General features: G+C 46.7%; 39 protein-coding genes, 2 tRNA genes, 1 pseudogene and 1 riboswitch. Of the genes and pseudogenes, 19 read left to right on the top strand and 23 right to left on the bottom strand.

The window, feature by feature from the left end; all coding sequences use genetic code 11:
• The 3 genes and pseudogenes from EII32_RS07680 to EII32_RS07670 form a co-directional block, all read right to left on the bottom strand.
• Positions 1-461, bottom strand: a pseudogene (locus EII32_RS07680) (IS5/IS1182 family transposase); the annotation flags it as partial.
• A 64-nt stretch (positions 462-525) separates the two neighbouring features.
• Positions 526-2,769 (bottom strand): TonB-dependent receptor domain-containing protein, encoded by a 2,244-nt coding sequence (locus EII32_RS07675; protein ID WP_125234850.1) that lies wholly within the window; start codon positions 2,767-2,769, stop codon positions 526-528.
• 302 nt (positions 2,770-3,071) lie between these two features.
• The gene (locus tag EII32_RS07670; protein WP_125234849.1) at positions 3,072-4,010 is read right to left on the bottom strand and encodes an IS30 family transposase; all 939 of its coding nucleotides are present in this window, start codon (positions 4,008-4,010) and stop codon (positions 3,072-3,074) included.
• Positions 4,011-4,642: 632 nt separating this feature from the next.
• Here EII32_RS07670 and EII32_RS07665 point away from each other — a divergent pair.
• Entirely contained in the window at positions 4,643-5,053 is a 411-nt protein-coding gene (locus EII32_RS07665; RefSeq protein WP_148096818.1) for a hypothetical protein, read from the top strand.
• Between the two features lie 287 nt (positions 5,054-5,340).
• Positions 5,341-5,790 (top strand): D-Ala-D-Ala carboxypeptidase family metallohydrolase, encoded by a 450-nt coding sequence (locus EII32_RS07660; protein ID WP_233582347.1) that lies wholly within the window; start codon positions 5,341-5,343, stop codon positions 5,788-5,790.
• Positions 5,791-5,887: 97 nt separating this feature from the next.
• Here the strand turns inward: EII32_RS07660 and EII32_RS07655 are convergent, their stop codons facing one another.
• The 6 genes from EII32_RS07655 to EII32_RS07630 form a co-directional block, all read right to left on the bottom strand.
• Entirely contained in the window at positions 5,888-6,781 is an 894-nt protein-coding gene (locus EII32_RS07655) for a hypothetical protein (RefSeq protein WP_125234846.1), read from the bottom strand.
• A 328-nt stretch (positions 6,782-7,109) separates the two neighbouring features.
• Positions 7,110-8,519, bottom strand: a complete 1,410-nt coding sequence (dnaA, locus tag EII32_RS07650; RefSeq protein WP_125234845.1) for a chromosomal replication initiator protein DnaA — start codon at positions 8,517-8,519, stop codon at positions 7,110-7,112.
• Between the two features lie 462 nt (positions 8,520-8,981).
• The gene (locus EII32_RS07645; RefSeq protein WP_125234844.1) at positions 8,982-9,884 is read right to left on the bottom strand and encodes an MlaD family protein; all 903 of its coding nucleotides are present in this window, start codon (positions 9,882-9,884) and stop codon (positions 8,982-8,984) included.
• The gene (locus EII32_RS07640) at positions 9,881-11,074 is read right to left on the bottom strand and encodes an N-acetylmuramoyl-L-alanine amidase (protein WP_125234843.1); all 1,194 of its coding nucleotides are present in this window, start codon (positions 11,072-11,074) and stop codon (positions 9,881-9,883) included. The genes EII32_RS07645 and EII32_RS07640 overlap by 4 nt, the downstream gene beginning before the upstream one ends.
• 30 nt (positions 11,075-11,104) lie before the next feature.
• Entirely contained in the window at positions 11,105-11,509 is a 405-nt protein-coding gene (gene folB / locus EII32_RS07635) for a dihydroneopterin aldolase (protein WP_125234842.1), read from the bottom strand.
• A gap of 13 nt (positions 11,510-11,522) precedes the next feature.
• Positions 11,523-14,081, bottom strand: coding sequence for an adenosylcobalamin-dependent ribonucleoside-diphosphate reductase (locus tag EII32_RS07630; RefSeq protein ID WP_125234841.1), 2,559 nt, complete (start codon positions 14,079-14,081; stop codon positions 11,523-11,525).
• Between the two features lie 488 nt (positions 14,082-14,569).
• Here EII32_RS07630 and EII32_RS07625 point away from each other — a divergent pair, with 488 nt between their 5' ends.
• From EII32_RS07625 to EII32_RS07615, 3 genes are all read left to right on the top strand, one after another.
• Positions 14,570-15,313, top strand: coding sequence for a nitroreductase family protein (locus tag EII32_RS07625; protein ID WP_125234840.1), 744 nt, complete (start codon positions 14,570-14,572; stop codon positions 15,311-15,313).
• Between the two features lie 422 nt (positions 15,314-15,735).
• A riboswitch (TPP riboswitch) is annotated at positions 15,736-15,832 on the top strand.
• 118 nt (positions 15,833-15,950) lie between these two features.
• The gene (locus EII32_RS07620) at positions 15,951-18,344 is read left to right on the top strand and encodes a TonB-dependent receptor (RefSeq protein WP_125234839.1); all 2,394 of its coding nucleotides are present in this window, start codon (positions 15,951-15,953) and stop codon (positions 18,342-18,344) included.
• 15 nt (positions 18,345-18,359) lie between these two features.
• Positions 18,360-19,040, top strand: a complete 681-nt coding sequence (locus EII32_RS07615) for a nicotinamide mononucleotide transporter family protein (RefSeq protein ID WP_125234838.1) — start codon at positions 18,360-18,362, stop codon at positions 19,038-19,040.
• A gap of 311 nt (positions 19,041-19,351) precedes the next feature.
• Here EII32_RS07615 and EII32_RS07610 read toward each other — a convergent pair whose 3' ends face one another.
• From EII32_RS07610 to hflX, 6 genes are all read right to left on the bottom strand, one after another.
• Positions 19,352-20,812 (bottom strand): ATP-binding protein, encoded by a 1,461-nt coding sequence (locus EII32_RS07610; protein ID WP_233582346.1) that lies wholly within the window; start codon positions 20,810-20,812, stop codon positions 19,352-19,354.
• Between the two features lie 84 nt (positions 20,813-20,896).
• The gene (locus tag EII32_RS07605; RefSeq protein WP_125234837.1) at positions 20,897-22,543 is read right to left on the bottom strand and encodes a fumarate hydratase; all 1,647 of its coding nucleotides are present in this window, start codon (positions 22,541-22,543) and stop codon (positions 20,897-20,899) included.
• A 34-nt stretch (positions 22,544-22,577) separates the two neighbouring features.
• Entirely contained in the window at positions 22,578-22,709 is a 132-nt protein-coding gene (locus EII32_RS12720; protein ID WP_255416457.1) for a hypothetical protein, read from the bottom strand.
• Between the two features lie 6 nt (positions 22,710-22,715).
• Complete coding sequence (locus tag EII32_RS07600) at positions 22,716-25,613, bottom strand: M16 family metallopeptidase (RefSeq protein WP_125234836.1); 2,898 nt, start codon at positions 25,611-25,613, stop codon at positions 22,716-22,718.
• 32 nt (positions 25,614-25,645) lie between these two features.
• Positions 25,646-27,499: a DUF4954 family protein gene (locus EII32_RS07595; protein ID WP_125234835.1), complete on the bottom strand. Its 1,854-nt coding sequence runs from the start codon at positions 27,497-27,499 to the stop codon at positions 25,646-25,648.
• Positions 27,500-27,566: 67 nt separating this feature from the next.
• Complete coding sequence (hflX, locus tag EII32_RS07590) at positions 27,567-28,826, bottom strand: GTPase HflX (protein WP_125234834.1); 1,260 nt, start codon at positions 28,824-28,826, stop codon at positions 27,567-27,569.
• 151 nt (positions 28,827-28,977) lie between these two features.
• Between hflX and nagB the strand changes: the two genes are divergently transcribed.
• The 13 genes from nagB to asnS all read left to right on the top strand — a co-directional run bounded on the left by nagB (position 28,978) and on the right by asnS (position 45,285).
• Positions 28,978-29,769, top strand: a complete 792-nt coding sequence (gene nagB, locus EII32_RS07585) for a glucosamine-6-phosphate deaminase (RefSeq protein WP_125234833.1) — start codon at positions 28,978-28,980, stop codon at positions 29,767-29,769.
• A gap of 406 nt (positions 29,770-30,175) precedes the next feature.
• Positions 30,176-31,654, top strand: a complete 1,479-nt coding sequence (gene guaB / locus EII32_RS07580) for an IMP dehydrogenase (RefSeq protein WP_125234832.1) — start codon at positions 30,176-30,178, stop codon at positions 31,652-31,654.
• Positions 31,655-31,679: 25 nt separating this feature from the next.
• The gene (locus EII32_RS07575; protein ID WP_233582345.1) at positions 31,680-33,158 is read left to right on the top strand and encodes a peptidylprolyl isomerase; all 1,479 of its coding nucleotides are present in this window, start codon (positions 31,680-31,682) and stop codon (positions 33,156-33,158) included.
• Positions 33,158-34,621, top strand: a complete 1,464-nt coding sequence (locus EII32_RS07570) for a peptidylprolyl isomerase (RefSeq protein WP_125234831.1) — start codon at positions 33,158-33,160, stop codon at positions 34,619-34,621. Before EII32_RS07575 ends, EII32_RS07570 begins: the two co-directional genes overlap by 1 nt.
• Positions 34,618-36,312: an OstA-like protein gene (locus EII32_RS07565; RefSeq protein WP_125234830.1), complete on the top strand. Its 1,695-nt coding sequence runs from the start codon at positions 34,618-34,620 to the stop codon at positions 36,310-36,312. Before EII32_RS07570 ends, EII32_RS07565 begins: the two co-directional genes overlap by 4 nt.
• Entirely contained in the window at positions 36,309-36,581 is a 273-nt protein-coding gene (locus EII32_RS07560) for a hypothetical protein (protein ID WP_125234829.1), read from the top strand. Before EII32_RS07565 ends, EII32_RS07560 begins: the two co-directional genes overlap by 4 nt.
• A 15-nt stretch (positions 36,582-36,596) precedes the next feature.
• Positions 36,597-38,411: a DNA mismatch repair endonuclease MutL gene (gene mutL, locus EII32_RS07555; RefSeq protein ID WP_125234828.1), complete on the top strand. Its 1,815-nt coding sequence runs from the start codon at positions 36,597-36,599 to the stop codon at positions 38,409-38,411.
• A 175-nt stretch (positions 38,412-38,586) separates the two neighbouring features.
• Positions 38,587-39,789 carry an OmpA family protein gene (locus EII32_RS07550; RefSeq protein ID WP_125234827.1) on the top strand — a complete coding sequence of 401 codons (1,203 nt, stop codon included), beginning with the start codon at positions 38,587-38,589 and terminating at the stop codon, positions 39,787-39,789.
• A gap of 258 nt (positions 39,790-40,047) precedes the next feature.
• Positions 40,048-40,122: transfer RNA gene (locus EII32_RS07545), tRNA-Val, on the top strand.
• 578 nt (positions 40,123-40,700) lie between these two features.
• A tRNA-Val gene (locus EII32_RS07540) sits at positions 40,701-40,775 on the top strand.
• 182 nt (positions 40,776-40,957) lie between these two features.
• The gene (gene purB / locus EII32_RS07535; protein ID WP_125234826.1) at positions 40,958-42,304 is read left to right on the top strand and encodes an adenylosuccinate lyase; all 1,347 of its coding nucleotides are present in this window, start codon (positions 40,958-40,960) and stop codon (positions 42,302-42,304) included.
• A 63-nt stretch (positions 42,305-42,367) separates the two neighbouring features.
• The gene (locus EII32_RS07530) at positions 42,368-43,816 is read left to right on the top strand and encodes a pseudouridine synthase (RefSeq protein ID WP_125234825.1); all 1,449 of its coding nucleotides are present in this window, start codon (positions 42,368-42,370) and stop codon (positions 43,814-43,816) included.
• Between the two features lie 74 nt (positions 43,817-43,890).
• Positions 43,891-45,285 (top strand): asparagine--tRNA ligase, encoded by a 1,395-nt coding sequence (gene asnS / locus EII32_RS07525; RefSeq protein ID WP_125234824.1) that lies wholly within the window; start codon positions 43,891-43,893, stop codon positions 45,283-45,285.
• A gap of 321 nt (positions 45,286-45,606) precedes the next feature.
• On the opposite strand, the gene EII32_RS07520 is transcribed toward asnS, so the two are convergent.
• Both EII32_RS07520 and EII32_RS07515 read right to left on the bottom strand, forming a co-directional pair.
• The gene (locus EII32_RS07520) at positions 45,607-46,278 is read right to left on the bottom strand and encodes an ABC transporter ATP-binding protein (protein WP_125234823.1); all 672 of its coding nucleotides are present in this window, start codon (positions 46,276-46,278) and stop codon (positions 45,607-45,609) included.
• 40 nt (positions 46,279-46,318) lie between these two features.
• Entirely contained in the window at positions 46,319-48,439 is a 2,121-nt protein-coding gene (locus EII32_RS07515) for a cation:proton antiporter (protein ID WP_125234852.1), read from the bottom strand.
• Between the two features lie 104 nt (positions 48,440-48,543).
• Here EII32_RS07515 and EII32_RS07510 point away from each other — a divergent pair, with 104 nt between their 5' ends.
• Positions 48,544-49,563, top strand: coding sequence for an aspartate-semialdehyde dehydrogenase (locus EII32_RS07510; RefSeq protein WP_125234822.1), 1,020 nt, complete (start codon positions 48,544-48,546; stop codon positions 49,561-49,563).
• A gap of 210 nt (positions 49,564-49,773) precedes the next feature.
• On the opposite strand, the gene EII32_RS07505 is transcribed toward EII32_RS07510, so the two are convergent.
• The 6 genes from EII32_RS07505 to EII32_RS07480 form a co-directional block, all read right to left on the bottom strand.
• Entirely contained in the window at positions 49,774-50,991 is a 1,218-nt protein-coding gene (locus tag EII32_RS07505) for a CobW family GTP-binding protein (protein ID WP_233582348.1), read from the bottom strand.
• Positions 50,992-51,044: 53 nt separating this feature from the next.
• Entirely contained in the window at positions 51,045-52,373 is a 1,329-nt protein-coding gene (locus EII32_RS07500; RefSeq protein WP_125234820.1) for a DHHW family protein, read from the bottom strand.
• 12 nt (positions 52,374-52,385) lie between these two features.
• On the bottom strand, positions 52,386-53,831 hold the full coding sequence (locus EII32_RS07495; RefSeq protein WP_125234819.1) for an MBOAT family O-acyltransferase: 1,446 nt from the start codon (positions 53,829-53,831) through the stop codon (positions 52,386-52,388).
• The gene (locus EII32_RS07490; protein ID WP_125234818.1) at positions 53,831-54,658 is read right to left on the bottom strand and encodes an SGNH/GDSL hydrolase family protein; all 828 of its coding nucleotides are present in this window, start codon (positions 54,656-54,658) and stop codon (positions 53,831-53,833) included. The genes EII32_RS07495 and EII32_RS07490 overlap by 1 nt, the downstream gene beginning before the upstream one ends.
• A 566-nt stretch (positions 54,659-55,224) precedes the next feature.
• Positions 55,225-55,347: a hypothetical protein gene (locus EII32_RS12715; RefSeq protein WP_255416456.1), complete on the bottom strand. Its 123-nt coding sequence runs from the start codon at positions 55,345-55,347 to the stop codon at positions 55,225-55,227.
• A gap of 52 nt (positions 55,348-55,399) precedes the next feature.
• Positions 55,400-56,611 carry an ATP-binding protein gene (locus EII32_RS07480; RefSeq protein WP_125234817.1) on the bottom strand — a complete coding sequence of 404 codons (1,212 nt, stop codon included), beginning with the start codon at positions 56,609-56,611 and terminating at the stop codon, positions 55,400-55,402.
• Positions 56,612-57,219: the final 608 nt, after the last annotated feature.

Raw genomic sequence — 57,219 nt, 5'->3', positions numbered from 1 at the left:
GTTGTTCCGACTTGCTTTATTCCTCCATATCCTCTGTCGCCCGCCAAGTTATCAATGCACCTGCCGGTCATTCTTTCGGTTTGTTGCAAGGTCGCTTCTATGGTATGGCCGTCATATTCATTCCTGAAAGAAACGGCGGCAAGAATAATTCCCGAGGATGAACGGATGAAGGACGCTTTGTTGCCAAACTCATATTTCTTGTGTTCCTTGCCTTTGCCGATACATTGTACTTCGGGTTCGTGAAGGGAATATATCTTATCGTGGCTGTCACGTTTTTGAGAAAGGATCTTATGGAAGAGTCCAAACATCTTTTCATAACCTTTCTTGTCGGGAAGGTTGCGGTCAAGTTCCCTGACCAAACGACCTGCTGTCGTGCGCAAACTTCGGTCGGCCTTAATTGCCTTATTGTGATTCTTGGGGTGATTGCGAAAACGCCGGTCGAGGGAAATCTTTTTCAGCGTTATGCCAAAGCGCAGTCAACACTATCATATTGCCTCAAAACAGGGAACCTCTTTTGAACATGCCTTAGTACTTTTTAGACTCGTTTTCGTAAATCTTTCGCTCTTTCTGCTCCTTGCCTTTGCTAAGATTAAATGTCAAGCACAGCATTACTTTCTGTGCATAAATCTTATCTTTCATGTCAACGTATTGTGTTCCTTGATGGATTCTTGTATAACTCTTCAAATTGCCAAAAGGCTGGATGAATACAACGTATAAATCAAGATAGTCATTGAGCGTGTAGTTAACCATTCCTATGCTAGAATCGTGCGATTTACTATACCCATTATATTGCAACTCTTTACTATTGTATGTGTATTGCACAATTGCAGTAAGACGAGAAGATAAGTGCCAGTTACTCTGCATCTGAGCCATATAAGAACACATACTTGTATTATAAAAACTATTTGTAGGAATACGTCGACTCAACACACCGGCATAGAAATTCACGCTCCACCATTTAGTAAGGTTACACGATAGTGTGAAATCCATACCATAGTCTTGCACTTTGTTGATGTTAATAAATTCAAGGGTAACGTTCTTACTGTCTGTCAGCAGGTTGCTAACTACTTGATTACTGACTTGTTTGTAATAAGCTGAGGAGGCCAAATAGAAATTCCCCTTGGAATAACTATATTCTAGTGACAATGTTCCATTTTTCTGAGGCTTCAGGTACGGATTACCTTTAGTGCTGATATTCGGGCTTTCCTTTTTAATAAAAGGAAGCATCTGCCAGATGCTAGGATCATTTAAGTACGATGAATATCCCAATGCCAAGTTGCTATTATCCCATGCATATGAGATGTTAAATTTGGGGAAGATATCTGTTTTCTTCACTCGCGTACCATCAGCAAAGGAACGATGATAATTCTGAAAACTCACACTAGCATCTACCATCCAGTTTTCTCCAAGGCTTTTCATTAGTTCAGCATAAGCAAATATATTATTGCAATGGTACCTTTCTGCAATATCAGAATAATTGTTGTTGAAGAAACCTTTGGTTTTGTTATGTGAATATTTAACGCCGCTATAAAGAATGGTTGATTCATTAATCTTTCTGTTGTAATCGAGTTTTGATCCATAAATCTCCTGATTCTCATTTTGCTTAATCATGGTTTCATCAACAAGATAGGCATCATTATCATCTATCGTTTTCTTATTAAACGACACTTCAAATTTCAAATGATTCTTATCATCTTTATAGTTTGCATAACTTTTATAGTTCTGCGTATTAAACGCTTCTTTTAATACAGAAAACGAAGTCTTCTGATTCTCATACGTATTCTGAAACCTTTCCCTATAAAGAGAAAGATAACCGTCAACACCTATTTGGAAATTACTGTTTGGCAGATATGTGTAGCCGTAGAAGAACTCGTTATCACACTCTTTCCGTGGAAATGTTGTATATAGGTCTTCTGACAAAAGAGTTCCCTCTTTGTCGAATATCCTATCTTCTGTTTTCATTTTCAAGTTACGATAATACTGCTTATAGAACAGGTAAAACGAGTTCTTTTCTGTTCCATATCCTATATTCACCTTTGTATCATTCATTGAGGCATCCACTGCTGTTTTGTTATCTACCATCAAAGAATAACCCTGTTCGCGCTCTGTAATGATATTCATTATAGCAGTGTAGTTCTGATTAGCATATTGACTTGGTATGTTATACATAATCTCTACACTCTTCACGCTTGCAGGTTGAATCTGGTCAACAAGACTATTGTCTGTCAGTTCAATGCCATTTTTAAGAATCATAATGTTGCTACTTCCTTTTATACGTATTTTGCTATTACAATCAACAAACACTGTTGGGATGTTTTCCAATAATCGGGAAGTCAGTCTAACCTTATCTTTCATCTGGTCGGTAAAAGAATAGTTAAAGTTCAGTCTGTTCCTCACTTTTGTCTTGATTCCTGTTACCACCACATCATCAAGTGAAGTAGTATTTGAGGCCAACTTTATCAACATCTCCGTCTGATCCCCATGATAAAAAGAAATCATCTTTCTGTCATAGCATACATGCGTAACCTGAATGATGTAATTCTTGTCTTTAACCAAATTCTTAGAACTAAGCTCATAATAGCCCAGTGAATCGGTTACTGCACCGCAAACGAACACCGAATCGGCATTCAGCAGTACGACATTGACAAATTCCACAGGCTCCTGTGTCAAAGAGTCTGTTACATGACCAGATACTTTATTCTGCCTTTGCGCAAGGCAAAAACTCAGATTAACAAGAATTCCTACTACTATGAGTATTGACTTTTTCATTTTAGAAGATGAAGGTATTATGGTTTATATTTGCTTCTTGGTGTTTTGTCTGAACATTCTTCAATTAAGGTGCAATTCTTACCCAGCGCCAAACTTTTCGTTAGTTTGGCACACTATGGTCAACACTAAAACTCTGCAGTACAAACGTTACATGCGCTTTGTGCTGGTATGCATTCACATCCTGCAAGACAAACGCATAGAGGATTCTTTGGATCCTATGTGCAACTGCTTACAGATGGAGGGTGAATATTGCATAAGGATTGTGGATAACCAACTCGTAGAGTCAACCAGCAAGTGCAAAATTACAATATTTTTTTAAAGAACTCTTGTTTTGTAGTTGAAAAGTTTAATTTTTCCCTTGGTCTTTTATTTAATTTCTTCTGTATGCTCATTATTTTCTTATCTGTGAAATTATTGAAGTTTTCTTTTTGGGGTATGTATTGCCTTATTAATTTGTTCATATTCTCCACCGCCCCTTTCTGCCATGAAGAATACGGGTCTGCAAAATACACCTGTACTCCGAGTTCCTTTGTGATTTCCTTATGTGCTGCGAACTCCGGTCCGTTATCAGTTGTTATTGTCTTTATATGTTCCTTGTACTGCAGTAGCAGTTTCCTTACAACTTTAGCCAAAGGCTTGGACTGTTTTCCCATTGGCAGTTTATGCATGAATAGCATACTCGTTGATTTCTCCACAAGCGTAAGTATTGCATTTGAATAAGGATCCACAATCAGATCCATCTCTAAGTCTTCGAAACGCTTTCCATCTGCTTCTGGGCTGCGCTCATGTATGCTTACACGATCCTTTATCGGGAAATATTTCCATTTCGGACGCGACCTGTATTTCATTTTGTGCCGTGTATGGCTTGCAAGTTTTCCTGTTTCGTTATTGTGAATGAGGTTGTATATAGTCTGGTGCGATACTTTAATCCCATCTTCCTTAAGGAGATACCCTGAAATCTGACGTGGAGACCACTGCTCCTCGATAATGAGATTCTTAATTCGCCATACCAACTCTTCACTCTTCTTGGAGTTAGGCACTGTGCGTTTCCTGCGCCCCATTGCTTTCTCGTTAGCCTTGAACCAGATGTAGTTGCCACTCGGGCTACTGTTACGCTTCAGTTCACGCGAAAGGGTCGATTCACTAATGCCAACTATCATGGCGATTTCTTTTCTTTCTGTTTTCTTTTGGAGTAAGGCGAAAATTTGCGACCTTTGCTCCGGGATTAATTGATGATACATAACGCAATACAAAGTTAGTTAATCTCGGGGAGATTTCGGTCTCCCTTTTTTATTTGTATTGCCGGTCGATCCTTTTTTCCTCTCTGCGCGTTGCAGATGTTCTCGAAACGTAGCGCAGAGGTTGTCTGCAACGCGCAGAGAGGAAAGATTTTATTGCACTTCGATTTTGAATATACACGTTCCTTATAAAAAGCCCACTTCACCGAAAAATTATAATCGGAATAACTTTTCCGTGAAGTGGACTTTTAAAGGTACGGTTACATAAAAGTAATTTCGGCGGAATTGAAAAATAAAACCGCTGAAATTGCGCTGCAAAACGGGCGAAATCGCAATGCAATACAGCCTGTTTCACCGTATTGACGACATGCACTTCGCCGACAAGAGGAAATCTGTTGCACGGCATGATAATGTTTTTTAACATCACGCAGTTGTGTTTTGAACTATTTGTGCACAACGGCGTAATAACTTTGCAGACGGGAAACCACCGACAAGGAATACCGCTATTGTTTTAAGGTGGGGCTGTAAATAAACTTTGTCAGGTTTATTTTTACGGTGGTAATTTACAGAACTCGCCTTCAGAATAACAACTAATTACAAACCAATTATTTAGAAAGGAAAGGAATATGTTTGACATGCTATTGAGAAACTCTTCCGGAGTAAACGGCGGAATGGCCGAAATGAAAGCCGTGGAGAGGAAAATGAGAAAGACGATTGCCGAGGACATGGCATCGGTACTGACACGGAACGATGGCAGCAGGGTTAGATGGAACGCATCGAAAACCGACCTCATGGAGGCTTTGCACTGGACTTTCATGAACGATGCGGTGGCAAATGCCGATGGCTCGCCGTGCCGTTTCTGTACTCTTGTGGAACGTGCCTGCAAGGAGTTCGGAATGACGGTGCCGCGCAATCCGAGGCGCACGGTGACGAGGGCATGCAACCGTACCGGCATGCGCAACGCCACTCTGTGTCGGAGATGCTGCGTAATTGCCGGTGCGGAGAAAACGGAACATCCGTTGCTTCGTTTTGTTACTTTTCTTTAACCCAAATCGGTCATTAGACCACATTTGCTTAGATTTGCCATTGCCGTTACGCTTCCCTACTGCTTTAGCCCGCTTGCTGACATCTGCGCAGCCATTACATTTCGACGTAGCCAGCTACGCCTTCGATTAAACGGCTGTACATCCGCTCAACAATCGAACAAAATCGGTTGAGGGTTCTAATGACCGATTCGGGTTTAAATAACATCTATGTATTGTTTTCACGGTAATTTATATAACCACATTAATACTTATCTATATCTCCAATAATGAATAAACACATGAAAGAAATGGAAACAAAAACGGACATGAACCGACATCTCAGCGAACATTTTACGTTGAGGGAGATGTGCCAAAGCGGCACGGCAATAAGAATGAACATAAAGAACATTCCAGATGAGAGGACGGTGGAAAGATTGAAGGCTCTGTGCGTAAACGTACTCGAACCGTTAAGACGACGTTTCGGGGTGTTGAGGATTACGAGCGGATACCGCTGCCCGGAACTGAACAAGGCTGTGGGAGGGACGAAATTCTCGCAACATATTCGAGGCGAGGCTGCCGACCTGCATGTTTCATCGTTGGAGGTGGGACGCAAAATGTACGATTTTATCAGGCTCAACACCGATTTCGACCAACTCCTGTTCGAACACAGCATGAGCACGGGGACTACTTGGATACATGTGAGTTACAGCGTGTTACATTCTCGGAAACAAGCCGTGCCTTATTATGAGGCGGCATGACGAGAGAATAAAAGAAAGGGTGCGGGCGGCAAATGACTGCCGTCCGCACCCCGATTATTTTCTGTTGTCGCTACAATTCTTGTTTCTCGGCGATATGCTATTTTACCACCTTCTTACCGTCTATGATATAAACACCTTTCGGCAGGTCATCGGCATTACCATTGATACGGGCACCACCTATTGTATATATGCCGCGGCTGCTTGCCGGAACGTCTGCGTCGATGCCTTCGATGCCTGTCGTTTCACCATTACTCAATAAAAGTTGTATGGCGAGAACACCAAGTCCCATTTCATTGACATCTGTCCATTGCGTAACCACTGAAGAAGTTTTAAGCAAGAATGAGTTTGCTATTTTGGTATTCGTTTCACCATTTGTAATAGAATATTGACCGGCTTGTTCACTGATATTTGTCACTTTTAGTGAAATTCCGACATATAAGCCATCTTCTGTAACGGTGTAAGGGTTTTTAATGGTGTAGATATTCTCTTTGCCTAAATGTTGGTTATCATCATCTCCGCCCACAAGAGTACTCTTGTCAAGTGTCTCCACCATTATGTCGGCGTCAGATGCTTTTGCAGGCAATTCTTTTGACAACCATATTTTAATATCATCAATACAGGAAAGGTCGCGCAGGTAGAACTTCACTGCCGAGACATTCTTTCCGATAAGTTGAGAACCGGCATCAGGCTTTAATAAGCATGCGGCATCGTAAACCTCATTTGCTACTCCGTTTGTAAGTCCTGCGGCATTACGAGTCATATCCGTTGAGAAATAACCCCACCACGCTCCGGTTTCTCCTTTGATAACGACTCCGTTCGGATTGCACGGACGTGCCTCGTCTTTGGCGGAAGAGTTCGTACTTTTACTGCAAACAGACAGAATTTTGTCATTGGTAAGTCCTTCTTGTTGTGCATACATTGGTATCGCATACATTGACATGAATATGGCTGCCGTCACAACAAATGTGTTTTTGAATAAAGTTGTTTTCATAATTGTAAATTTTTAATTGTTATTGAAAATGTTTATTATGCCCATTTGTTTCAGCGAGCGAAACATGGGACAAAAGGTGTTGTTCTCGTCAATATGTTGATAATGATATTGTTTCGATACTCATTGCTGACAGAAACCGAAAAGATTTCTTGCCCCTCCTACAAATACGGGAGAGTTTCGGGCAGATGTGTTGTTGCTCGTGCCATTATTTTAGTTGTGTTGTTGTTATGGCTCATATTTCAAACAATCATGTTAATACGATTATTCGCAAATATACGATTATTATTCTTAAATAAGAAATAATAATTAAAAAAATAAAAAAAGAGGCTTATTTTTTCAGTTTGAACTGCTTCTCGATCTCTGCAACCTCGTTGTTGAAGGCTGCATCGGCAGTAATGCGCTTCTCTACCTGTGCACAACTGTGTATCACGGTGCTGTGGTCGCGACTTCCCACGAGTAGCCCTATTCGCGATGCCGGCATCTTGGTGTGTTTTTGGGCGAGGTACATTGCCACCTGTCTCGCAATGACATGCTCGCGCTTCCGGCTGCGACTTCCCACGGCTGTGGTGCTGACATTGAAATGGTTGCACACCGTCTCCACTATCTCGTCGACCGTTAGCGGGTGGTCGTTGATTTTTACGGCACGTTTGATTACTCTTTCTGCCAGCGTAAGATCTATGTCGCGATTATACACTATGCTGTACGCCATCAACGAGTTGACAACCCCTTCGAGGTCGCGTACGCTTCCGTTTGCGGTTTGGGCGATGAATTGTACCACCTCTCCGGGAATGTTGAGACCGTCGTGTTTTATCTTTCGATTGAGAATGTCGATGCACAGTTGCTCGTTGGGTTTCTCCAATTCTGCCGTCAGTCCGCACGCGAAACGTGTCAGCAGTCTCTCGTGCATCCCTTTCAGATCAACCGGCGGGCGGTCTGAAGCGAGTATTATCCGTTTTCCGTTGCGGAACAAGTGGTTGAATACATGGAAGAATGTGTCTTGTGTTTTGTCCGAACCCATCCACTCCTGAATGTCATCAACGATGAGCATGTCGATTGTTTGGTAGAAACGTATGAAATCGTTGAGACTGTTTCTAATCACCGCACTGGTGTATTGCACTTGGAAAAGGCGTGCCGAAACGTAAAGTATCCGTTTCTGCGGATATATTTCTTTCGTCTTTACTCCTATTGCGTTGATGAGGTGTGTCTTTCCACAGCCGCTCGGACCGAATATGAACATCGGATTGAATGACGCTGTTGCCGGATGTTCTGCGATTGACAGTCCCACGGTGCGTGGCAGTTTGTTGCTCGTTCCTTCCACGAAGTTGGCGAATGTCAGGCGCGGATTGAGTTGCGAGTCTATCTGTTGTGGTTGCACGGCATCGAGCAATGTAGGCGACTGGTTTGCCGTAGTACGTTGCCTTTGTTTTTCTATGTTTGCCACAGGTTCCGATTCTATGACATTTGTCTTGCCGTGTTCCTTGTCTGCAAGAATCCTGTAATTCAACCGGAAGCCGGTGCCGAAAGTACGATTGAAAACCTTATACAGCAAATCGGCATAGTGTTCTTCCACATATTCATATATGAACATGCTTGGCAGATTTACCAATATTACTTTCGAGTTTTCGTCGTAACTCTCAAGTTTCATTGGCTTGAACAGTGAACTGAATTGCTGTTCTGAGACATTCTCCTTTATTAATCGGAGTGCTTCGTCCCAAAGTGTTTGGGTTTTCTTCGTCATAAAACCAAATAATAAATATTAGGGAAGTTTTCCCGTGGTCAGTCTTGTGTCACGTGTCTTCGTGGCTTTTCCGGAAATCAAGTGTTGCCGGTATGAGACTTCGTGACATTTATAAGTGCAAATTTCGGAAAAATAATTGATACCGGCAAATGTGTTTTTTCATAAAAGTACGGGTGGTTTTGCTAAACCATTTAAATAATAGGATTTATGAAATTGTCTCCATGTGTTCTAAAAAAAGACTGTTGCAAAATTCAAAGTTCCTGATTTTATGAGTGTTACATGTCTGAAATGTGATTATGCCATAATCACATTTAAAGTGAACTTAATTATACGGAAACGACTGATAATAAATACTTGAGAGGGTTATTTTCAAGTATATTGTCAGTCGTTTTGTTATTTAGATGTTTTTTAATTAACGCAGTGTGTCGCAAAAATAATTGTTTGCAGTGCAGTAAGTTTTCTTTACTTGCTCTTGCGTCCGAACAAAGAGAAATGCACATAGCGTTTCGGGTGCTCGCGGAGGTCTGTCAGCAGCGAGTCTGCCGACTGCATCGTGGAGTTGAGATTGTTGTAGAGCGACTTGTCTCTCATTAGCAATCCCAGTGAGCCGTCGTTGCTGTTGAGTTGCTCTGTGAACAGCCGTACGTTGTCGAGCGTATTGTTTACCTTTTGCATTGTTTGCTCCACATCGATTTTCGCCAAGTTTTCGGCAACGCCGTTTGCATTGTCCATGAGTATGTTTGCACGCTGTGTCATTGCCGGCACGTCACGGTTGAGATTTGCCATGAGTCTGTTCAATTCGCGTGTAGACGTGGTAAGGTTTGCCGTTACCGTCTCCACGTTGTGCAACGACTGTGCCACGGCGGGGTCTGCCAGCAATACGTTCAGACTTGTCATTATGGAGTCGAGTTTGGGCAGCATCTTCTCTATTGCCGGTATCATGTTCTTTACCTGTCCTATGGTACCGTCGTTTGTGCGACCTTCTATCACTGCGCCCGGTTCGATGAGGTGAGCCCTGTCGTTTCCGATTAACAAGTTCACTTGCACATTTCCGAGCATGTCGCTTACTATCTCTGCCGATGTACCTCCGGGCATGTCGAGTTGTTTGTCAATATCTACCACCACCTTAACGTTTTCCGAGTTGGAGTAGTCGAAAATGATGTCTTTCACCACTCCCACCCGGAAGCCGTTTGCATATATGGGACTCGACTGTGACAGTCCGTTTATGTTATTGAACTTGATGTAGTAGATGTTCTGTGACGAGAAGAGGCTAAGCCCCTTGAGGAAATTAAGACCATAGAAGAGTACCACGAGCCCAACAATGGCCACGAGTGCAATCTTCACTTCTTTTGTAAAAAACTTCATATACGTTTCCTGTTTTTATTTGTTTTGAACTCGCGTACAGCCTCTCTCACGTCAATTTTCCTACCATCTCTGAAGGCTATTATAAATGCCTGCGGAAACTTATCAAGCAAATGCTGTCGCAGTCGTTTAATCTTGTTAAAGTCGGTGGAGGCTCCGTATGTGTATTTCACATAGTTGTCCTCCTCGTAACTTTCGAATCCTGTCATTCCCTTGAACATGGCATTGCTTTCCCGCAGCGGCTTCGTGCTTGCCAGTACCTGCACTTTGAAGACCGGTATGCCCGCGGTATCTTCCCCTATGTGCATTTCAACGGGTGTTTGTCCGGCATCGGGTGTGGTCTCTGTGGGTTCTGCCGGCATCTCGACCATCTCTGTCTCCGTGCCGGTCGGCATCTTTTCGTTTATGTAAGGGACGATGTGTGCCGTGTCGTGTTTGTTCTTGTATTTCGCGAAGGCATTGTAGATGCCTCGTGCGAGACGACTTATGCCGTTCTGCGAATTTAAGAAACTCTCTTCGTCGGCAGTCGTTATGAAACCGAGTTCTATGAGACAACTCGGCATAGATGTTGCCCGTAGTACGAGGAAACCTGCCTGATGCACGCCCTTGTTGTTGCGTCCCGCCGATGCACAAGTTTCGGATTGTATTAGTTTAGCCAGTTCTACACTCTTGGACATGTTGCGATCCTGTATGAATTCGAACATGATGTAACTCTCGCTGCTGTTAGGATCGAAGCCCTGATAGTGTTTTTTGTAGTCTTTCTCGAGCGATATTACGGAGTTCTCCCGCTTTGCCACTGCGAGGTTGTCTGCGGCTCTGTGCATTCCGAGTGTATATACTTCGAAGCCTCGTGCAATCCTTCCTTTTGGCAGAGCGTTGGTGTGTACCGATATGAAAAGATCCGCCTTGTTGCGGTTTGCGATGTTGGCACGTTCGTTGAGCGGAATGAACACGTCTGTTTTTCGTGTGTATATTACGTTCACATCGGGGCAGTTCGCTTCCACGAGTCTGCCGAATGCCAGTGCCACATTGAGGTTGATGTTTTTCTCTTTCGACATTGCTCCCACCGCACCGGAGTCATGTCCGCCGTGTCCGGGGTCTATGACGAGAGTGAAAGTCTTCCTCCCGGCACCAACCGCGCATAGCGTAACGCCGGTAAGTAGCAACATTATAAAAACCAACTTCTTGCGCATACCTTTTATAATTAGATGCAAAATTATAAGTTACGTTTGAGAAAGCGAAATCTTTTCGGGTGTTTTATCATTTATTAAGTAAAGCGATACCGCTGCTCCATCGCATTGTGCCCCCATCGGCGGATTTACTTTCGATACTTTTATTTTTAGTTCGCCGATGCCTTCCACCTCTCGGAATATGCTCTCGCCAATCCTGCCTGCAATGTTTTCCAGCAGACAAGACGGCTTCAGCATCTCTTTATTTACGATTTTGAATATTTCCGCATAACTTATCGTATCAGCCACGTTGTCAGAGATCATGGCGCGAGATATGTCATACCTCGCTTTTATCGAAACGATGAATTCGCCGCCCGTGAGCCTTTCCTGCGGCAATACGCCGTGGCAGGCATTGAACCTCATGTTGTCAAGTTCTATCCAACTGTCTTTTAACTGCATGTCTTGTTATTGTTTATTCGCAACGCGATGCACCGCAGTTGGTACAGATGAGACATCCCTCCTGATATACGAGCGTCTCTTGTCCGCAGTTGGGGCATGTCTGTTCGTTGGCCTGCGTTCCGTCGGTGAGATATTTTTTCAGTGCTCGTTCCACTCCGTTTTTCCAAGTGTTGATGCTTTCGCTCTTCAGTTGCAACGAACTTACGAGGCGTATCACATGGTCTATGGGCATTCTGTATCGCAGCACTCCCGATATAAGTTTTGCATAATTCCAATACTCCGGGTTGAATTTCTCTGAGAGTCCCTCTACCGTGGTCTTGTATCCCCGTTTGTTTTCGAACTGGAAGTCGTAGCGTTTCTTTCCGTCTGCGCTTATCTGCTTGATTATCTTTCCTTTCGTAACGGATTTTGGCAGCATGATTCCTTCCTCGTCGTCTTGCAGTCCCGTGAATATCTCGTAAGGGTAACCATCGAGCAATCCCACGAAAGCGACCCATTTTTCCTTGTTGTTTTGGAAGCGTACCACATCGCATTCGAGTATCTGCGGGCGCACTTCGGTCACCGTGGGATGTTTGAATGGCACTTTCTCCTGCGTTTTCTCCTCGGCATTCTTTTTCTTTTCGTTAACCTGAACCATCACTCCCGAACGCGAGCCGTCGCGGTAGATGGTGCACCCTTTGCAGCCGCTTTTCCATGCTTCTACGTACAGTTTGTTGACAAGAGCCTCGTCAACATCGTTCGGAAGGTTTACCGTAACGCTTATGGAATGGTCTACCCATTTTTGTATTGCTCCCTGCATGCGCACTTTCATAAGCCAGTCAACATCGTTTGCGGTGGCTTTGTTGTAAGGCGACCGTTCCACAATACTGTCTATTTCCTCCTGAGTGTAACGTTTCTCGGTGTCTATGCCGTTCCTCTTCATCCATTCGAGGAACTTGTGATGATATACGATGTACTCCTCGAACGAGTCGCCCACTTCGTCAACGAAATCCACGTGAGCGTTCAAGTCGTTAGGATTTACCTTCCTGCGGCGTTTGTAAACCGGCATGAACACCGGCTCGATACCGCTCGTTGTCTGTGTCATCAGCGATGTGGTGCCTGTCGGGGCGATTGTAAGGCACGCGATGTTTCGCCGTCCGTGTTTCTTCATCTCGGCGTATAGTTCCGGGTCGGCCTCCTTGATGCGCATCACGAAAGGATTGTTTTCTTCCCGTTTTGCATCGTATATGCCGAATGCTCCGCGTTCTTTTGCCATATTGACCGATGAGCCGTATGCCGCAAGAGCGAGTGTTTTGTGTACGTTTACGGAAAAGTCGGCAGCTTCCTGTGTGCCGTAGCGCAGTCCCATGGCAGCTATCATGTCTCCCTCGGCTGTAATGCCGACGCCGGTACGGCGACCTTTGGAACTCTTTTCCTTTATTTTCTCCCACAGATGGAACTCCGCACTTTTCACCTCGTCGCTCTGGGGGTCGGACTTTATCTTGTTCATTATCTGCTCGATTTTCTCCATTTCGAGATCCACGATGTCGTCCATCAAGCGTTGTGCGAGAGCCACATGTTTGCGGAACAGGTCGAAATCGAAATATGCGTCCTTTGTGAAAGGATTGACAACATAACTGTAAAGATTTATCGAAAGCAAACGACAAGAGTCGTAAGGGCACAGCGGTATCTCGCCGCACGGATTGGTTGATACGGTTTGGAAGCCGAGGTCTGCATAGCAGTCCGGTATGCTCTCACGAATTATGGTATCCCAAAAAAGTACGCCCGGCTCGGCACTTTTCCATGCGTTATGCACGATTTTCTCCCAAAGTTTTTTCGCGTTTACCGTTCTTTTTACCATCGGATCATCCGAATCTGTCGGGAACTGCTGTATATATTCTTTGTCCTCTGTGGCGGCTTGCATGAATTCGTCGTCAATCTTCACAGACACGTTTGCGCCCGTCACCTTGCCTTCTGTCATTTTGGCGTCTATGAAAGCCTCGCTGTCCGGATGTTTGATGCTTACCGAAAGCATCAGTGCGCCGCGTCTTCCGTCCTGTGCCACCTCGCGGGTGGAGTTGCTGTAACGTTCCATAAACGGTACAAGCCCCGTGGATGTTAGAGCCGAATTGTTAACGGGAGTACCCTTGGGGCGTATTTTGCTTAGGTCGTGTCCCACTCCTCCGCGACGTTTCATAAGTTGTACCTGTTCCTCGTCGATGCGCAGTACGGCACCATACGAGTCGGAGTCTCCGTCGAGACCGATTACGAAGCAGTTGCTGAGCGATGCCACTTGAAAATTGTTTCCTATGCCGGTCATCGGTGAGCCGGCGGGAACGATGTAGCGGAAATGGTCGAGAAGGGCGAATACCTCTTCCTCGTTAAGCGGATTTGGATATTTCTTCTCTATGCGAGCCACCTCGCAGGCTATCCTTCGGTGCATGTCCTCGGGAGTTTGCTCGTATATATTTCCGAAACTGTCTTTCATCGCGTATTTGTTTACCCATACGCGTGCGGCAAGTTCGTCGCCGTCGAAATACTCCAACGTTTTGTTGAATGCTTCTTCTTGGGAGTAGGTTTTAAGTTGTTCCATTCCTGTTAAATGACATTGATTATCAGCGGTCTTTAAACAAAGACCATGTTGTTTATGTCTCAAATAATGGTGCAAAGATAATCTATTTCCCATAATTAAAAAAATACTTTATTGATTATTTTCCATAAAAACTTTGCCGAATAGTTCTCCGTTTTGGACAACTTTTTTCGTTTCGAGTCGTCCGAAATTTCCTTTTTTAGAAACTTTCGGAAAGTGGGAAAGCCACAGTCGTGCCTCCGTGGAGCATTACAAACATGACACTGTATTGATGGCGTGCAACGCTTCTTGTATGTTATATTTTGCAAAAGAGTGAAATAAAACATTGAAAAGCATGTCATTTATGTTTTTTTTCGTATTTTTGCAGTCTTGCGCCGCATAATCGGCAGGGACGGGAAACTACAATGTATGGTGCCCCCCTGCAAGATAAAATTATTTTTTGCGGCGGATAATTTATAGAATCAGCAAATATCCAAACTCAATATATAATAATGGAGTCACTTAACAAAAGAAAGAGTATAAGGAAATATGCCGACAAAGAGGTGGACGAACAGTTGCTTACACGACTGCTTCGCGAGGCCGGACGCACACAGACAATGGGAAATCTGCAACTGTACAGCGTCGTGGTGACACGTTCGGAAGAGAAGAAACGCCAACTGGCACCGGCACATTTCAACCAACCCATGGTTACAACCGCACCGGTTGTGTTGACGTTCTGCGCCGATTTCAGACGCACGTCGCGGTGGGCAGAGGAAAGAAAAGCCGTTCCGGGATACGACAATTTCCTGTCTTTCATAAATGCGGCAAGCGACGCGCTGCTGTACACGCAGACTTTCTGTAACCTTGCCGATGAGGAAGGACTCGGGTATTGCTACCTCGGGACAACCGTATATATGCCGCAACAGATAATAGAAACTCTACGGCTGCCGCGACTCGTGATGCCCGTGGCAACGATAACACTCGGTTGGCCTGACGAGAACCCGCCGCAGACCGACCGACTGCCGACGGAGGCGATAGTGCATGACGAGACATACCGGGACTACAACGCCGCTCTCATTGACCGTTTCTACGCCGAGAAAGAGGCTTTGCCCGAAAACAAAGAGTTCGTAAGGATAAACAACAAGGAAACACTCGCACAAGTATTTACCGATGTTCGATACACAAGGCAAGACAATGAGGCTATGTCCCGAATTTTCATGGAAACGTTGAAGCAACAAGGTTTCCTTTGGGATTGAGACAAATTCCATAAATTGCCACCGTAAACAATACAAGCGGAAACAAACGGAGGAGCAGTAGGAGATGCTTGTTTTTGACACGTTCGTTCTCTTACGATTTACGTTGTTTCTTATTACGAACGAGTGTCTCGTTTGTGCTTAATCGTAATACAATATCGCCGAAATTACCGACCAATTTCGGCGGTTTTGTTTACCAATTTCGGCGAAATTGCCAAACTGTTTTTATCTGATGACAAACATGTCTGGCATCGATTCGTAACAAAAAGCATGTCAATAATATATATGAAATATGCAGAATTGTTTTCAAAACCTCCCCGGAAGTAATTAATTTTGCAGTGGTGTTGGAACGTCTGCGATAATTTTGATGCACTTTTATTTTGCTGTTCGATTATTTTATAGTAAATTTGCAGCCGACTTACAAACAGTAAGTTAAGGGGTGTCCGCCGTGGGCGGGCTGAGATTAGACCCTCTGACCTGATCCGGGTAATGCCGGCGTAGGAATGAACGAACACCCGATTTTTGTTGACAAAGGATAAGTGAATATTGACAATGTACGGTTGGCTGTATTTTATTTATTGTTGTTGATTAAGACGGAACTCCCCTTTCAGACATTATTTTTTTTACTCTTACAATCGGAATGAAAAAAAACGTTATCACGGTTGTGGCAATCGTTGCCGCAACGGCAGGGACACAAGCAGTGCATGCACAGCAAGAGACCACCGATTCGCTGCGCATGGAAGAACTGCAAGAGGTGGTGGTGCGGGGCGTGAAAGTGAAGAAAGGCGCGCCGTTCGCAGTTGAGAACATCAAACGTAAGGAACTTTCGGATTTCTCCAAAACGGGTAAGGAACTGCCGTTTCTCTTCTCGCAGACACCGGGAGTGTTGGCATGGAGCGAGAACGGATTGGGAACGGGAACCGCCTATATGCGCATACGCGGTGCGGGAGGTTCGCGCATTAACGTAACTCTCGACGGAGTTCCGCTCAACTCGCCCGAGGATCAATGCGTGTTCTGGGCAAACATGAACAGTTATGCTTCACTGTTGGGCAGCGTGCAGATACAGCGCGGAGTGGGAACTTCGACCAACGGCGATGGTGCTTTCGGCGGGACAATAGCAATGTCGTCAAAGTCGCCGTCGCACACACCCATGCTCGAAGTGAACGGTTCGTACGGTTCGTATAACACATTCAATGCAGGTACTTCGTTCTCGACCGGTTTGTTATGGAATCATTTCATATTAGATGGTGCATACCATGAAACAAACACCGACGGATTCATACACGGAACAGAAGGGCGTTCCGGCTCATATTACGGTGGCTTGTCGTGGATTGGCAAGAATTTTGTGGTGAGATATAAAAATATCGGTAACTTCGAAAAAACAGGGCAGGCATGGAACGGAGTTACCGCGGGAGACAATGACATGAGTCTTATGGACGGCTCATTCGGCAACAAAACCGGCATTATGACATACGAGGATATGTATAATGCAGGGCTCGGACGTTTCAACCCGCTGTATGAACATCTTACATACGGGGCTGACGGGAAATTCGCGAAAGATGAAAACGGAAACTACATAACCGAACGATATAAGATGAGAGACGGCTCGCTGTGGCGCAAGACTACCGACAACTTTTGGCAGAATCACAACATACTGTCGGCAGCATGGAACATCAACGAAAACTTGAGTATGAGCGGCTCGCTGCACTACACACACGGTTATGGCTACTACAATGAGTTCCGCCATAATAACAAACTGAAAAAGTTCGGACTGAAATTTACAAAGAACGACGGCACCACTCTGAAAAAGACCGACTTCGTGCGCAAGAAAGGACTATCGCAAGACTCTTACGGAATGGTATGGAATCTTAATTTCAAGAATCAAGACTGGGACATCGTTGGAGGCATGTCGCTGCAAAACTTCTCCGGCAATCATTTCGGATACCTTACATACGTGGCAGACGAGGAACTTAGTGCGAAGATCATGCAAAAAGGGAAATACAGTTATTATGACTCCGATGCAAAGAAATTCGACGGCAACGTATTCGCGAAGGCTGTTTACCACATCAACCGTATGTTCGACGTGTTTGCAGACATGCAATATCGCCATGTGGGATATAAGACGGATGGTCTCAACGACAAGTTCTACGAACAAGGAAGCGGATATGTAAATCAGTTGCTCGACATAAACAAGAAATACGATTTCTTTAATCCGAAAGCAGGTTTCAGTTTCCACAACAACGGGCATAATGCTTATGTATCTGTGGCTTTGAGTCATCGCGAACCTGAACGAAACAACTTTACCGACAATGGTAGTTATCCCGCACCCGTCGCCGAGAGTCTTACCGACTATGAACTGGGTTACTCTTACATGGAATCCGACTTTCGTTTAGGTATAAATCTGTTCTACATGGATTACCGAAATCAGTTTGTGCAGACCGGTGCACATAGTGACATAGGCGAACTGTTGACAACAAACATAAAAGATTCTTACCGCATGGGATTGGAATTTTCTACCGGTTGCGATATTACATCGTGGCTGTCGCTCGAAGCGAACATGGCATTGAGCAGCAACAAGATAAAGGACTTTGATGAGGTTGTGGAGGACTGGGAAAACGGAACACGCACCATACACTACGACAATTCTGTACTTGCTTTCTCGCCGTCGTCAATTACAAATGCCTTCATCAACTTACATTGGAAAGGACTGCAGACCGTTATACATTCGCAGAGCGTGAGCCGGCAATATCTCGACAATACCAAGAACAAAGCGCGTTCGTTACCGTCCTACGAAGTGCTGAATGCAAACATTACATACACTCTTAATCTTGAGAAGAAATTACTCGGACTGAAAGAGGTTACTTTCGGAGCACATCTTAACAACATTCTGAATAAACACTATGCACAGAGTGGTTGGGTGTATAGTGCCATAAGCGACAGTAACGGACATACAAACGACAACCGATACTATCAGATTGGTTTTATTCCTGCGGCAGGCTTTACTGCCATGGGAAGCATAACGGTCAGGTTTTAACGCCTATATATTATTATGTACGACTTCATCGTATCTCACTGGCTTGACATTCTTACCACGGTACTCGGACTGATATACATCTGGCTCGAGTACCGTGCCCACATAGCACTGTGGGTGGTAAGTGTGATAATGCCGGCTCTCGACATTTATTTATATTGGTCGCACGGTCTTTACGGCGATGCCGGCATGGCGGCATACTACACACTTGCCTCAATTTACGGTTTCGCATTGTGGAAATACAAGCAGCATAAGGCACGGCTGTATGCCGACGGCATAGCGGAAGCGCATTCGGAGCAAGGCGGAGAAAGGGCGGTAGGTTTTCATGGCTCATCGCCTGGCGAATACTCCATAACTCATTTCCGCCGCAGGCACATATTGTCTTCGGTGGCATTCTTCTTCGTGTCGTGGGCAGCCGTTTATTTTCTTTTGGTGGAGGTAATCAATACGCGCGAGGAATATGTCAACAGTCTGTGGCCGGTTGCCGATGCCTTTACCAATGCTTTAAGTTTCGTCGCGCTGTGGGCATTGGCACGAAAATACGTAGAGCAGTGGCTTATATGGATTGTCGTGGATGTGGTTACTGCCGTGATGTACGTTGGTAAGGATATTCCTTTCAAGGCATCGCTTTATGCCTTGTATGTGATAATTGCCGTATTTGGATACCGCAAGTGGCGGAGCATGATGGCAGAGCATTGATGCTTCGCATTGTTCTTTAAACCCAAATCGGTCATTAGAAGCCTCAACCGATTTTGTCCGATTGTTGAGCAGATGCGCAGCCGTTTCATATAAGGCGTAGCGGGCTACGTCGGGATGAAACGGCTGCGCAGATGTCAGCAAGCGGGCTAAAGCTGTTGGGAAGCATAACGGCAATAGCAAATCTAAGCAAATGCGGTCTAATGACCGATTTGGGTTTAAGATGGATTCCGTAAATTGGTTTTCAAAAGATTGTCTGAAACATGAAATTAATAGTGAAGACATGTTCATCATAGTAATTTGCGGAATCTGCTTTACATGTTCTTTGGCAGCGAGAAAGTGAAAAAAAGTCCGCCCGCGGGATTGTTGTTCACGCTTATTTCTCCGCCGTGCGCGATTACTGCATTCTTCACTATCGACAGTCCGAGTCCGGTTCCTCCGAGTTTCCGGCTTCTCCCTTTATCCACTCTGTAGAAACGCTCGAACAAACGCTCGAGATGTCGCTCGGGGACACCGATGCCGTTGTCGCTGAAACGGAACCGGTATGCACTGCGGTCGTTGCTCTCCTTTGCGTATATGGTGATTGTGGTGTTTTCTCCCGAATATGTCACTGCATTGTCGGTAAGGTTGCGGAAAATGCTGTATATTAGCGACGGATTTCCGTTCATGGGCATCGTGTCCGGTATATTCAGACACAATTTCATTTTTCTTTTCTCGAGTTCGAGTGCCACTTCGTTTTCAATTTTGTGTATCTGTTGTGCTATGTCCACCACGACAAACTGTATGTTTGAAATGCCGTCGTCCATACGGTTGAGGGCAGAGATGTCGTTGACGAGACTTTCCAGTCGTATGCTTTGGTCGTAACATCTCTCCAAGAAGCGTGTTCGTGTCTCTTTGTCCATGTCGGGCGAACCGAGTATTGTTTCCAAGTAGCCTTCGATGCTTGCTATCGGTGTTTTCAGTTCGTGCGCAATGTTTTGTGTGAGTTGCCGTTTCAGTATGTTCTGTTCTTTCTTGGTCTTCTGTAGTCGTATGTAAAGTCTCACGATATGTTCCGATATTTCTCCGAGTTCGTCGTTTGAGAATTTCGCAAGTTCCTCAACGTTTATTGTTTCGTTTTTGTCTGTCTTTTCGGCGAATAGTCTCAGTTGCGTAACATTGTTGCTCATCTTGTGCATGAAACGGTATAGCGATAACGATACCACTATCAGTGCGATTACCGATATTGCCATGAATACGATGTCTGTGGAGAGGTCTTTCCCGAGGTCTTTGTCGAACGGCAGTGCAGTGCGTATTACCAAAGACTCTGCCGGATAGTATGTCGCGGAATAGAAAAACTTGCCTTTTACCGTTGTGCTTGCCCTGCTTATGTCGTATCCGCGACCTTCTTTCAGTGCCTTTTGGAACTCTTGTCTGTCGGCGTGGTTCCGTATCACGGTCGGGTCTTTGTGTTGACTGTCGAAGATAACCGTCCCGTCATCTTTTATTATTGTTATTCGCATGTCTTTCAGCGGGTGCGTCCTGACATATTCCGTTATTATGCTTTTGTCGGCAATGTTTCCGTTGTTGCTTTGCAGTTTCAATACCTCATACATTCGGTCGTTGTAATCTTGCAGTCTTTGGTTTATCTTCTCTATGCGGTTCTTGTTGTCGTTAGACTTGTACAAGAACACAAACGAGAAGATTACGAGTACGAACAACGATATTATCAGAATGAAGACACGTTTGCCGATGGAGAGTTTCCTTATGTTTTTACTCGTTGAAATAGTATCCATTCGTTAACCTTGTTACTATGTCTTTTGTGTAAACATATAGCCCCTCGTTGCCGAGGGGCTTTTTCATGTATTGTCGTTGCTTGCTTAGCAACCGCATTTCCAAGGCTTCAACTGTTTGAAGAAATCGTTGCCTTTGTCGTCAACAAGTATGAATGCGGGGAAGTCCTCCACGGTAATCTTCCATATCGCCTCCATGCCGAGTTCGGGATATTCAACACATTCTATCGATTTTATGCTCGTCTGTGACAGCACTGCGGCCGCACCGCCTATGGTGCCCAAGTAGAAACCGCCGTGCTTTTGGCAAGCGTCTGTTACGGCTTGTGTACGGTTGCCTTTGGCTATCATCACGAGCGATGCTCCGTTGGCTTGGAACTCATCAACATAAGTATCCATGCGGTTGGCTGTGGTCGGTCCCATCGAGCCGCATGGGTATCCCTCGGGTGTCTTTGCCGGTCCGGCATATAGTATGGGGTAATCCTTGAAATAGGAGGGCATCTCTTCGCCGGCATCGAGTCGTGCCTTGAGTTTGGCATGGGCAATGTCGCGTGCCACGATGATTGTTCCTTTCAGGTTGACGCGGGTGCTTACGGGATATTTCGACAATTCCGCACGAACGCTGTCGATGCCTTTGTCGAGATCTATTTCAATTCCTTTGGCTCCTTCTCCCGGCTTGCGATATTCCTCCGGGATAAGTTCCGTTGGGTTGTCGTCCATTTTTTCGAGCCATATACCGTCTTTGTTTATTTTCGCTTTGATGTTGCGGTCGGCAGAACAACTCACTCCCATGCCGATGGGGCAGCTTGCACCGTGGCGTGGCAGGCGTACTATGCGTATGTCGTGGGCGAGAGCCTTGCCTCCGAACTGTGCCCCGAGACCGATTTTGTGAGCCTCTGCGAGCAGTTTCTCCTCAAGGTCTGTGTCGCGGAATGCACGTCCGGTCTCATCGCCTGTGGTGGGGAGATTGTCGTAGTACTTTATACTTGCGAGTTTCACCGTAAGCAGATTTTTCTCCGCCGAAGTTCCTCCTATGACGAATGCGATGTGATAAGGCGGGCATGCTGCGGTGCCGAGGCTTTTCATTTTCTCTACGAGGAAAGGCAGCAATGTGCTCTCGTTCTGTATCGTTGCTTTGGTCATGGGGTAGAAGTAGGTCTTGTTTGCCGAGCCTCCGCCCTTTGCCACCATTACGAATCGGTACTCGTCGCCCTCCACTGCCTCTATGTCTATCTGCGCGGGGAGATTGCAACGGGTGTTGATTTCATCGTACATGTTGAGCGGTGCGTTCTGCGAGTAGCGCAGATTGTCTTCGGTAAAGGTGTTATATACACCTCTCGAGAGTGCCTCTTCATCGTCGAATCCTGTCCACACCTGCTGTCCTTTCTCGCCGTGGATAATCGCCGTTCCGGTATCTTGGCAGAAAGGCAGAACGCCCTTGCATGCCGTCTCGGCGTTGCGCAGGAACTGCAATGCCACATATTTGTCGTTTTCAGATGCTTCTGGGTCGCTGAGTATCGCAGCCACCTGCATGTTGTGTTCGCGGCGCAGCATGAACTCCACATCGTGGAAAGCCTGTTGCGAGAGCATGGTAAGGGCTTCCTTGCTTACTTTCAGAATCTTGTTTCCTTCAAATTCGCTTACGCTTACCCCCTCTTTTGAGAGCAAGCGGTATTCCGTAGTGTCTTTTCCCAACTGGAACATGGGAGCATACTTGAACTCGGGTGTGTTTGCCATAATGTTTATTGATGTAAATAATGAATATGTTTTTTCAGTGTGGAGAGTGCAGCGAAAGAGCAGGGGATAGCGGGAACACCTTGAAACATTTTGCCTGTCGCGGCATTCCCGTTTCCCCCTTATCGTTTCGTGCTACTCTTTCGTTGCTGTTTTGTCTCTCATGCAATCTTTGTCAAAATCCGAATATCATCTCGGTGGAAACTCGTTTCACGGGTGCTATCTTGCCGAGAGCGTCCATGTTGAGTGCCTTTTCGTTGCCGAGAATGAGGTAACGGTATGTCTTGTTTGCCATCAAACGTTTCTCGTAGTCAACAATGTCCTGCATTGTCACTTTGTCAAGACCGTTGTATATGCGTTCGCTTATGTCGTAGTCGATGTCGAGATACTTGTTCGAGATGTATTTGTTTATCAGACTGAATTTCGTTATACGGCGGCTTTCGAGTTTCTTTTTCAGCGCATCCTTTGCTATGTTGAATGCAGCCTCGCTCTGTGGTACGGTGTCGAGAATGGCGTTGAACTGTTTGATGCAGTCCATCATCTTGTCATTCTGCGTGATGATAAATGTATTGAAATCTTCGAAATCGCCCTTGCGCCATGGCAAATTGTAATTAGCGCCGGCACTGTATGCCAGTCCGCGTGCCTCGCGCAATTCCTGGAAAACAATCGAGTTCATGCTGCCTCCGAAGTATTCGTCGAATAACGACGACACTGCGAGTTCGTCCTGATTCCACGGGCGGTTCTCGTTGTGATACATTATCATGTATATGTTCTGTGCATCGTATGGCGCTATGATAATCTCGTTCTGCGGGGTAGTCTGCTTGACATAACGTTTTCCCTCGGCAGTTGGCAACAATTTCTTGGCTGTCTTGTGGTTCTTGTCTATTACAGCAGTCAGTGCCTCCTTGCTCGAAGGACCATAATATAATAATGTGTGCTCATATTTCAGCATTTGCTTCAGCATGTCGAGCATTGCCTGCGGGTCTGCCTTTCGCAGGTCTTCGATGCTTATGTCGTTGCGTGTGGGGTTGTACTCGCCGTACATTCCGTAGTTTGTCAGTGCGCTGAAGTTTGCTTTCTGATCCTTCTTGTTGTCAGCTCTCTGCTTTGCTTCCTGTTCAATGAACTGGTTCCACACGTCTTTGTCGGCGCGTGCGTTCATTATCAAGTTTTCGAGCAGTGCCACAGCCTTGGGCATGTTCTCGTCGAGTCCGCTGAGGTTTATTCTCGTGCCGTTGTATCCTACGCTGACATTGAAATCGCATGCGAGGTTATAGAATTTCTGTTTCACCTCTTCTGCGGTCATCTTGTCTGTCCCCACGAGTTGCAGGTATTGTGCCGCATAACTGTATCTCATGTCGTTCTCGCTGCCCAAATCAAATTGATAGCCGAGTTGGAAGCGTCCGTTTTCGGAGTTATGCAGGTAAATCATCGGCAGGTTCTTTTTAGTCTTGCCGAATGTCAGGTCGCGTTTGAAGTTGACGAATTGCGGCTTTATCGGTTTCACATTTGTATTCTGTATCTCCTTTACAAAGTCGCTCATCATGTCGCGGTTGGTAGGTATTTCCGTTATCTCGGGTTTATCAACGGGTTTTATGTTCGGGTCTTCGCCTTCTTCTTTGAATATTGTTACATAGTTTTGATTGAAGTGACGTTTGCAGAAATCTATAATATCCTGTTTCTTGATTGCCGATATGCGGTCGAGCCAGCCCACTTCCTGTTCCCACGGTTTGCCTATTATGAATGCGTCAACGAACATGTCGGCACGTCTGCGGTTCGATTCAATCCTTGTGTAGAAATTAAGTTTCATGTTGTCTATCACGGCTTGCAGCAGTTCTTCGCCGAACTCGCCCCTTTTGAGTTTCTCAATTTCGCCGAGCAGCAGGCTGCGCACCTCTTTCAGTGTCTGTCCCTCGTTCGGTGTTCCGCCCATGATGAATAACGAGCCGTCCATAAATGCCTCGTCGCCTGCCCATGCACCGAGCACTTTCATGCTCTGGTTGAGGTTAAGGTCGATGAGTCCTGCGGTACCGTTATACAGCAGATTGCTTACCAGTCCGAGCGTGTCTGTCTGCAGCGATGCACCCTTGTCGAATCGCCATCCCAACCACAAGTTGGCAGCCTCTTTACCCAACACGGTGGTATCTGTCGGATTCGTTATCTTTTTCGGCTGTGCGAAAACCGGTTGGCGCACGTCGTCTCCCGGTTCCCATTCGCCGAAATATTTTTCTATTATCGCCACCACCTCGTCGGGGTTGAAATCACCTGCCATGCAGATGGCAACGTTGTTGGGGCGGTACCACTTTTCGAAGTAGCGTTTTATGTTCGTTATCGACGGGTTTTTCAGGTGCGCCTGTGTACCGATGGTGTTTTGCGTTCCGTAGGGATGACCCGGGAACAGTTTTGCGCCGAGTGCATCGAACATCTTACGGACATCTTGTGCAAGACCGATGTTGTACTCCTCATACACTGCTTCGAGTTCGGTGTGGAAGCCGCGTATCACCATGTTACGGAAGCGGTCGCTCTGAATCTTTGCCCAGTTTTCTACCTCGTTCGACGGAATGTCTTCCGTATAGCATGTCACGTCGTTAGATGTATAGGCATTTGTGGCCTGCGCTCCGATGGTTGCCATCAGTTTATCGTATTCGTTTGGAATGAAATACTTGGCGGCAATCTGCGATACCGAGTCAATCTCGTGGTATTTCCGGCGGCGCATTTGCGGGTCGGTAATGGTGCGATATTCCTCGTACAAGCGTTCTATTTGGTCGAGATAAGGAGCCTCTGCCTCGGGATTTGACGTACCGAAACTCTTAGTCCCTTTGAACATGATGTGTTCGAGGTAGTGAGCCAGTCCCGTAGTTTCCGACGGGTCGTTCTTCGAACCGGTTCGCACTGCGATGTAAGTGTGAATTCTCGGTTTCTCGTTGTTTACCGACAGGTAAATCTTAAGACCGTTGTCCAGCGTGTAGATGCGGGTCTTCAGAAGGTCTCCGGGTACCGTTTGGTACTTGTAGTCCTTCGCACTTGCCGCCATGCACAGCAATAGCAGTAAGAAAGTTAGTGTTTTTTTCATTTTGATAATACTTAGGTTTATGATTTTATTGTTTAATCTTCGAAATCTGTCTCATGGTCGAGACTGTTTATGAAATTCTCGAAAACACTCTCTTCCACGTCTCCCATTGCATATTCGTTCTCGGCATCTTTGCGTATCTCGGCAATCCATGCTCGCCGCGCTTTTATGTAGTCTTTGCGGATACGCTCGATGTCTGTCTCCGATATATGGTCGAGTCCGTAGTAATCAAGTATCAGCCGGTATGTCCATGCCCATTGGTATTCGCGGTAGTGTTCGTTTATTTCTGCGAAACGGTTTATTACTTGGTCAATGTCGGACAAAGTGCCATTCTTTATGTCGTCAATGAGTCGCTGTTCTTCGCTTTCGGGCAGCAACAGTCCGGCAAGGTCGTTCCATTTGCCGATGCCCGTGTTGGTCAACGGAATGCCGAACATTCCGCTCTTCATTACCCGTTTCATCACGGCTCCCATGTATATGTGCAGCGCGATGTCGTAGTATTTTATGCCTTTTTCGAGTGACGAACCTTTTATGAGATACTCGTGATATATATATTCCGAAACGTTTTTCCCCGATGCTTTTCGCAGGTCTTCGAGTATTTTCTTTCCACGTAGAATTCCTCCGACGGAGAACGGTGAGAGCCAATCGAAGTTTACGATGCTTTTATGGCACTCTTGCGGGCGCATGTCACGCTTTGGCCATTTGCGTATGTCTCGGTACAGTCCCACGGTAGTTATGTTTCGTCCCGGTACGAGGTACATGTCGTCGTTGTATGATATTAGGTACGAGAACGGCAAATCGCGTGTGTCGGGGTGGTGCATCAACTTGCCGAAGCACACCGAGAACGTACCGATGTTTGCCGGCATCAGCAGGTAGCATCCGCTTGCAGTCTTTGTTCCTCTTTCGAGTATTCCGTAGTGCATCGGCCCCATCTTGTATGCGTGGTTCGAGAAATTGGTTGCCGAGCCGGCATTGTAGAACGAGAACTGGCCGCCTATAAGCAGCGAACTCTTGTGGTGACTTGCCGAGAACGGACCGCAGAACGCGGCGCATGCCTCACCGTTCGCCATGTACGAATTGGCGAAGAACACGCTCGCCGATGCGGTGAAGCCGTTGCTTATCTGGCATGCTTCTCCTACGAAACAGTCCTGCATCTTGACACTGTTTATTATGCTCGAGCCATCGCTTATTATCGAGTTTTCGCATATTACGCCCGTTCCGATATACACGCTGTTGTTCGGGGAACTCATTATGGAGCAGTCGCTCAGGCGTGCCGCACCGTCAATCTCGGCAGCGTCTTTTACTATCGTGTTCGTAATCTCTTTCGTGTTAACAATCTTAACGTCGTTGCCAATCGTGCCGCGGTCGGGTGTGTGCAGCCTGAAATCTTCGTCCACGAGTCGGCGTATGGCGTTCTTTATCCCCTTGTCACCGAAATGTTTTACCATGAATGCCGCAAACTGCGAGTTGAGATTGCCGAACAGCACCACGTTGCCGTCGCCCACCTCGTTTAGCACCGACACGAGGTTTCCTTGTCCGAAAGCAGCCCCCTCGGTAGTTTCCATGGTGCACACGTTCGATATATAGCACCCGTTTCCTATTGTGTAGTTGTTTATGAAATTGCTTATGTTTTCTATCAAACAGTCATCGCCCACCGATACATTGCGCAATGTTGCGCGGTATATGCCCGAGTGTTTGAAGAAACCGCGGCTCACCTCTATGTTCTTCTCGAACACCCCCAGCCTCACTATGCCGTAGAACACCGCGTTTTTAACGTATTTCGGCATGAAATCCTCTGCCACGTCTATTGCAGACCAATCCTCGGCCCAACAGTTGTTGTTCTCAAGAATTTCGATTTCCTCTTCCGTAAGTTTCCTATAATGGCTCATAGATTGCTATATCTGTATTCTTCACTGTTGAATATTATTATTGTCTTGCCTCCGTTGCTTTAACCCCTCAACTCTCGGTTTCCTCGTACTGCTCGTAAAGGAAATCGTTGTACGGATATTTCTGCACATGAAGTTGTTTAACCTTGGCATACAGTCTGTCGCGCAGAAGGTCGATGTTGATTCTTTCCTTTGCCGATATGAACAAACAATCGTCGTTCATTTTTGCCATCCATGTCTTCTGCAGTTCGTTTAGCGTTATGTTCTCTCTTGTCGCCGGGGTAAGGTCGTCTTCCTCTTTGTCCACCCATTTGTATGCATCTGTTTTGTTAAATACAATCATCTGTGGTTTGTCGGCAGCTCCGAGTTCTTTCAGAGTGTTGTTAACCACGTCTATCTGTTCCTCGAAATCCGTGTGCGAAATATCCACAACATGTACCAACATGTCGGCCTCGCGCACCTCGTCGAGCGTCGATTTGAACGAGTCCACAAGGTCGGTGGGCAGTTTCCGGATAAATCCTACGGTGTCGGCGAGCAGGAACGGCAGGTTTTCCACCACCACTTTGCGCACCGTGGTGTCGAGCGTGGCAAAGAGTTTGTTCTCTGCAAACACGTTGCTTTTCGACAGAAGATTCATCATGGTCGATTTTCCCACGTTGGTATATCCCACGAGAGCCACCCGGATAAGTCGCCCGCGGTTTTTTCGCTGTGTTGTCTTCTGTTTGTCAATCTCCGCGAGTCGCTGTTTCAGCAGCGTGATACGTTGTAGGATAATGCGGCGGTCCATCTCCAACTGCGTCTCTCCGGGACCGCGCAGTCCCACACTTCCTTTTCCTCCTCCCGAGCCGGAGCCGCCGCCCTGACGTTCGAGGTGAGTCCACAGTCGTTGCAGTCGCGGAAGCATGTAGCGGTATTGTGCCAGTTCCACCTGTGTCTTGGCGTTTGCCGTCTGCGCCCTCATGGCAAAAATGTCGAGAATGAGCGATGTGCGGTCGAGTATCTTTACTTTCAGTTCTTTCTCAATATTTCGTATCTGTTTTGCAGAAAGTTCGTCGTCGAATACAACCATGCCCACTTCCCGCTCGTTGTCTTCTTCGTTTTGTATGTATTGTTTTATTTCCTCGAGTTTTCCTTTGCCTACGTATGTTGTCTGGCTAGGAGCGACCATTTTCTGCGTGAAACGTTTAACGCACACTGCCCCCGCGGTGTCCACGAGAAACTCCAATTCGTCGAGATATTCTTTGGTCTTCGTCTCGTCCTGCTCCCTCGTTATGATTCCCACGAGTATCGCGGTCTCGGTCTTTGCCTCGGATATTACAAATTCTTTCATTAAATAAAAAACAATTCTATGACCGCGACAAAATTACTAATAATTCCGTGAAATGCCAAGAAATGCTTTTGTTTTTATAAGAAAAACAAGTCTTTTCTTGTCGGTTTTTTACAAAAATATTATTTTTGCAGCACGTTTAAAAAGTATTTTTATGAGATTGATAATAGAGCCCGATTATAAACGCATGTCGGAATGGGCTGCCAATCATGTTATTGAGAGAATAAATGTCTTCAAACCCACCAAAGAAAGGCCGTTCGTACTCGGTCTTCCCACCGGTTCTTCGCCGGAAGGAATGTATGCGGAATTGGTAAAGGCATGCCGCGAGGGGCGCGTCTCGTTCGGCAATGTGATAACTTTCAACATGGACGAATACGTGGGACTGCCGGAGAGTCACCCCGAGAGTTACCACTCGTTCATGGCACGCAATTTTTTTGACCACATCGACTGCCCGAAGGAGAACATACACATACTCAACGGCAATGCAGACGACCTTGAAGCGGAATGTGAACGATACGAGGAGATGATAGCCGAAGCTGGAGGCGTGAATCTTTTTATCGGAGGCATAGGTCCCGACGGTCACATAGCATTCAACGAACCTTATTCGTCGCTCGCATCGCGAACTCGTGTGAAGACACTTGCCGAAGATACAATCATTGCCAATTCGCGCTTTTTCGGAAACGATGTCGATAAAGTTCCCGTGCAAGCCCTTACAGTGGGCGTCGCGACGGTTATGGATGCCGACGAAGTAATGATTCTTGTCAACGGGCATCACAAGGCACGCGCCTTGCAGGCCGCAGTGGAAGGTCCCGTTAACCATGCTTGGACAATCAGTGCATTGCAGATGCACCGCAACGGCATAATAGTTTGCGACGACCCTGCTGCCGACGAACTGAAAGTGGGTACTTACAAATATTTTAAGGGAATAGAGAAAAACAATCTGTAACATACATTCCGCATGGTGACAAACCACCATGTCTTTTGCAATTTCGCCTGTTTTGGAAAGCAAAACAGGCGAAATTGAGAATTAAAACTGCCGGTTTTGATTCTTGTTTCGGCAGATGTGGGGTGGCGGAAATTCTTTGAAACGTTGCGAAATACTCTTGAATGACTTGAAAATACATAAGTTGAGACAATGCTTTTTGTTAATGTTCTGATGTGCGGAATTGTTGTCCCAACTCTCCAACTGCGTAGGACGAGCACCTCTTACCAATGATAAAAACCATCTCACTTCCGCCTTTTCGCGCGTTAAATTGAATTAATCTCATAATAAAATGTCGAAAAGCGTGCGATGTTTGAAAAAAAATGCTTATTTTTGCACGCAATAATTTTTTAAAAGATATACGATATATATGTCATCATTTGTTGCAGATAAAATAGTTATGGACGGTCTCACTTTCGACGATGTCCTGCTTATTCCCGCTTATTCCGAAGTGCTGCCGAAGACGGTGGAGTTGAAAACCATGTTCTCGAGGAACATACCGTTGAACATACCGTTTGTTACGGCGGCTATGGATACCGTGACCGAAAGTGCCATGGCGATTGCCATTGCACGAGAGGGAGGTATAGGCGTGATACACAAGAATATGCCGATAGAGGCTCAGGCGCGCGAGGTGGCAATAGTGAAACGTGCCGAAAACGGAATGATATACGACCCGGTAACCATTCAGAAAGGACGATGTGTGAGTGACGCGCTGGAAATGATGGCAGAATATCATATCGGGGGAATACCGGTTGTTGATGAGGACAACCGTCTCGTGGGTATCGTGACAAACCGTGACCTGCGCTTCGAGAGACGTCTCGACAAAAAGATAGACGAGGTTATGACAAAGGATAATCTCGTGACGACACACCAGCAGACCGACCTTGACGCCGCAGCAGAGATTCTTCAGGCAAACAAGATAGAGAAACTGCCGGTGGTTGACAAGGACAACCGATTGGTGGGACTCATAACATACAAGGATATTACCAAGGCCAAGGATAAACCCATGGCATGCAAGGACAGCAAAGGAAGACTGAGAGTCGCGGCAGGAGTGGGGGTGACCGAAGATACCCTCGACCGCATGCAGGCTCTCGTGGAAGCCGGCGCAGACGCAATAGTGATAGACACTGCACACGGGCACTCAAAGTCTGTGATAGAGAAATTGCTCGAGGCAAAGGCTTCTTTCCCAAACGTGGATATCGTGGTGGGAAATGTTGCCACCGGAGAGGCGGCACGTATGCTCGTAGAGAATGGAGCCGACTGTGTGAAAGTGGGCATAGGGCCGGGTTCGATATGCACCACACGAGTGGTGGCAGGCGTGGGAGTCCCGCAACTCAGTGCCGTATATGACGTGTTCAGCGCATTGTCGGGAACGGGCGTTCCGCTCATAGCCGATGGCGGACTGCGTTATTCTGGCGATGTGGTAAAGGCTCTTGCGGCAGGAGGCAGTTCGGTGATGATAGGTTCGCTCGTGGCAGGAACGGAAGAAAGTCCCGGCGACACAATAATATTCAACGGAAGAAAGTTCAAGAGTTACCGCGGAATGGGGTCGCTCGAGGCGATGGAGAACGGCTCGAAAGACCGATATTTCCAAGCAGGCACGAAAGACGTTAAAAAACTCGTACCCGAAGGAATTGCGGGACGGGTGCCATACAAGGGAACACTGCAGGAAGTGATCTACCAACTGACGGGCGGATTGCGCTCGGGAATGGGATATTGCGGAGCACAATCCATCAACGCGCTTCACAATGCCAAATTCACACGTATCACAAATGCGGGAGTGATGGAGAGTCACCCTCACGACATAACGATAACCAGCGAGGCACCGAATTACTCGCGCATGGAATAAAAATAAGTATAAGGATATTATAATAATGAAAAAGACATTTCTCGCAACAGCCATGCTCTTAGTGGGGGCGATGGCATTTGCACAGAGCGAAGACCCTGTGATAATGACAGTGGCAGGGCAGCCGGTCAGTCGTTCGGAGTTTGAATATTCGTACAACAAGAATAATTCCGACGGAGTGATAGACAAGAAAACGGTTAAGGAATACGTAGAACTTTTCGTTAATTACAAACTGAAAGTTCAGGCGGCTCTTGATGCGCGTCTCGATACGCTCACGTCATTCAAAGAAGAGTTCCTCGGTTATCGCAATCAGCAGGTGCGACCAACGTTCGCCACAGACGAGATGATGGAGAAAGAGGCTCGCGACATATACGACTCCACGGTAGAGCAGATAGGGCCAGACGGACAGGCTCTTGCTTCGTATATACTGTTCGCGTTAAGTCCAGATGCACCCATGGCAGAACAGGAAAAACAGAGAATGCGTACAGACTCCATATACAGTGCTTTGCTCGGTGGTGCCGACTTTGCGGAGATGGCACGCACACATTCCGATGACAAGGCTACGGCAATGCGTGACGGACAGATGCCGCCGGTGACGAGAAGTAGGTTGCCCGAGGAGTTTGCCAACCAATTGTTCGCACTGAAAGACGGAGAGATGAGCCGCCCGTTCCTGATGCCGATGGGATATATTATAGTGAAGATGCATCAGCGCAAGTTCTTGAAACCGTTCGAGGAGGAACGAACGGACATAATGAAATGGATGGAAAACCGCAACTTGCGCGATATTGTTGCAGAGAGAAGACTGAAAGAACTGGCAGCCGAAAAACTCGGACTGAAAGACAGTATCGACAATCTCGCAGACGAGCAGAAAGCGAAATTGGAGAAAGAAGAGATGAGCATGCTCGACAGAAGAACCGCAGAATTGTCGGCTTCGGACTCTGACATGAAGAACCTGATACGCGAATATCACGACGGATTGTTGTTATACGAGATAAGCAGTAGAACCGTTTGGGATAAAGCGGCTAATGACGAGAAGGGGCTGAAGAAGTTCTTCAAGAAGAACAAGAAACGGTATGCGTGGGACAAACCTCGCTTCAAAGGCATGGCTTACCATGTTAAGGACGAGGCAGACAAGAAGGCCGTGGCGAAATGTGTCAAGGGACTGCCGTTCGATGAGTGGGCAGACAAACTGCGTGTCACGTTCAACGCCGACTCGGTTATACGCATACGCGTGGAGAAAGGGATCTTCAAAGAAGGCGAAAATGCCGTCATAGACAAAATGGTGTTTAAGAAAGACACTGTTGTCACACCGATGAAAGATTATCCCATAGATGCCACTTTCGGCAAAATTTTGAAGAAAGGGCCGGAGTGTTTCGAAGATGTGCGCGGATTAGTCACCTCCGATTATCAGGAAGAGATGGAGAAAGCGTGGATAGGCGAACTGCGCAAGAGATATACAGTGGTGGTGAACGATGACGTTCTGGACACCGTAAACAAACATGACTGATGAGAACATCAAAGAAAATTGTACTTGCCGCAACCGCGATTTTCGCTCTTGCGGCAAGCATGACGGCACGCTCGGGATGGATTGCCGAAGGTAAGGGAAACCGCACCGGGGCGACAGACTATGCGCCTGCCGATTCCGCCGTGACTGCCGATGACACACAGACGATTAACGAAAAGTCTGTGGTTGACGAGGTTATATGGGTGGTTGGAGACGAGCCGATACTGAAATCGGAAGTCGAAGTAATGCGACTGCAGGCGGCAATGGAGGGAGTCAAACTGAACGGAGACCCCGATTGTGCCATACCGGAACTGATTGCCGTACAGAAACTGTATCTGCATCAGGCTGCCATAGACAGCATCGAAGTGAGCGAGACCGACATCACGCAGGGCGTTGAACAACAGATAAACTATCTCATCAATGCCGCCGGAGGACGGGAGAAATTGGAAGAATACCGCAATCAGACACTTACACAGATGAGAGTGCAGATGCGTGACGAGTATCGAGACCGACAGTTGGTGGAGAGAATGAAGGAGAAGATAGTGAGCAACGTAAGCGTGTCGCCTGCCGACGTGCGTGCATATTTCAAACATCTGCCGGTTGACAGCGTACCGTTTGTGCCGACAGAGGTGGAAGTGCAGATAATAACGCGGCAACCGAAAGTGGAACAGGAAGAACTGAACCGCGTGAAAGACAGGCTGCGCTCGTTCACGGAGCGTGTCACAAGCGGCGAGACTACGTTCGCAACATTGGCACGACTATACTCGGAAGACCCCGGGTCGGCACGTCAAGGCGGCGAACTCGACTATGCCGGACGTGGAACGCTCGACCCGGCATTTGCTTCCGTGGCATTCAATCTTACCGACCCGGGCAAGATTTCAAAGATTGTGGAAACGGAATTCGGCTTCCACATCATACAACTTATGGACAAGAGAGGCGACAAAATAAAGTGCCGCCACATATTGTTGAAGCCTCGCGTGAGCCGTGCGTCTGTCGATGAGGCTGTCACAATGCTCGATTCAATCGGGACGGATATACGCAACGGGAAATTCTCTTTCGACGAAGCGGCGTTGTATGTGTCTGACGACAAAGACACGAAAAACAACCACGGACTGATGGCTAACTACTCGGAGATGGGGCGCACATCGCGATTCCGCATGAAAGATTTGCCGAGAGAGGTGGCAAGAGCCGTTGAAAACATGTCCCAGGGAGAGGTTTCGAAGGCTTTCGAGATGGTGAACGACAAGGGTAAGACGGTGTGCGCGATTATAAAACTTAAGTCGAAAATAGAAGGACATCGTGCCACGATAACGGAAGATTTTCAAGTTATGAAAGACGTGGTAATGGCAAAACGGAGAGATGAATGTCTCAAGGCATGGGTGAAGGAAAAACTTAGAACAACGTATGTCCGCATGAACGACCGTTACCGCAGTTGTGATTTTGAATATGAAGGCTGGGTAAAATGACGGCTTTTAATAAAGTAATACAAATGTTCGCAGGGCATAGAATCATCATATTTGTGGTTCTATGCCTGTTCGCTCTTTGTGCAATGAGCAGCGGGCCGCGCAAACATAAGAGGAGGAAGACCACCGACGAGAGAATATATCTTGTGAATGCCGATGTGCTTTACTATGATCAGTTTGCCTCGAATACTCCGGGGGCACAGGTTCTCAACGGCAACGTGCAGTTCCGCCACAAAGGAGCCACGTTATGGTGCGACAGCGCATTGTTCTATGACAGAGAGAACTCGTTCGAGGCATACGGGCATGTAAGACTGGTACAAGGCGACTCTGTGTCGCTGACAAGCGAAGAGGCATATTACGACGGGAACGACCAAATGGCAGAGGCACGGCATAATGTGGTGCTGAAACACCGCGGCACAACGCTATATACAGACAGTTTGAACTATGACCGACTCTACAACGTGGGTTATTTCTTCGAAGGGGGGAGAATGGTTGACAAGAAAAATGTACTCGTTTCAGACTGGGGAGAGTATGACACGAAGACAAGAAAGGCTGTATTCAACTACAACGTTACCTTGCGCAACGATAATTTAACGATAAACACCGATACGCTGCATTATGACACACGCTCGTCATTGGCACAGGTTGTGGGGCCGTCGCGCATTGTTTCGGGTGAAAGCACCATCGACACTAAGTCCGGTTTTTATAACAGCAAGACGGGACAAACACAACTGTTCGGGCGTAGCAAAGTAATGAACGGAGAGAAAGAAATTACCGCGGACAGTCTTTTCTATAATGAGAAAACGACGGTAAGCGAGGGATTTAACAACGTAGTGTATGTTGACAAGGAAAACAAGAACTCGCTCGAATGCGACTATTTCTGGTATAACGACAGTACGGGGGAGGCGATGGCAACGCGAAGGGCATTGATGATGGATTTCTCGCAGAATGATACACTTTATGTTCATTCGGACACGATACGCCTTTATACATATAATATTGACACGGACAGCGTTTTCCGTACGACACACTGCTACAAGGGGGCGCGTGCGTACAGAAAGGATGTTCAGGCAGTGTGCGACTCGCTTGTATATAATACGAAAGACTCTTGCATGACAATGTACCGTGACCCTATAGTGTGGAACGACGACAGACAGATACTCGGAGAAAAAATTGAGGTGTTTATGAAGGACTCGACGGTGGAGCGTACGCATGTAATCGGACAAGCATTCTCCACCGAGATGCTGCATGACAGTATTCATTATAATCAGGTGTCGTCGAACGAGATGTTCGCTTTCTTCGATGATGGAAATCTATATAAGACAGAGGCTGTGGGCAATGTGCGCACTGTGTTCTATCCGATAGATGAAAAAGATAGTTCGCTGATGCTTCTCAACTATCTTGAGACAGACACTGTGAGAATGTTTTTGCAGGATGGTCAATTGCAAAAAATATGGACTCCGCGCGCTGAGGGAACGGCTTATCCCATGTCGCAGATACCGCCGGGAAAGGAGAAACTCGACGGATTTGCATGGTTCGATGCCATACGACCCGTTGATAAAAATGACATATTCAACCGGAGAGGGAAAAAGGCGGAGGAGAAACTGAAACCGCAGAAACGGCATACCGCACCGTTGCAGCAAATCCGAGACGGAAAAGTGGAGACCGTAAAAGGCGTGGAGACAGAATTATGATTTGGACGGGACAGGGCAGACCGAGACGTTTCGAACATCGCATGATTTATGCGGACGACAGGAAAAGAATGACGGAAAAGTTGAAGAAACGGACTGAAAAGAAAGATGCAAAGAGTGTGGAAGATAAACGTAAGCACGATTTTCATGCCTCTTTCACAAGCGGAAACGCTCATCTTAACCGAAAGAAAACCGGAAACGGAACGAATTTCTTGTTTATTGCAATCGTTTTGACTGCCATACTGCTTGCTGTTTTATATGTTCTTTCTTAAAAATAAACAAAGACAATGAGTGATGTTATACAACTTCTGCCGGACAGCGTGGCAAACCAGATTGCGGCAGGCGAGGTAATACAGCGTCCGGCTTCCGTGGTAAAGGAGTTGGTGGAGAATGCAATAGATGCCGGCGCAACGATAATAAATGTTGTCATCGTTGATGCAGGACGCACCTTGATACAGGTAATAGACAACGGACGGGGAATGACCGGAACAGACGCACGTCTCGCTTTCGAGCGGCATGCCACGTCGAAGATACGCAAGGCAGACGACTTGTTTGCCCTTCACACCATGGGATTCCGAGGAGAAGCACTCGCTTCGATTGCTGCGGTGGCGCAAGTTGAACTGAAAACGAGGGCAGAGGGCGATGACATTGGTACGAGACTCTCGATAAGCGGGTCGAGAGTGACGGGGCAGGAGCCGGTATCTTGTCCCGTGGGAAGCAATTTCTCTGTGCAGAACCTTTTCTTTAACGTGCCGGTTAGAAGGAAATTCCTCAAATCGAACACTACCGAACTGAACAATATTCTTACCGCATTCGAACGCATCGCACTCGTTTATCCGCAGGTGGAGTTTACTTTGCACAACAACGGAGTGGAGGTATTCAATCTCAAGCAAGGTAACATTCATCAGAGGATAGTGGATATCTTTGGTAAGAAAATAAACCAAGAGCTGCTGCCGGTAAACGTGGATACCGCCGTGTGCCGCATATCCGGTTTTGTGGGAAAACCGGAGTCGGCACGCAGAAAAGGCCCTCATCAGTATTTATTCGTGAACGGAAGATACATGAAGCACGGATTTTTCCACAAGGGGGTGATGCAGTCTTACGAGCGGTTGATAGCCGTCGGCGACCAAATTCCTTATTTTATATATTTCAACGTGGAGCCGGAAAACATCGATGTGAACATACATCCAACCAAGACGGAAATCAAGTTCGACAACGAGGTGGCGATATGGCAGATATTAACGGCGGCAGTTAAAGATGCATTGGGACGTTTCAATGATGTCACGGCAATAGATTTCAATGTGGAAGGGAAACCGGACATTCCCGTGTTTACTCCTTCCGAGGATATTTTTTCCATACCTAAGGTGGATTACAACCCACACTACAATCCTTTCAAGGATACTTCGAGAGCATCGTCTCGCAACGGAGACGCTACTCATAACTGGGAGAAACTATACGGGGAGAGTATGCCGGAGAAACCGGAGGAAAAAGGAATGTTCGACGAAGAACAGTCGTCTGTTAGCGGCATAATAGAGGAAAAAGCCCCCACACATTATCAATATAAAGGGTGCTACATAATGACAGCGGTGAAGTCGGGACTTATGATAATAGACCAAGAGCGAGCACATGTCCGCATATTATATGATAGGTATATGAGGCAGATGGCAGACAACGGACTGCGTTCGCAGAAAGTGTTGTTCCCGGAGACCGTGCAGTTTCCGCCGTCAGACATAGTGATGCTGCAGAAAGTTATGTCGGAGATGACACATCTCGGCTTCGAACTTACTGATCTCCGCAGCGGAACTTACGCAGTTAATGCCGTGCCGGCAGGCATTGATGGTATAAACGTGGGAGCATTGATAAAAGATATGGTGAGTTCGGCGGTGGAAAGCGGATGTTCCGATACCGCAGACATAAATCATTCGCTTGCAATGAGTCTTGCACGAAGTGCAGCAATCCCACAAGGACAGGTACTCTCTAACGATGAGATGGAGACCATCGTGAACGAACTGTTTGCAACCACGAATGTTAATTACACCCCGGACGGAAAGCAGATTCTCTGTATTCTGAAGCAACGTGATATTGAACAAATGCTTGGTTAAAATGGTCATAAAACGTCATAAAACATCGAAATCATTGTTTTTTTAGATGTTGTTAGTGAAATTTCTGTAAAAAAAGTGTTGTATTTAGAAAAATATTATTAACTTTGCCAACGAAATATCACAATTTGTTTTTAAACAAAGACTTTATATTTTTATCAATAAATAATTTTTAGTTATGAAAAAGTTTTTAATTGCATTGGCATTTGCCACCGTTTCTGTTGCAGGTTATGCACAGGACACAGACGCTTACTCAAAGTATAGCGTTGCCACTAATTCATTCTGGAGCAACTGGTTTATACAGTTAGGCGGACAGTATGATGTGTTCTATTCCGGTCAGGAGCATGGACTTAACATGGGACAGTCTCTCGCAAAAGGTTTCCGTGGAAACTTCGAGGCATCTGCAGCCATCGGTAAGTGGTTCACTCCGGGATTGGGTCTTCGCATTAAGGCATCAGGTATTTGGGGACGTACGGTAGGTACTAATTATGACAGAGATCTTTATTTCCCCAATGGTAAAGTTATCATAAATGGTGAAATGGCTTCCGGAAGCAAGGGCTTCAACTTCTGGACGGGACAAGGACAGGTATTGTTCAACCTGAGCAACATGTTCCTTGGTTATAATCCTAACCGTGTATGGAATTTCATTCCATTCGCAGGTGGTGGTATTGCTCGCAACTGCACTGCCAACCGCTATGCCATGGGTCTGGGCGTTGGTATCCTTAACGAGTTAAACCTCTCAAAGCGTGTAGCTCTGAATATCGAGGCTGGTTGGAACCGTTGGGAGTCGGACTTCGACGGTGTTTACAATGGTATTGACGAAGGTCACCGTGGTTGGGATTCTCACGACAACGTACTCTATGCAGAGGTCGGTCTGACAATCAATGTTGGCAAGGTAGGCTGGAACAAAGTTCCCGATGTTGACGCAATCCGTGCCGGATACGAGAGCCGCATCAACGACCTCAACAACATTATCCGTGACCGTGACGCTGAAATCGACAGCCTGAAGAAAATCAAGCCGGAGACAATCCACGTGAAGGATCCTGCAGCAAGCCGTTTCGTTGCTACTCCGATCTCTGTATTCTTCAACATCGACAGAACCGAGATTGCCGAACTCAAGGATCTCGTAAACGTTCGCGCACTTGCTGACTATGCAAAGGAAACAGACAGCAACCTCCTCGTTACAGGTTATGCTGACAGTGCAACAGGTACTCCGAAGCGCAACCAGTGGCTTTCAGAGAAGCGTGCTGACCGCGTTGCAGGCGAACTCGTTAAGATGGGCGTGAGAGAGAACAAGATCCGCAAAGAAGCTAAGGGTGGCGTTAAGATTCTTTCTCCGATAAGTTACGACCGTCGTGCTACTGTTCAGGTTGTTGAATAATATTAATATTATCCGACTTAACAGTATATAAGGATATTTATAATTTGTGCCTTCTCGCAAACGGGAAGGCACTTTTTTATTGTATATACTTTGTATTCATGTATCATGGCATGTTGTATCATATTTATTTCACATTTGTTTCCGTAACTTGCAAAATATTTTTTTGTTAATTTTATGGTAACGGGGTGAAAAATATGCTGAAAAGTTTTGCCATATTAAAAAAAACAACTACCTTTGCACCGCTTTTTAAAGGTAACAGGGCGTTTAGCTCAGCTGGTTTAGAGCATCTGCCTTACAAGCAGAGGGTCGGCGGTTCGAATCCGTCAACGCCCACGAAAGATAAAGGTTTCGCTTCTTTAAGGTTGCGAAATCTTTATTTTTTATATTCTCCGTGTCGGTAATACGGAATAAGATCTCTGCAAAGGCAACCGTTTCTGCAGAAGTCTTGAAAAATAATTCTGCATGATAGTATTTGTGTATATATTTTATTGACATACATTCTGTTGCGAATTGATAATGAGAATGTTTGTCATTAGACAGAAACCGTTTTGCGATTTCACCGAAATTGGTGAGTAAAACCGCTGAAATTGCTCGATAATTTCGGCGAAATTGCAGCACGATTAAGCACAAATGAAATGCCGGTTCGGGGTAAGGAATATTGTAAATGGTTTGAAACGTCTGAAAAAGTGACTGATTTTGCAGCGCTTTCTGTATGTTTTTTATTGGCATGCGGCATTCTTTTGTGATGTAATAAAATGTTCAAGCGATGTAATAAAGTGTTCAATAAATGATTTTGAGACAATGATTTTATGCTCAGTATTTATTTTTTTGTTTGGTATGTATAAAAAACAGTCTAAAAGTTTGGTGGTTTCGGGGAAACATATTACCTTTGCAACGCTTTCCAAAAGTACGGGCGTTTAGCTCAGCTGGTTTAGAGCATCTGCCTTACAAGCAGAGGGTCGGCGGTTCGAATCCGTCAACGCCCACTTAGCAAGATCCCGCTTCTCGCAGAAGAGATGCGGGATTTTTTCAAAAGATAAATAACAACGAGAAGACAATAAATATTAGGAATATACGACTTACCTGTTGAAACAACCATTTATATAGGATAAATCATATTGTAATTGTTATAGAAAATTCGAGAGAATAAAGATTAAGAAATAAATATATGGATCTTAATTTATTGACCGCAATATCGCCCATTGATGGCAGATACAGGACTAAAACAGACAGATTGGCGTGCTATTTCTCCGAGTATGCGCTCATTCGTTACCGCATAAGGGTCGAAATAGAATATTTCATAGCACTGTGCGAACTGCCGCTTCCACAATTGAAAAAATTCAATCATGCACTTTTCGATAATATACGTGACATCTATCGCAATTTCAGCGAGAGCGACGCACAGCGTGTAAAGGATATTGAAAAGGTTACAAACCACGATGTCAAGGCGGTGGAATATTTCATAAAGGAGCGTCTCGATGAGATAGGAGGTTTCGAGAATTATAAAGAGTTCGTACATTTCGGACTTACCTCGCAGGACATAAACAACACTTCGGTGCCGCTTTCCATGAAAGAGGCTCTTGATGACGTGTTCGTGCCGCAGGTAAAAGAACTTGTGGCATTGTTAAACGAGTATGCCGATGCATGGGCAGATGTGCCGATGCTGGCAAAAACACATGGACAGCCGGCAAGTCCCACACGTCTCGGGAAGGAAGTGCGGGTATTCTCATATCGTCTTCAGAAACAACTCGAAGAGTTGCAGAGAACGGAAATTACAGCGAAATTCGGTGGCGCGACCGGTAATTTCAACGCCCACCATGTGGCATATCCGGAGTACGACTGGCAGGAGTTCGGGAACAATTTCGTAAGCAGTAAGCTCGGACTCGTGCGCGAACAATACACCACCCAGATAAGCAACTACGATCAAATGGGAGCCGTTTTCGATGCTCTGCGCCGTATTAATACGGTAATCATCGACCTCAACCGCGATTTCTGGATGTACATTTCGATGGACTATTTCAAGCAGAAGATAAAAGCCGGAGAGGTGGGGTCGAGTGCCATGCCGCACAAGGTAAACCCCATTGACTATGAGAACAGTGAGGGAAATCTCGGCATAGCCAATGCCTTACTGCAGTTTTTGGCGCAGAAACTGCCTGTCAGCAGACTTCAACGCGACCTCACCGATTCTACAGTGCTGCGCAACATCGGTGTGCCTGTCGGGCATAGCATCATAGCAATACAAAGCACATTGAAAGGACTGCGCAAACTTATCCTTAACGAAGAGAAAATAAAGGCAGACCTCGACGACACTTGGGCGGTTGTGGCAGAGGCCGTGCAGACAATTCTCCGCCGTGAGGCTTATCCCAATCCGTACGAGGCATTGAAAGCACTCACGCGCACTAACGAGAAGATGACGGCAGATACCATACGCGCTTTCATAGACGGTCTCAATGTTGGCGAAGATGTAAAAGCAGAGTTGCGAACCATCACTCCGCACAACTATACAGGAATTTGATTCCTTAATATATAATAAATAGAAAACGAACAAAACGCCGTGAGGCATTAAACAATTAAGATTATGTCAGAAGAATTGGAAAACAAAATTGAGGGATTGTCATCAGAACAGGGTGAAAACCGAGAGGGCTATCGTCCCGTTGGAGGCTATCCGAAAGATTATCGTAGTACAGGTCGCACCCCGAGACCGCGTATTCACACACCACGTCCGGTGGAGGAACGTGTCGAAGGTCGGGAAGACGAAGGATTCCGTCCCGATGGGTTTGCTGCCGGATTGCAGGGAGAAGGTACTTCGCGTTCTTACCGTCCTCGTATTTCGCAGGGCGGTTATCAGGCCCGTGGCAGTTACCAACCTCGTCAACAAGGCGGCTATCAGTCACGTGGCGGCTATCAACCTCGCATGCAAGGCGGTTACCAACCACGTCAGCAGGGCGATTATCAACCTCGCATGCAAGGCGGTTACCAACCACGTCAGCAAGGCGGTTATCAACCTCGCCAGCAAGGTGGTTATCAACCTCGCCAGCAAGGTGGTTATCAACCTCGCATGCAAGGCGGTTACCAACCACGCCAGCAGGGCGATTATCAACCTCGTCAGCAAGGTGGTTATCAATCCCGCGGCTATCAGCCACGTATGCAGGGCGGTTATCAGCCTCGCGGCTATCAATCTCGCATGCAGGGAGGATACAACGCCGGCGGCTACGGCTATCGTCCGCGTACGCAGGGATACGATCCGAATGCAAAATATAGTATGAAAAAACGTATCGAATATAAGGAAGAGCACATCGATCCGAACGAACCGATACGTCTGAACAAATTCATTGCCAATGCAGGGGTATGCAGTCGCCGCGAGGCCGACATGTATATCACGGCAGGCAAGGTGACGGTAAACGGCGAGGTCGTTACCGAACTGGGTACGAAAATACTGCGGTCTGACAAGGTAATGTTCAACAATAAGGATATTTCTCCGGAGAAGAAGGTGTATGTATTGCTAAACAAGCCGAAAGATTACGTTACCACATCTGACGATCCGCAGCAGCGCAAAACCGTCATGGACTTGGTTGCCAATGCTTGTCCGGAACGCATTTACCCCGTTGGAAGGCTCGACCGCAACACCACCGGAGTTCTTCTTCTTACCAACGACGGCGACATGGCATCGAAACTTACACACCCTAAGTTCCTTAAGAAAAAAGTATATCATGTTTTCCTCGACCGACCGGTGGCACAGGAAGACATCGAACAGATAAAGGAAGGCATAGAACTTGAGGACGGCGAGGTACATGCCGATGCCATGGAATATGCCAACGATGGCATGGACAAGAAGCAGGTGGGAATCGAGATACACAGCGGAAAGAACCGCATCGTGCGCCGCATATTCGAAAAATTCGGTTATCGGGTTCTGAAACTCGACCGCGTACTCTTTGCAGGGCTTACCAAGAAAAACCTGCGCCGTGGCGATTGGCGTTTCCTTACGGAAGAAGAAGTGGATATGCTTCGCATGGGTGCGTTTGAATAAAACCGTAATAAACAGTATTACACATTCCCCGTAACGGCATCTGCCACTACGGGGAACAATATAAACATATTGAAATGAAAAGGACGAAAATAGTTGACATTCTGAAAGATACCGATTACGGTAAGGACGTTTGTGTGAAAGGTTGGGTGCGGACACACCGCTCCAGCAAGGCTGTCGATTTCATAGCACTCAACGACGGCTCGACGATAAAGAACGTGCAAGTGGTGGTTGATGCGGGTGTCGTTGACGAAGACACATTGAAAAAGATTACCACGGGTGCATGTATCGGTATTACGGGAAAACTCGTTGAGAGTCCTGCAAAAGGGCAGGCATCCGAGGTTCACTGCGAAAAAATCGAGATTTACGGTCTTTGCGGCAGCGACTACCCCATGCAGAAGAAAGGACAGACGTTTGAGTACATGCGCCAATATGCCCATCTTCGGTTGCGTACCAACACTTTCGGAGCCGTAATGCGTATCCGTCACAACATGGCAATTGCCATACATCGCTATTTCCACGAACACGGTTTCTTCTATTTCCACTCGCCGCTTATAACGGCAAGCGACTGTGAAGGTGCCGGACAGATGTTCCAAGTGACAACGAAGAACCTCTACGACTTGAAGAAAGGCGAGGACGGTAAGATTTTATACGATGATGATTTCTTCGGAAAACAGACATCGCTCACGGTCAGCGGTCAACTCGAAGGCGAGTTGGGTGCCACGTCGCTCGGTGCGATATACACTTTCGGTCCTACTTTCCGTGCCGAGAACAGCAACACTCCGCGTCACTTGGCTGAGTTCTGGATGATCGAGCCGGAGGTGGCTTTCATAGACCTCGAGGGATTGATGGATCTTGAAGAAGACTTCATAAAATATTGTGTAAGGTGGGCATTGGACAACTGCCGGGATGACCTTGAATTCCTTAATCAGTTTGTGGATAAGGAACTGATACGGCGTCTTGAGGGTGTACTTAAGGAAGATTTTGTGCGTCTTACTTACACCAAGGGCGTTGAAATATTGCAAGATGCTGTCAAGAACGGCAAGAAATTCGAGTTCCCATGCCAATGGGGAGACGACCTTGCGAGCGAACATGAACGCTATCTTGTGGAAGAATATTTCAAGAGACCGGTAATAATGACCGACTATCCGAAGGACATCAAAGCGTTCTACATGAAGTTAAACGATGACGACAAGACCATGCAGGGTACCGATGTGCTATTCCCGCATATCGGGGAGATTATCGGTGGCTCGGTGCGTGAGGAGAACTACGACAAACTTATGTCCGAGATAGAACGCCGCAAGATGCCGATGAAGGATATGTGGTGGTATCTTGATACTCGCAAGTACGGCACTTGTCCGCACGGCGGATTCGGTCTCGGTTTCGAGCGTCTGATACTTTTCGTTACGGGAATGCAGAACATACGCGATGTGATACCGTTCCCTAGAACGCCCAAGTCGGCCGATTTCTAAGGTCTGACCGTATTTGTGTCTGCGACATGAATATATGTCGTGTAAAAATGTTAATATTAAACCCAAATCTGTCATTAGACCGCATTTGCTTAGATTTGCCATTGCGCGTTAACGCTTCCCAACTGCTTTAGCCCGCTTGCTGCCATCTGCGCAGCCATTACATCTCGACGCAGCCCGCTACGCCTTCGATGAAACGGCTGTACATCTGCTCAACAATCGGACAAAATCGATTGAGGGTTCTAATGACCGATTTGGGGTAAAGACAAACGGGAAATACGCATGTTTCCCGTTTGTCTTTTTGCAATATTTCCATTGTTTTTATCAATCCGTTTTCCCTTTTTCGTCCTCCAAAAGTCCGTCGCGCATCTTTATGGTTCGGTCGGTAATGGAGGCAAGTGTCTCGTCGTGTGTCACGATGACGAATGTCTGTCCGAATTTGTCTCGCAGTTCGAAGAACAGTTGATGCAGTTCGGCTTTGTTTTTCGAGTCGAGCGATCCCGAAGGTTCATCGGCAAGAATGACTTCCGGATTGTTTATCAGTGCCCTTGCCACTGCCACCCGCTGTTTCTCTCCACCCGAAAGTTCTGCCGGTTTGTGCTCGGCTCGGTCGGCAAGTCCCATGAAATCGAGCAATTCCTTTGCCCTTTTCTTTGCCTCGTTCTTTTTTGTTCCGCCTATGTATGCCGGAATCATAATGTTTTCTATGGCAGTGAATTCCGGTAGTAACTGGTGAAACTGGAACACAAAGCCGATGTGCCGGTTGCGGAAATCCGCCAGTTTGCCCGACGACAGCGACGACAAATCAACCCCGTCTATGCACACCGTTCCCGAGTCGGGTTTGTCGAGTGTGCCTATAATCTGCAGCAATGTTGTTTTTCCCGCCCCGCTCGGTCCCACGATACTCACTATCTCGCCTTTGTCTATGTGCAAGTCTATGCCCTTCAGCACTTGCAGAGAGCCAAAACTCTTCTTTATATCTTTAATATCAATCATATCATTGTTTTTTTACACGAAAGCCATGAATTTCCAACTATCATCTTTTTACTTTCTCTATCCACTCTGCAAGTTGTTCGTATGCACTCTTGTCCTCGAAATGTTGCGGTTTTGCGAATGTCATCTCTCCCATCGGGTCACCGTATTGGTTGGGGAATAATATTATGATGTTCTTTCCCGTGAAGAACTTCTTAATCTCTTCCGGCAATCGTTCCAACGCGTTTTTGTAAGACACCGTGCCTTTTCTTGCTGCCACTACAACGAACAAGTGGTCGTTTGCAATCGTTCCGGCAAGTTTCGGCAGTCCCACCCAATGGCTCATTTCTACATATTCGGCACGAGCCTCCGGATAATGGTTGTTTACATACTGCCTTATCAGTTGCAGCGTGTCGCCTCTTCCGTGAAACTGTATTCTGCATTCGAGGTTCTCCGCCAATCTCGAAAGTCGTTCCAGCCAGCGGTAGAATCCCGCCTCGAACTGTGCTCTCGAAGGCACTGCCACCAATATTCGCCGTATTGTGTTGAGTGGCTGAACGAGTCGCACCATCATTATCTGGTGGTTCAGTCCGTTGTAAAGACTTTGGTGAAACTGTCCCCAAAACTTCGTTGACACCTCCTTGTGTGTGTGCATTCCGATTATTATCTCGCTTGCCTGAAACTCCTTGAAAGCGTGTTTTATGCCGTTTGCGATGTTTGCTGCCACGCGCACCTGTGTCTGCATCTTCACGTCGGCAGCCGCAGCCACTTTCGTCATTCTCTCCAACAGTAATTTCCCCGCTTCTTGGTTTTTCGGCATATTCTCGTCGTCATATACCACGTTTAGTCCCACCAATCCGCGGTCAAGTTTCGGGTTGCGCATCAGTATTGCCATGTTGACAAGCAACTCTGCATACTCCGGATATTTCATTGGTATGAGTATTCTCTCGTTGTCGTTGTGCAAGTCTTCGCTTGCCATGTCCTTGTCGCGCAGTGTTATGCTCTGAGCCGACCGCTCTGTGACGAATATGGAAATGACACACGTCACGAGTATCATTATCACCACGCCGTTGAGCATGTTGTCGTCAACAATTTTCTGCCCTTGTGTTGGCGCCATCTTCATTCCCACCATCAACATTGCTATGGCTCCTGCGGCATGTGCTGATGTCAGACCGAACATCATGTGTCCCGATGACAGCGGCAATTTGCACAGATAGCACGACAGATAGGCGGCGGCAGCCTTGCCGAACGTGCCGAAAAACACTATTGCCGCCACCACTACGATTATCCCCTCGCCGTAGAATAGCACGCCGACATTGACCAACATGCCCACACCGATGAGGAAATAAGGAATGAAAAGCGCGTTGCCTATGAACTCTATCCTGTTCATTAGTGCCGACAGATGCGGTATGTATCGGTTGAGGATAAGCCCCGACAAGAATGCCCCGAAAACGCCTTCCAGTCCTGCGGCATCGGTGAGCACCGCACTCATGAAGAGTATAGACATGATGAATATGAACTGCATCACGGCATCGCTGTACCGGCGGAGAAAGTAACGTGTGAGCGGCGGAATGACAAATGCGAGGAAGGTGCATACCAATACGATTTTGGCGGCAAACCATATCCAGAACATCACGCTGCCGCCCTTGTTGCCTGCCGACGACACTGCCGCCATTACTACAAGCGAAAGGAACAAGGCAATCATCGTAACGCCCACACTTAGCATCACGCTCGGCTTGCGCTGCAAACCGTAACGGCTCACGATAGGGTATGCCACGAGTGTGTTGGAACCCATTATGCAACTCAGTATCAGTGCCGAAACAGACGAATAGTCGAGCAGCAATGTACTCGTGAAATAGGTCATTGCGAACGGTATGGCAAACGAGAGTAGTGCGAAAACGGAAAGATGTTTGCGTTTCTTCTTCATTCCCTCGAAATCCATCTCGAGTGCGGCAAGGAACATAATGTAATACATTCCCACCTTGCCGAAGAGTTCGAACGAGTCGTCGCGTGCCAGAATGTTCACTCCGTACTGCCCGAGCAGAACTCCGGCCAGCACCATGCCGATGATGTGAGGTATCCTCAGTTTGCCCATTATTATTGGAGCAAAAAGGATAATCAGCAGCACCACGAAGAAAATCAGCGTGGGGTCGGTAATGGGGAAATATTGACTGAGGTGTTGCATCATGCTTCTTGTTTTGCATACAAAATTACGAAAAATAACCGTATCGTGCATGGAATACATCGGAAAGTTGTAATTTTGCAGGGGATTTTAAACATTTATGACGTATGAAAGTAGCAATAGTGGGTGCAAGTGGTGCCGTCGGGCAAGAATTTCTGCGTATTCTTGACGAGCGCGATTTCCCCGTTGACGAGTTGGTATTATTCGGTTCGGAGCGTTCTGCCGGAACGAAATACACTTTCCGTGGCAAAGAGATTGAAGTTCGTTTGTTGCGGCATGGCGACGATTTTCGCGATATAGACATCGCTTTCACATCGGCAGGAGCCGGCACGAGCAGAGAGTTTGCAGACGACATAACGAGATTCGGCACGGTGATGATAGACAATTCCAGCGCGTTCCGAATGGACGATGATGTGCCGTTGGTGGTTCCGGAGTGTAATGCCGCAGATGCTTTGAAACGTCCGCGGGGCATAATTGCCAACCCCAATTGCACCACGATAATGATGGTGGTGTGCCTGCAACCGATAGAGGAAATATCGCATATAAAACGCATACGTGTGGCATCATATCAAAGTGCGTCGGGAGCCGGAGCGGCAGCGATGGACGAATTACAGCAGCAGTACCGCGAGATAATCGAGGAAGGAGAAGCAAAAACCATTGACAAGTTTGCCCATCAACTGGCATATAACGTCATTCCGCAAATAGACGTGTTTCAACCCAACGGTTATACCAAGGAAGAGATGAAAATGTTCCACGAGACACGCAAGATAATGCACACCGATGCCCGGTGTTCGGCGATGTGTGTAAGGGTAAGTTCCCTGCGCTCGCATTCGGAGAGTGTGTGGATAGAGACCGAGAGTCCGGTGTCTGTTGAGCAGGCACAAGCCGCTTTTGCCGCAGCACCCGGCATTACTTTGGAGGACGACCCGTCGAATCTTGTTTACCCGATGCCGCTCGACACCGCCGGCAAAGACGATGTGTTTGTTGGTCGTGTGCGCAAGGATTTGGCAGACGATTGCGGTCTCACATTCTGGTTGTCGGGCGACCAGATACGCAAGGGTGCCGCACTTAATGCCGTGCAGATTGCCGAGTATTTGTTGAAAGTGGGCGACGTGAAACGAGGTTAGACATCCGTGTCACCGTGACAACATATTTCATGTAAACCAAAACCGCCGAAATTGCAACACAATTTCGGCGGTTTTGATTTATGATTTCGGCAGAATTGGTTTGCAATTTCGGCTTTTTTGCATTGTAATTGACAATTCAAATGCCGTGCAGTCTCGGCAGGAAGTGTTGTTATGCCGTCGCAAACACGTTTTGCCGCCGTATCTGTTGTGTTATGACGTGAGACATTTGTCAAGTTCGGTGATGATATTCTCCTTGTCGAGGTGCTGCCCGATGAATACCAGTTTTATCATTCTGTCGCCGTAAGTGTCGTCCCAGTCGCGCATCATGTCAGGGTTTTGCTTCATCAGTTGCATCAGTTCTTCCTCTTTTGCCGTGGCATACCACAGTCCGCTCCCTCGCAAAGTTTTCTGCACTCCCGCCTGTTCAAACAAGAAAGACATGTCGCGGTTGTGTGCGAAATAGCACACCCCTTTTGCCCGTATTACCTCTTTCGGCCATTTTTTTGCCACGAAGTGGTCGAAGAAATTGATGTCGAACGGTTGCCGTCGGTAATACACGAATGTGCTTATTCCGTATTCCTCTGTCTCGCCTTCACCGTGATGATGATGGTGGTGGTGATGGTGATGTTCGTGACCGTGTTCGTGATTGTGTTCGTGGTGATGCTTTGCCTCGTGTTCCTCCTCCTCGGTCACGGGGCGTTCAATCTCTTGTATCCATTTTGCCGCCGTTATCACTTTTTCGAAATTGAACAACCCCGTGTTCAAGATACGTTCAAGGTCGATGTCGGCATAGTCGCATTCTATTATCTCTGCTTTTGTCTGCAATGTTCTTATGATGTGTTTCACGCGTTCGAGTTCTTTCGGTTCCACTTCCGAAGCCTTGTTGAGCAAAACTATGTTGCAGAACTCTATCTGCTGTATTATCAAGTTTTCGATGTCGCTTTCATCGGGTTTCTTTTTTGTCAGGCATTCTCCGCATGCGAACTCGCTCTGTATCCGCAGCGCATCAACAACCGTAACGATGCAGTCAAGACGCGGGTGGTCGTTTTTGGCGGCTTCCTGTCCCAACATCGGTATCGAGCAAATTGTCTGTGCTATGGGTTCCGGTTCGCAAATTCCGCTTGCCTCTATTACTATGTAGTCGAATTTTCCGCTCTTTGTTATGTCGTTCAGTTGCGCGAGCAAATCGTTCTGCAGCGTGCAGCATATACAACCGTTCTGCAGTGCCACGAGACTTTCGTCTTCTTTCGTAACGACTCCTCCCTTTTGTATCAGTTCGGCATCGATGTTCACTTCTCCTATATCGTTCACTATTACGGCAAACTTTATGTTTTTCTTGTTGCCCAATATTCGGTTTACCAACGTTGTTTTTCCGCTGCCAAGGAATCCGGTCAGCAGCAATACTGGTGTTTGTTTCATTGTATTTATCTTCTTTTTCTTACGTGGTTGTTGAAATATGTGGTTATGAATGACGTTTTTTCCTATTGGGAAAGGAAATGTGTGTATTTGTTGCAAATCTTCGATGAGTATGCACTGAAGATGTTGTTTGCAAAAAGAATATCGGTAATCTTGTTGTCGTTAACGTATTTCACCATGTTTTTGGTGAAGTATCGGTTGTCTATGATGTGTATTTCCTCGAACGAGAAGAACAGATACCCCGGTATCGCATTACCGAAACTGTCTTTTAGAATTATTAGTCTTCTGCCGTTTTTGGTAGATGTTCGCACTTGTGTTATTTTCGAGTCGCCCCCCATGAACGTACAGTATGCTCCGCCGCTTCCGTCTTTGAATTTCACGAAATATTGTCCTTTTACCGGATTTCTCTCTCCCGTCACCTGATAGTTTTTGTTTATGTTATATACAATGTATGTAGTGTTGTACTCCACTCCCGTGGGTATGTGATACACGAAATCCTCCGGCGATTGTTTTATTGCGATGTCCTTCGAATAACTGTACATCGACCCGACGAATCTGTGTACCACCTCGCGCCGGTAACTCCTTAGGTCGCGGAACGGTACTCCTGCCACCTCGGCAAATTTCTTGGCGGCATAGTATCCTCCGAGCGGTGCCCAGTGGTGGTCGGTGCGCAGGTAAATGTCTTCTGCCGCATGCTCTCCCAATGTGCGGTGTATATTAACCTGTTTCACTCCCGGTGCGAGTTTGCTCATTATGTTGCTTATTGTCAGCGACTGCGGTTTTGTCGCCTTTTTCACTTTCTCGGGGCAGTAGTATTCTATTGCAGTGGGTATCACCATGCAATATATGTTTACACTGTTGCCGAATTTCTCCTTATATTGGTTTGCGGCGTTGGCGTATGCCGTTCCGCCTTCTGCCCCTCCGCCGTATGCCATCAATGCTCTTGCCGTTGGAGGATTTCCCACCACCACTATTCCCGCATGTGCAATCTTTGCGTTCTCGTTTGCCGTTACCTTGTTTTTGTATTTGTATGCCGTGTCGTTTGCTTCGGTTGCATCAGGCATACCGTCGTTTTCGCCCTCCGATTTTATTGCCGTGTCGGCGGCGTGGAACGATACAGACTCATCTCCTCCGATGTTCAGTTTCAAGGCTTTGCCGAACATCATGCTCATTGCCATGAAGCGGTCTCGGAAGGGTTCGCTGTCGCTGAACCATGTTGATACTTCTGCCGTGAACTTTCCGCTTTTCAATTTCTCCCACGAGAAGTCGGGGAATGTTGCAAGTTCTCGCTTTTCCAGTTCGGAGAAAGTGCTGCGTGGGAATGTCAGGAAAACCGTGGTAAGCACGGTAAACACTACAGAGATAATTCCGAGATAGATATAGTTGTGTTTCATTGCCATTTTATTTTAGAATCTTGTATATAGGAAAGCGTTGTTTGTAGCCCCCACGAGCAGAGCCACGCTGAATACCAATATTATCAGTGAGAGTGCCGTTCGTCCGGCGAGTACGGCTCCGTTGTGCAGAGTGGTGTGGTTTTGCAGCAGGCGTGCCGATGTGTTTGCGATGAGATTGCGCACCGGCATGCACAGCACGAGCGCGAACAGGAACAGCCAGAACTTGTCTGTTATGGCAGTCTGCGATGCAAAGTCGGTAAATGCGGTACCCATTCCGATGTACGAGCGGAAGAACATCGTCATCTGCGCGAAGTCCTCAAAATAGAACATTCCCCATCCCGTAACTATCAGCAGCAGGCTGTACAGATGCAGTAACGGCGACGGAATGCGGTGTATTATTCGCAGCAGGGTGTATTTCTCAATCATTACTATTATGCCGAAATATAATCCCCATAAGATGAAATTCCAACTTGCGCCGTGCCACATTCCGGTGAGGAACCACACCACGAGAATGTTCCATGCCTGATGATTGCGGTTGCCGCCCATGGGTATGTAAACATAGTCGCGGAAGAAACTGCCCAACGATATGTGCCATCGTCGCCAAAAGTCGGTTATGGAGTCGCAGCAGTATGGGTGATTGAAATTCTCTTTGAAATGGAATCCGAGGCAGCGGCCGATGCCTATTGCCATGTCGCTGTATCCCGAGAAATCGAAATATATTTGCAGTGAGAATGCCATGATTCCCACCCATGCCCCCGTGGTGGACAGATCTGCAAGTCCTGCGACGAGGAACTGGTCGGATACCTCCGACAGTTGGTTGGCTATGATAACCTTCTTGCCCAGCCCGACGAAGAAACGGAACACCCCGTCGGCGATGTCGCCGGCAGAAGCACTGCGGTTGTTAATCTCGGCGGCGACGGTGTCGTAGCGCACTATGGGACCGGCTATGAGTTGCGGGAACATCGATATGTACAGCAGCAGGTCGGCATAGCGGCGTTGTGCCGGCGACTCGCGACGATATACATCGACGAGGTATGATATGGACTGGAAAGTGTAGAAACTTATACCTATGGGGAGTGCGAGTGTCGGTTGTGCCACGTTGATGCCAATGTCTGACAAGATTGATGCAAAGAAGCCAAGGTACTTGAAAATGCCGAGTATGGCAATGTTGCACACCAGTCCGAGTGTCAGAGCCGTGCGTCGCCGTCGGTCGGAGCGGTCGATGATTCGTCCCGCGATATAGTTCACCAAAACGCTGAACAACATGAGGAGTACATATACAGGTTCGCCCCATGCGTAGAAAAGAAGTGAGAACATTACCAGCACCCAGTTTTTGGTTCGGTTGTACGGTGTATTGCCCGCGATGTTGAATTTTCGGTCGATGAACGATGCAAGTAAGTACAATGATACGAACGCCGGTATGAACGCGAAAATGAAGAATAAGTCAGAGAATACCATTAGTTTTTGTTTTTACGTGTTATTTCTTTTATTAACAAAGAAGAAATTTGTCGGGAAAGAAATATGCCGTTGCGTCTTGCGCCTTTGGCATTGGTGTGTGTGCCGTCCGACGTGAACAGCCTTTTTTTTATTTCTTTGTTGCGATTGATGCAGCACAGGCGATCCTGCCTTATAACACAGATGTTCATCTTTTTTGCACAATCCTCTATTATGTTGCCTGCCCGTTTTATGTTTTCAATGCTTGTTGCCGTACATTGAAGCGGCGTGAGCAACACTATCTGTGCGGCGGGGAACGATTCTTTGAGCAGTTCGCAGCCGAAACGTACCGACTCGGCGAGCGATGTCATCATGTTCACGGGACGTGCCGTAAAACGTTCTCCTTCGTTTTCGAAAACTTTTTCCGCATCCGATGAGAATACGTTCGGTCGCTTGTCGTTGAACCATGCGTCATTGGTTCCTGCGGCTATTATTATGAGGTTGGGTATCGGCTGTGTACCGTTTTCAACGGCAAGTCTCAGTCGCATTATCTGATTGTATATCACGTTGTCGTCTCCAAGCACCGGTATGTCTTCCACTATGTTTTCTTTCGTCCTTGCGGTGTTTGTCCATGTTGCTCCGCTGCGGGCATAACTTCTGCATGAAGCAGGTTTGAAAAAATCTTTGAACCACTTGTTCCAACCTCTCTCGTCGTTGCAGTCATCGCCTCCAATCCATGTGTTAGAGTCGCCCAGCATGACCACGTTAATGTCTCCATGCCCAACCTGCTTTGCCGTTGCCGCGGATAGCATTGAGAGCAGGATAAATATCACTATGGTTGTTTTTTTCATTGCAAATTGTTTGCTGCGGTCGTTCTGTGCAGCATATGGTGTTGTTTACAAACCGCAAAATTAATCAAAGTTCCCGATACTGCAAAGAAAGGAAATAAAAAAGTAAAAAATAAAGTTTCGCAACTTCAGTTTCTGCATTTATGAAAACTTTTTCCAACAAAATCCATCATTTAAGTCTAAGTAATTGGATATGAACAGCATTATGAGTTGTGAAATGCAGCAGGCAATGATTTGGCGACCTATCTTCTGCAATGACACACAACGCTTTGCATAACTCGAATAACCTGTTGTAAAGGTAATTTTATCTGCGGAGAAAGACGAAACTTTCTCCGTTTTTCTTTTCTGACGGCTCTCTATTCAGATAACTGGGTCTGTTTTTTCGTCTTATTACTCATTGTTGTAGTAGTCTTACTTGTGAAGGCTGCCTTTAATTTTTTTGCTCTGTCTTCTCCGGTGTTCCTCTCCACGTTCTCCCCTATGTATTCGCATCGGGATCGGTTGTTCGTTGTCAGCGGCAAAGGTGGTTCAGGGCTTCTACGGACAAAAAAGGTCGGGATGGCAAGCCGTTACAGCGACAATCTCCACACTTCCATTTCATGGCAGGTCGTATTCTCGCCGTAAACCTTGTTTGTCCTAAACCCTACCTTTCCGCACGCCATCGAGTTTCTCTGCCGTAAATATGAAGACATATTCCCGATACTGACTTCTTACCCTGAATTGGAGAACTACATATAAAGAATATCATCCCAACAATGCCTCTATATCGCACCTCAGAAAGTCTTCCAACGAAACACCTCCCGAACCCACGACAAAAGATTTTTTGGGGTGGAATGCTTCCACAAAGGCAGGAAGACCTGAGTTCATTCCCCGACGACCGCTTTTTACCTCAATAGCGGTCACCTCACCCTTGTTTACGATGATAAAGTCCACCTCTTTGTCCTTATCTGCCTTGTTCCTTGCAGGCTCTCGCCAGTAATATACCTGATAGTCTGTCTCCTCTGCCATGCCCAGCAAATGAGCGCCTACCGCACTCTCCACCCATCGTCCCCAAAGCGTAGTGTCCGTTCTGTCCGTAAGGAACGACCTGCCTTTGTAGGCCGTCAGTAAAGCATTGTTGTACACTTGGTATTTAGGAATGGAACCACGCTTACGGGCATCATCATGGGCATACTTTTGCAATCCCGTCAGCAAGGCACATTGGTCGAGTATCTCCAAATACGAAGCCAAGGTGGTCACGTTGCCGGCATCCTGCAGTTGTCCCATCAGTTTTGTCAGCGAAAGTATCTCGGCAGAATAACCGCATCCTAACTCAAACAATTGTTTCATGAGGGCAGGCTTGTAGATATTGGAGGTCATCAGTACATCTTTTTCGATAGAGGGAGCCACTAACGAATCCTTGATATACTTACGCCAACGCTTTTCGTCACCAATCATGTGGGCAGCACCGGGATAGCCCCCAAAGTAGATATATTCGTCGAGTGTTACTCCAAAAGCGTCGTGCATCTCTTGATAGCTCCAATGCCCGAGGCGAATAAGTTCAAAACGTCCTGCTAACGACTCTGTGAGTCCTCTCTTGAGCAACAGCCGACTACTTCCCAGCAGTACCACCTTGAGATTGACGTGCTTGCGCGTGTCTTCGTCCCATTCTCTCTTGACCGCCTCGCTCCAATTGTCAATCTTCTGAATTTCATCGATTACAAGCAGGCGTTCAGCCTCTCCGCGGAACGTCATGGTGGTTCGTGCCCCTTCCCACACCCGGCGTATCCAGTCGCTGTCTTTCGGCTCGACGGCATCTGCCACTTCTACCGAATATGGGATGGTTACATCCCGCAACACCTGTCCTACAAGGGTCGATTTGCCCACTTGTCTCGGCCCTGCCAATACTTGCATAAAATGCCTTGGCTCCTGAATGCGTGCTTTCAGCGTGTGATATGGTTTGCGAATATAGTTCATGCTCAATTCTAATGATAGATTTACTCAATTCTAATTATGATTTTACTCAATTTTACTTGCAAAAGTACTCGATTTTCTCTGGTTGCACAAATAAAATCGCCGTAAACTTCACGTTTTCGATAAAATGATGTCTCCGCAAACAGGCAAGGATGTGTACTTACTGCGTTTGCGGAGACGGGTTGTTGTTATTCATTCTTTATATGATGTTCTTTTATTTGAGTTCTACGCCATCCTGCTATGGGTTGAGGTTTTCCTTGATGTTATGCTTAAAAATCGGGTTAATATTTTCTGCTTGTTATTGACGTTATTGCAACAGTCCCCTTCGCCCGCCGGCCCCCTCCCTTTGGATAGCTTAGGGGAGACCTCTTTTCTCTTTGAGGGCTTAGGGGAAGGGTTTCCCCTACCCCCGTGAGGGGGCAGGGGTGAGCCTTTTATTTTTTGATGATGATTTTCTTACCATTATATATATACACTCCCGCGGGCAGGTGTTCGAGGCTGTCGCCGAGGCGCACGCCTTGGAGGTTATACACGCCGCGCTTGCCGGCAGGCACGTCGGCCGTCACGGTTTCGATGCCGTTGGTATCGCGGGTGATGGTCACCTTGTCGGT

Source organism: Prevotella sp. OH937_COT-195 (assembly GCF_003932845.1).
Taxonomy (GTDB): Bacteria; Bacteroidota; Bacteroidia; order Bacteroidales; family Bacteroidaceae; genus Prevotella.
Note: the sequence above shows the minus strand (reverse complement) of the source record. Positions and strands in the feature narration are given on the sequence as shown.

Coding starts and splice junctions, on each gene's coding strand:
- EII32_RS07520 (WP_125234823.1), bottom strand. CDS start 46,278: ATGATTGATATTAAAGATATAAAGAAGAGTTTTGGCTCTCTGCAAGTG.
- EII32_RS12715 (WP_255416456.1), bottom strand. CDS start 55,347: ATGTCTTCATATTTACGGCAGAGAAACTCGATGGCGTGCGGAAAGGTA.
- EII32_RS07670 (WP_125234849.1), bottom strand. CDS start 4,010: ATGTATCATCAATTAATCCCGGAGCAAAGGTCGCAAATTTTCGCCTTA.
- EII32_RS07665 (WP_148096818.1), top strand. CDS start 4,643: ATGCTATTGAGAAACTCTTCCGGAGTAAACGGCGGAATGGCCGAAATG.
- EII32_RS07595 (WP_125234835.1), bottom strand. CDS start 27,499: ATGAGCCATTATAGGAAACTTACGGAAGAGGAAATCGAAATTCTTGAG.
- EII32_RS07495 (WP_125234819.1), bottom strand. CDS start 53,831: ATGGTATTCTCTGACTTATTCTTCATTTTCGCGTTCATACCGGCGTTC.
- EII32_RS07645 (WP_125234844.1), bottom strand. CDS start 9,884: ATGAAGTTTTTTACAAAAGAAGTGAAGATTGCACTCGTGGCCATTGTT.
- EII32_RS07625 (WP_125234840.1), top strand. CDS start 14,570: ATGGAGTCACTTAACAAAAGAAAGAGTATAAGGAAATATGCCGACAAA.
- EII32_RS07605 (WP_125234837.1), bottom strand. CDS start 22,543: ATGGCAAACACACCCGAGTTCAAGTATGCTCCCATGTTCCAGTTGGGA.
- EII32_RS07615 (WP_125234838.1), top strand. CDS start 18,360: ATGTACGACTTCATCGTATCTCACTGGCTTGACATTCTTACCACGGTA.
- hflX (WP_125234834.1), bottom strand. CDS start 28,826: ATGAAAGAATTTGTAATATCCGAGGCAAAGACCGAGACCGCGATACTC.
- folB (WP_125234842.1), bottom strand. CDS start 11,509: ATGCAGTTAAAAGACAGTTGGATAGAACTTGACAACATGAGGTTCAAT.
- EII32_RS07660 (WP_233582347.1), top strand. CDS start 5,341: ATGGAAACAAAAACGGACATGAACCGACATCTCAGCGAACATTTTACG.
- nagB (WP_125234833.1), top strand. CDS start 28,978: ATGAGATTGATAATAGAGCCCGATTATAAACGCATGTCGGAATGGGCT.
- EII32_RS07510 (WP_125234822.1), top strand. CDS start 48,544: ATGAAAGTAGCAATAGTGGGTGCAAGTGGTGCCGTCGGGCAAGAATTT.
- asnS (WP_125234824.1), top strand. CDS start 43,891: ATGAAAAGGACGAAAATAGTTGACATTCTGAAAGATACCGATTACGGT.
- dnaA (WP_125234845.1), bottom strand. CDS start 8,519: ATGACGAAGAAAACCCAAACACTTTGGGACGAAGCACTCCGATTAATA.
- EII32_RS07500 (WP_125234820.1), bottom strand. CDS start 52,373: ATGAAACACAACTATATCTATCTCGGAATTATCTCTGTAGTGTTTACC.
- EII32_RS07610 (WP_233582346.1), bottom strand. CDS start 20,812: ATGGATACTATTTCAACGAGTAAAAACATAAGGAAACTCTCCATCGGC.
- EII32_RS07560 (WP_125234829.1), top strand. CDS start 36,309: ATGATTTGGACGGGACAGGGCAGACCGAGACGTTTCGAACATCGCATG.
- EII32_RS07600 (WP_125234836.1), bottom strand. CDS start 25,613: ATGAAAAAAACACTAACTTTCTTACTGCTATTGCTGTGCATGGCGGCA.
- EII32_RS07620 (WP_125234839.1), top strand. CDS start 15,951: ATGAAAAAAAACGTTATCACGGTTGTGGCAATCGTTGCCGCAACGGCA.
- EII32_RS07490 (WP_125234818.1), bottom strand. CDS start 54,658: ATGAAAAAAACAACCATAGTGATATTTATCCTGCTCTCAATGCTATCC.
- EII32_RS07575 (WP_233582345.1), top strand. CDS start 31,680: ATGAAAAAGACATTTCTCGCAACAGCCATGCTCTTAGTGGGGGCGATG.
- mutL (WP_125234828.1), top strand. CDS start 36,597: ATGAGTGATGTTATACAACTTCTGCCGGACAGCGTGGCAAACCAGATT.
- EII32_RS07655 (WP_125234846.1), bottom strand. CDS start 6,781: ATGAAAACAACTTTATTCAAAAACACATTTGTTGTGACGGCAGCCATA.
- guaB (WP_125234832.1), top strand. CDS start 30,176: ATGTCATCATTTGTTGCAGATAAAATAGTTATGGACGGTCTCACTTTC.
- EII32_RS07565 (WP_125234830.1), top strand. CDS start 34,618: ATGACGGCTTTTAATAAAGTAATACAAATGTTCGCAGGGCATAGAATC.
- EII32_RS07515 (WP_125234852.1), bottom strand. CDS start 48,439: ATGCAACACCTCAGTCAATATTTCCCCATTACCGACCCCACGCTGATT.
- EII32_RS07550 (WP_125234827.1), top strand. CDS start 38,587: ATGAAAAAGTTTTTAATTGCATTGGCATTTGCCACCGTTTCTGTTGCA.
- EII32_RS07675 (WP_125234850.1), bottom strand. CDS start 2,769: ATGAAAAAGTCAATACTCATAGTAGTAGGAATTCTTGTTAATCTGAGT.
- EII32_RS07630 (WP_125234841.1), bottom strand. CDS start 14,081: ATGGAACAACTTAAAACCTACTCCCAAGAAGAAGCATTCAACAAAACG.
- EII32_RS07480 (WP_125234817.1), bottom strand. CDS start 56,611: ATGAACTATATTCGCAAACCATATCACACGCTGAAAGCACGCATTCAG.
- EII32_RS07530 (WP_125234825.1), top strand. CDS start 42,368: ATGTCAGAAGAATTGGAAAACAAAATTGAGGGATTGTCATCAGAACAG.
- EII32_RS07570 (WP_125234831.1), top strand. CDS start 33,158: ATGAGAACATCAAAGAAAATTGTACTTGCCGCAACCGCGATTTTCGCT.
- purB (WP_125234826.1), top strand. CDS start 40,958: ATGGATCTTAATTTATTGACCGCAATATCGCCCATTGATGGCAGATAC.
- EII32_RS07640 (WP_125234843.1), bottom strand. CDS start 11,074: ATGCGCAAGAAGTTGGTTTTTATAATGTTGCTACTTACCGGCGTTACG.